Below are 46,661 nucleotides of genomic sequence, written 5' to 3'. Positions count from 1 at the left end.
AGGCTAACCGGCAGTTCGCCAGCTTGTCGGCTTTCGGCAAAAAGGCCCGCCGCGCCGCAGCGCCGCGTCCCTCAGTGACCCGGCTTATATGAGAAGCCCGGCCAAAGTGTCAAGCATGTCGCGCGCAGATTCTTGAAAAATCTCGCAAGTATCGGAAAGTCCGATGGGAAATTGATCCGTGTCGGCAGCTTCACCGGCCCTGCGGCCGGGTATTGGCTGGGCCCGGAGGGCCCGGGATGACCTTGTCATGACGGCCTGAGGGGACCCGTCACATTGACGGGCGGCTGCGGACCGGCCCCGATCATGGTTAACGAATTGGAAATAACTCTGTGTGACAGTGCAGGCTCGGAATTCCAGCCCGCGTCCCGGACTGCGGAAGAGGCCCCGGCGAGGCTGGACGAACCCTGTGGAGCACAGCCCCCAATGCGGGTTGACTAACGGGGTTCCGACAGGCATTTTCCGTCCCGCGCCGGAAGTCCCCTCGGGGGGCTTCTGAGTCCCGGCCGGAGCAAGACAAACGAACAGGCTCCGGAGGACCTGCCGAATTGGGAAGAGGCCAGGTCGAGATTTCCGGGCGTGCGAGTGTGACAGGGGATTTGAGTATTGAACGATCGCGTTGACAGACAGTTTCGCGCCCGCACACCAGTTGCCGGCACGACCCGCCGTCCGCCATTGCCGTCGAAGCTGCCGCCCCGCGCCGCAACTGCGCCCCGCACTGCGCCTGCACCGCGTGCCCTGCCGCCGCCCGCCGCCGTTTCCGAACCCTCGCCCGATCCGTTCCAGGTCGAACCGGCCCACCACCGCTGGCTGCTGACAACCTGTGTTGCCGGGATTGCCGGATCGCTGATCATCGGCAGTGCGGTCCTTGGCATCTTTGGCGAGAACGCCGCACCGCGTGATGCCTATGCCTCGGTGGAGAAGGCGTCGCTCACCGGCATGTATCCAGACAGTGCGGGCTCCGGCTCGCTGATCGGCCGCAAGGAATTCTCCTCCGCCTACCAGCCCGTGGTTCCGGAGCGCGACCTCAACAACGCCAATCTCTATCCCGAGATCACCTCCGACGACCTTCCCTACAGCGAGGACAGGCCGGTGGTGATCGATGCCGAGATCGACGGCGTCGACGAAGAGCAGAACATCACCACCATCACCAAGCAGGTTCCGCCCGAGCCGACCGACGAAACCTTCAAGCTGGCCAAGGGCGAGACGCTGATCGATGCGCTGACCGACCGCGGCGTGAGCCAGGACGCAGCCAAGGCGCTGGTCGCGTCGATCGACCCGATCTTTCCCGTGGGCATGATCAAGCCGGGCACTGCCTTCGAACTCACCCTCGACCGCCAGATCGACTTCTATGGCCGCGAAGTGATCTTCCCGGTCGAACTCTCCTTCGATCCGGGACCGAAGGAAACCCTCACCGTGGAAGCCGACGAAGACGGCCGCTTCGCCGCCGCGATCGAGGGCGCCAGGGCCGGCACCAAGTCGCAATATGCCCAGATCAACCACTTCCGCACCGAAGCAAAGGTTGGGTCCAGCCTTTACGGCACGGCCAAGGACAACAAGATCCCGGACTACATCATCGCGGAATTCACCCGTATCTTCTCCTACGACGTCGACTTCCAGCGCCAGGTGAAGGCCTCCGACACCTTCGAGGTGTTCTACGGCAACCCGCTGACCGGCTCGTCGTCCCGCCGCAAGGTGCTGCATTTCGCGCAGCTCACCCTCGACGGCAAGACCAAGACCTATTACCGCTACACCACCAAGGACGGGCAGACCGACTATTTCGACGAGAAGGGCCGCAGCGCCCAGAAGTCGCTGCTGAAGACGCCGGTGTCGGGCGCCAGGCTCACCTCCGGCTTCGGCATGCGCCGCCACCCGCTGCTCGGCTACTCCAAGATGCATGCGGGCGTCGACTTCGGCGTGCCGCAGGGCACCCCCATCCGCGCCGCCGGCTCGGGCGTGGTCAAGATCGCCGGGCGCCACGGTGCCTTCGGCATTGCCGTCGAGATCAAGCACAACGACCGCTACGAAACGCTCTATGCCCACATGAGCAAGCTCGCGGCCGGCATCCGCCGCGGCACCAAGGTCAACCAGGGGCAGATCATCGGCTATGTCGGATCCACCGGCCGCTCGACCGGCCCGCATCTGCATTATGAAGTGCATGTCGACGACCGGCCGGTGAATCCGACCCGCATCAATGCGGCGGGCGGCAAGCAGCTTGCCGGCAAGGAACTGTCGAAGTTCAACCAGATGAAGCAGCGGGTGCTGGCCATGATGCAGCAGGCGCCCTCGCCGCTGCAGGTTGCCCAGGTCAAGCAGTAGGCCACAACGCCCGATCCGTGCTTGCGCCACTGTCCTGCGCCTGCGATGACGCTTGCCGATGCGCGCCTTCCTCACGTTCCTTGCCGCCTATGTGCTGAGCCAGTTCTACCGCTCCTTCCTGGCGGTGATCGCGCCCGAACTGGCGCGCGAGTTGGCGCTCGACCCGCAGGCGCTTGGCAACCTGCAGGCCTTCTGGATCCTCGGCTTCGTCGTGACGCAGTTTCCCGTGGGCTGGGCGCTGGACACGGTGGGCCCGCGCCGCACCGTGGCGCTGCAGATGCTGGCGGCAGTCGCCGGCGCACTGCTGTTCGCCACGGCCCACAGCGCCACCGCGCTCAACATCGCCATGCTGCTGATCGGGGCGGGCTGCGGCTCGATCTACATGGGGGCGATCTATCTCTTCGGGCGCATCGCGGCGCCACAGCGCTTCGCGCTGCTGTGCTCGTGGCTCCTCGGGCTTGGGACCGCGGGCAACCTGCTGGCCGCCTCGCCGCTCGCCTGGGTGGCGCAGTCGATCGGCTGGCGCGCCGCGATGGCCGGCATGGCGGCGGCCACCGCACTCTCGGCCCTCTCGGTGCTGCTGCTGATCCGCGATCCCGAGCGCATCACTTCGCATGGCAGCCGCGGATTGTTCGGCGGCGTTGGCGACATCCTGAAGATCCGAAGCCTGTGGCCGCTGCTGCCCATCACCGCGGTCAGCTATGCCGTGGTGCTGGCGGAGCGCGGCCTGTGGGCCGGGCCCTATTTCTCATCGGTCTTCGGGCTCGAGCCCGTGGCACGCGGCAACGCGCTGCTCGTGATGGCGGCAGCCATGTCGGCGGGGGCCATGGCCTATGGCCCGCTCGACCGCCTGCTCGGCACGCGCAAATGGGTGGTGTTCGGCGGCGTGAGCGTGACGGCACTGTGCTTTGCCGCACTCGCCCTGCCCGGCCTCTCGCTCTCCATGGCCATTCTCATCATGGGCCTGCTCGGCGGCTTCGGCATGACCTATGGCGTGCTGATGGCGCATGGCCGCAGCTTCGTGCCGGACCATCTTCTGGGCCGCGGCATCACCCTGCTGAACGTGCTGTTCATCGGTGGTGCCGGCGTGCTGCAGCCGGCGAGCGGTGCGCTGATGAAACGGCTCGCCGACCAGCCACCCGAACAGGCCTATGCCACGCTGCATCTGATCTTCGCCGGGCTGCTGGCAGTGAGCCTCGTGGTGTATCTCTTCGCGCAGGACAATCCGCCGAAGAAGTAAGCCGAGCACCCTTTATGCCGTCATCCCGGCGAAGGCCGGGATGACGAGCTAAGGAGGATTGAGCCCCAACTCCTTCTGCATCCGCTTCGGCAGATTCAGCGCTGCGAGACGGTGACTCTCCCGAAGGTAATCCTTGAGCGCTGCATCATCGAGCGTCTCCGCCGTGCGCCGTTGCAGCCAGATGAGCCCGCGCGAGGCGAGATAGGGCGCAGGCCTGAGGCCCGGCTTGTCCTTCAGGAGATCGAAGGAGAGCTGCGAGGCCTTGAAGGTGATGTCGAGCGAGGAGCCTTCCCAACGCGAGGCGATGGCGAAGACCTTGCCCTTGGGCCCGCCCACCTTCCACACATGCGCATCATCCCACTGCACGACATGGGCCGTGTGGGCGAGGCTGCGGCAGAAACGGTTGTAGCCGTCGAGTGTCATGTGCCGAGAGTGGCACGAGAGCGAGCAAACAAAAAGAGCGGCCCCACCAGGACCGCCCTCCTTCAATTCGTTGCTTTCCTCAGTGCAGCTTCACGACCTTCGGATCGACCACCGTCTTGCCACCGACGGGGACGCCGTTGAAGGTCAGAAGACCGCCCTTGACGTCGACCTTCACCGTCTGGCCGTCCTTGATGCGGCCGGAGAGAATCTCCTCGGCCAGCGGATCCTGGAGGTTCTTCTGGATCACGCGCTTCAGGGGGCGCGCGCCATAGGCCGGCTCGTAGCCCTTCTCGGCGATCCAGTCGCGGGCCGCGTCGCTGATCTCCACCTCGATCTTGCGATCGGCGAGGAGCTTGCGGAGACGCCCGGCCTGGACGTCGACGATGGCGCCCATGTGCTCGCGCTTGAGCCTGTGGAACAGCACGATCTCGTCGAGGCGGTTCAGGAACTCGGGCCGGAAGTGGCTCTTCACCACCGCCATCACCTCGTCCTTCACCACGTCCACGTCCTGACCCTCGCCCAGGCTCACCAGATATTCGGCGCCGAGGTTCGAGGTCATGATGATCAGCGTGTTCTTGAAGTCCACGGTGCGGCCCTGGCCATCGGTCAGGCGGCCGTCATCGAGCACCTGCAGGAGCACGTTGAAGACATCCGGGTGCGCCTTCTCGATCTCGTCGAAGAGAACGACCTGGTAGGGACGACGCCTGACGGCCTCGGTCAGCGCACCGCCCTCGTCGTAGCCGACATAGCCGGGAGGGGCACCGATGAGGCGCGAGACGGAGTGCTTCTCCATGTATTCCGACATGTCGATGCGCACCATCGCGTGCTCGTCGTCGAACAGGAAGCCTGCGAGCGCCTTGGTGAGCTCGGTCTTGCCGACACCCGTGGGGCCAAGGAACATGAACGAGCCGATCGGCCGGTTCGGGTCCTGCAGGCCCGCGCGCGAACGCCTGACCGCGGTCGACACCGCGATCACCGCATCGGACTGGCCGATGACGCGCTTGGCAAGCTCGGTCTCCATGGCGATGAGCTTCTCGCGCTCGCCTTCCAGCATCTTGTCGACGGGTACGCCGGTCCAGCGCGACACGACCTGTGCCACGTGGTTCTCCGTCACCGCCTCCTCGAGCATCTTGGCGCTCGACTTCTCTTCGGCTTCCTTCAGCTTCTTCTCGAACTCGGGGATCGTCGCATAGGCGAGTTCGCCCGCCTTCGCAAAGTCACCCTTGCGCTGCGCCTGCTCGAGTTCGAAGCGCGCCTTCTCCAGCACCTCCTTGATGCGGGAGGCCGAAGCGAGCTGCTCCTTCTCCTCCTGCCAGCGGCGGGTCATGCCAGCCGACTTCTCCTCGAACTCCGCCAGCTCCTTCTCGAGCTTGACGAGACGGTCCTTGGAGGCCTGGTCGGTTTCCTTCTTCAGCGCCTCGCGCTCGATCTGCAGCTGCATGATGCGGCGGTCGATCTCATCGAGCTCCTCGGGCTTCGAGTCGACCTGCATGCGCAGGCGCGACGCCGCCTCGTCCATCAGGTCGATGGCCTTGTCCGGCAGGAAGCGGTCGGTGATGTAGCGGTTCGAGAGAACCGCCGCCGAGACCAGTGCGGAGTCGGTGATGCGCACGCCATGGTGAAGCTCGTACTTCTCCTTGATGCCGCGCAGGATCGACACGGTGTCCTCGACCGTCGGCTCGCCGACGAAGACGGGCTGGAAGCGGCGGGCGAGTGCGGCGTCCTTCTCGACATGCTTGCGGTACTCGTCCAGCGTGGTCGCACCCACGCAGTGGAGTTCGCCACGGGCGAGTGCAGGCTTCAGCAGGTTCGAGGCATCCATCGCGCCATCGGTCTTGCCCGCACCCACGAGCGTGTGCATCTCGTCGATGAACAGGATGATGCCGCCTTCGGCCGCCATGGTTTCGGACAGCACGGCCTTGAGCCGCTCCTCGAACTCGCCGCGATACTTGGCGCCGGCGATGAGCGAGCCCATGTCGAGTGCCATCAGCTTCTTGTCCTTCAGGCTCTCCGGCACGTCGCCCTTGACGATGCGCAACGCCAGGCCTTCGGCGATCGCCGTCTTGCCGACGCCGGGCTCACCGATCAGGACCGGGTTGTTCTTGGTGCGCCGCGACAGCACCTGGATGGTGCGGCGGATCTCCTCGTCGCGGCCGATGACCGGGTCGAGCTTGCCCTGCTGCGCCGCCTCGGTGAGGTCACGGGCATATTTCTTCAGCGCATCATAGCCCTGCTCGGCGGATGCCGTGTCGGCCGTGCGGCCCTTGCGGATCGCGTTGATGGCCTCGTTCAGGCCCTGCGCCGTGACGCCCGAATCCTTGAGGATCGTCTGCGCCTCCGACGGCTCGACGGCCAGCGCCTGCAGCAGGCGCTCGGCGGTCACATAGCTGTCGCCCGCCTTCTCGGCGATCTTCTGCGCGGCCTCGAAGACGCGCGCCATTTCGGGCGACAGGTAGACCTGCCCCGCGCCGCCGCCGGAGACCTTCGGCATTTTCTTGAGCGCAGCCTCGGTTTCCCGGAGTGCGAGACGCGAATCCCCGCCCGCGGCCTTGATCAGGCCGGCGGCAAGCCCCTCCTCGTCGTCGAGCAGGACTTTCAGCAAATGTTCGGGGGTGAAGCGCTGGTGGCCCTCACGCAGCGCCAGCGACTGCGCAGACTGGATGAAGCCGCGCGAACGTTCGGTGTATTTCTCGAAATCCATGTGTTTCTCCTCCTCGGCACTCCTCACGGGCCCCGGAAGGGCACCCCTGAAAAGCCGTCAACGGTTTGATGTGCCACCCCAACCCATTCTGAACCCCCGCGAGGCATTCCCTGAGGAGAGCGGCCTTGATGGGAGACATATGGGTAGCGTTTTCAATCAATCAAGCGGGGTATGTAGATCCTTCTGAAGCTCGCCAGCCTTGCCTTGCATCAAGGTTTTGACAAGTGCCGGGCGCCCCGCTCCGGGCTGGCCGCGGGCCCCAGGAACAGGAAAGGCGGCACACCCGGCGCCGCCTTCAGTCGCAAGTTGGGGATTGGCCTCAGTCGGAGGCTTCCGGAACCTCGGCCGCCGTCTCCTTGCGGGTGCGGCGGGGGCGTTTCACCGGGGCTGCGGCCACCTCTTCGGCAGCGGCTTCCACGGGAGCCGGCGCGGGGGCGGGCCGGCGCAGGAAGGACGGGGCCTCCCAGCGGTCGCCATCCTCGGAAGCGGCGGCGGGCGCCGGGGCCGGAGCCGGCTCGCTGCGCGGCTGCTCGTCCTGCTGGCGGGGCTGCTGGTTCTGGCGCGGTTCGCCGCCCTGGCCCTGCTGGTCATTGTTGCGGCGCTCGTTGCGGTCCTGCCAGCGCGGGCGGAAGCGGTCGCGGCCCTGCCCCTGGTTGTCGCGGTTCTGGTCACGGTCCCGGTTCTGGTCCCGATCACGGTTGAAGTCGCGGTCGCGGTTCTGGCGGAAGGGCTGGTTCTGCTGCGGGCGGTCCTGGCCCTCGATTGCAGGCTGGTCGCCCAGGCCTTCGGGTTCGCCGCCCTGGCCCTGTGCGCCGCGCTGCTCGACCTGGGCCTCGCCATGGTCCTCGAGGTCCTCGTCATCGAACTCCTCGTCCTGGCGGCGATACTGCTGCTGGGCCTGCTGCGGGTTGTTCTGCTGGTTATAGGCCTGCGCCGCGAAGACGATGCGCAGGTAGTGCTCGGCATGCTGGAAATAGCTTTCCGCCATCACGATGTCGCCGGAAGACTGGGCGTCGCGGCCGAGCTGGAGGTACTTGTCGGCAACCGTCTGGGCGGTGCCGCGGACCTTCACGTCCGGACCGTTGCTCTCGTAGACGCGGCTGAGCGGGTTGCCACCGCCGCCGCCGCCCCCGCCGCCACCTCCGCCGCCTCCGCTGCGATGGCGGTTGCGGTTGCGGTTCTTATGGGTCGGTCTCATCGAAATTCCATCTTCAGGCTGGGCCTGATCCTAGGTTGCAGGAGTTGCTCCGCCGAACGCTTGGGTTCCGCGGCATCCCGTTTACGTGTGGGCTCAGAAAGCGAGCGTCTTCAAGCGTATCCCGTTGGTTTGAGAAGGCTTCCGCCAGCGGCGCGAGTCCCGGAGGGCTCTTGCCATGTCCCCGCCTGTGCTGATTTCAACTCTCGGGCCTCTGCGCCATCCCGGCGCCAATGCCCCAACGTCGTTCCCGGCACCAATACAAAGGGCAGAAAGCGTTTCCGACTCGTATTTAGCCCACAGGCCCTTCATTTCCAAACGCTATTTTTCAGGGCGGTTAAAGGCCAGGCAGCGCTCGTGACCGCCGAGATCGCGGTACCGGCCGGCCGCCCGGAAGCCGTGCTGCGTGAAAATCGCGGTAATGTCCTCCGCCTGCCCGGCCCCGATCTCGACCAGAACGTGACCGCCCGCCGCCAGATGGGCAGCGGCACCGGACGCGATGATGCGATAGGGGTCGAGGCCGTCAGTTCCTCCGACAAGTGCGAGGCCCGGGTCATGGTTCCGTACGTCGGGGCTCAGGGTCGCAATATCGCCCGCCGGGATATAGGGTGGATTCGACAGGATGATGTCGAAGGCGCCGGTGACGGGTTCGAGCCAGCTGCCTTCGAGCAGCGTCAGCCGGTCCGCGACGCCCAGCGCCCGGGCATTCTCGCCAGCCACCGCCAGTGCGGCTGGTGACAGGTCGGTCGCAACCCCCGTCGACTCCGGCCGTTCCGCCAGAAGCGTGATGGCAATGGCACCGGTGCCGGTGCCGAGGTCGAGCAGCCGCGCGCCCTTGCCGATCCGTGGCAGCGCCGCCTCGATGATGGTCTCGGTATCGGGGCGCGGGTCGAGCGTGTCGGGTGTGACCTTGAAGGCGCGGCCATAGAACTCGCGTTCGCCGAGGATGCGGGAAACGGGCTCGTGCTCTTCACGGCGCGCGATGAAGGATTCGAAGCGTGCCGCCTGCCCGGGCGAGAGCGTGCAGTCCGGCCCCATGATCAGGTCCTCGCGGCTGAACCCGGCTGCGGCCTGCAGCAGCAGGCGGGCGTCGAGCACCGGCGTGTCTGAGCCCGCTGCCTTCAGCCGCGCGCTGGCGGCGGCCAGAAGGCTGGCCAGCTGGTCAGGCGGCATTGTCCGCTTCGGCGAGAAGCTCGGCCTGGTGATTGGTCATCAGCGCCTGCACCATTTCCTCCAGCGCCGGACCCTCGATGATCTGGTCAAGCTTGTAGAGGGTGAGGTTGATGCGGTGGTCGGTGCAGCGGCCTTGCGGGAAGTTATAGGTGCGGATGCGCTCCGAGCGGTCGCCGGAGCCGACCTGGTCCTTGCGCGTCGCGGAACGCTCGGAATCGATGCGCTGGCGCTCGATCTCATACAGCCGCGCCCGCAACAGCTTCATCGCGGCATTCTTGTTCTTGAGCTGCGACTTTTCGGTCTGCTGCGCCACCGCGATGCCCGTGGGGATGTGGGTGATGCGGACCGCCGAGTCGGTGGTGTTCACCGACTGGCCACCGGGGCCGGACGAGCGGTAGACGTCGATCCTGAGGTCCTTGTCCTCGATCTTGATGTCGACGTCCTCGGCCTCGGGCAGCACGGCGACGGTCGCCGCCGAGGTGTGGATGCGGCCTTGTGTTTCGGTGGCCGGCACGCGCTGCACGCGGTGCACGCCCGACTCGAATTTCAGGTGCGCGAAGGCGCCGGCGCCATAGATGTTGGCGATCACTTCCTTGTAGCCGCCATGCTCGCCCTCGCTGGCCGAGATCAGCTCGACCCGCCAGTTCTTCGACGCCGCATAGCGCTGGTACATGCGGAACAAATCGCCGGCGAAGATCGCCGCCTCGTCGCCACCCGTTCCGGCGCGCACCTCGAGGATGACGTTCTTGTCATCCGCCGCATCCTTGGGGAGCAGCAGGATGCGGATTTCCTGCTCCATCTTCTCGATCTTCTCGTCCAGCACCGGGCGCTCGGCCTCGGCCATCTGGGCGAGCTCGCCGCCGGCCTTCACCATGTCCTCGAGGTCGCGGCGCTCGTCATAGGCCTTGCGCAGCTCCTGCGCCTTCCTCGCGGTGGGCTCGAGATCGGCATATTCCCTGGACAGCTTGACGAAGGCATCACCCGAGACAGCCCCCGACGACATGTCGTGTTCGACGGTGGCGAAGCGCTGGATGATGCGGTCGAGCTTTTCGTGCGGAATGGCGGACATGGCGGCGCTTCTAGCCGAAGGCCTGGGCGCGGGGCAACCGCTCAGTGCCCGGCATCGGCCATGGCGGGCCTTGGTGCCGCGGCCTTCCTTGGCCCGCGGAACAGCAGCACCAGGGGCAGGCAGAGGACCCCCATCAGGGTCATCAGCAGGAAGTCGTTCTGGTAGGCGATGGTGCTTGCCTGGCCGGTCACCATCCGGTCGATCATCGCCACCCCTTCGGTGGTGGAAGGATCGAGCAGGGGCACGAAATTGAGCTGGAAGCCGGCGTTGAAGGGGGTGATCAGCTCGGCGATGCGGGCATGCATCAGGGTCGTGCCGGAGGTGAGCTGGGCGATGACGATCGAGACGCCGATGGAGGAACCCATGTTGCGGATCAGGGTCCAGACCGAGGCGGCTTCCGTGCGGAGCTGCGGCGGCAGGGTGGCAAACGAGATGGTGTTGAGCGGCACGAACACCAGCCCCAGGCCGACGCCCTGCAGCACGCTGGTCCAGATGATCGTGAAGGACGAGATGTCGGGCGTGATGCCGGTCATCATCCACAGCGAGAAGGCGGAGCAGCCCATCCCCAACCCGATCAGCAGCCGTGCATCTATGAAGGAGAGGAGACGGCCCACCACCATCATCGAGGCCATGGTGCCGATGCCGCGCGTGCCGAGCAGGAAGCCGGCGCTCAGCACCGGATAGCCCATGACGTTCTGCACGAAGGGCGTGATCAGCGCGACGCTGGCGAGGATCAGCACGCCGACGATGAACATGAAGAAGACGCCCAGCGTGAAGTTCCAGTCCCTGAACAGCGCCGGCGGCACGAAGGGCCTGTCCGCCGTCGCGGTGTGGGCGATGAAGAGGTAGCCCGCCGCGGCGGCGATCAGGCCCTCGAGGATGATCTCGTTCGACTGGAACCAGCCCTGGCTTTCGCCGCGGTCGAGCATCAGCTGCAGGAAGCCGATGCACAAGCTCAAGGTCGCGAAGCCCAGCCAGTCGAAGCGCATCTCGCGCGGCTTGGTGTCCGGCATGTAGGCCATGAGGCCCAGCACGGTGGCGATGCCGAAGGGCAGGTTGATCAGGAAGACCCAGCGCCAGGTGTAGTATTCGGTGAGCCAGCCGCCGAGTGTGGGTCCCATGATGGGGCCGAGCATGACGCCCATGCCCCAGATGGCCATGGCCTGCCCGCGCTTCTCCGGCGGGTAGATGTCCATCATCACGGCCTGTGACAGCGGCACCAGCGCCGCGCCGAAGACGCCCTGCAGGAGCCGGTAGGCCACCATGTCGGTGATGCCCTGTGCCGCACCACACAGGACGGAGGCGATGGTGAAGCCCGCGGCGGCAATGATGAAGACCTTCTTGCGGCCGAAGCGCACGGCGAGCCAGCCCGACGGCGCCGTCATGATCGCCGCGGCGACGATGTAGGAGGTCAGCACCCAGTTCACCTGGTCCAGCGTCACGCCGAGCGAGCCCTGCATGTAGGGCAGTGCGACGTTGGCGATGGTGGTGTCCAGCGCCTGCATGATGGTGGCCAGCATCACGCAGACGGTGATGAGGCCCCGGTGAATGACCGGGGCGTCCTGGGCCTTGGCATATGCGGCGGCGGACATGGGTGTTGCCTACTGCCGGGCTTCCTGCACCGGCTGGGCCACGGCCTCCCAGTGGAGGAGCCCCGCCAGCGTGCGCTTGCGGTGCGTGTCGATGTCGACGTTGACGCTCATGCCGGCGCGCAGCTTCGTCAGGTCCTGGCCCTCGTCGAGCGTGATGCGCACCGGCACGCGCTGCACCACCTTGACCCAGTTGCCTGCCGCGTTCTGTGCCGGGATGAGCGAGAACTGCGCGCCGGTGCCGGGGCTGATCGAGGCGACATGGCCGGTGAAGGCATGGTCCGGAAACGCATCGACGGTGATCGTCACCTGCTGATCGGGCTTCAGCCAGGTGATGTCCGTCTCCTTCGGGTTGGCATCGATCCAGACGTCCTGGTCGCTGACGATGGCGAAGACCGGGGAACCCGCCGCGAGGAAGCGGCCGAGCTGGATGTTGGAGACCTGGGTGGCGATACCATCCAGCGGCGCCTTCAGAACCGTCTGGTCGAGGTTCCACTGGGCGCGGTCCACTACGGCGCTGGCAGCGAGCCAGGGGCCGTAGCTTTCCAGCGTGGCATCCGGATTGCCGCCAAGCTGGCTCAGGGCATTGCGCTGGCCCTGCTGGAGTTGCGAGAGCTGGGCCGTGGCCAGCTGCAGGTTCACCTCGTCCTGCTCGATGTCGGCACGCGCGATGACCCTGGAGGCGAGCAGCTTCGACTTGCGGTCGACCTCGGACTGGCGGAGCTCAACCGTGTGCTGCGCCACCTCGATCTGCGGGGCGAAACCCTGATACTGGCTCTTGAGTGCGCCGAAGTCCGTCTCGGCACGGGTGAGCGCCGCCCTGGCCTCGGCCAGGGCGATCTCATAGGGCCTCGGGTCGATGGTGAAGAGCAGGTCGCCGGCCTTCAGCTTCTGGCCCTCGGTGACCTTGATCTCGTTCACCGTGCCGGAAATCTGCGGCGTCACCAGCACCTTCTGGGCTGCGACATAGGCATTGTCGGTCGAGATGTAGCGCCCGCCATGGAGAAATATCGCAAGTCCCGCCACGATGGCGATGGCGGGCACGACCAGCAGGAGGAAACGCCGCAGCCAGCGGCGGCGCGGCTTCGGGGCAAGGGGGGCAGAGGCATCACTCATCTTCACGTACCTGACTTCCTGAGCTTGGTGGCCGCGGCATCGGCGGCCTGGATGACCTTGAGATTGGCGTGGAGCCGGTCGAAGGTTTCGAGCAGCTGGATGATCTCGGGCGCGGTGAAGCCTTCGAACAGCTCCTCGCCCATGGCCTGCTTGAAACCGTCGAGACCGCGGGTTCGTTCACGCCCGGCGGGCGTGATGTAGAGACGGTTGACGCGGCGGTCGGCGGGGTCGTTGCGACGCTCCACCAGCCCTTCCGCGCTCAGCTGGTCGACCAGCCGCACCATGGCGATGGGCTGCACCTCCAGCACCTCGGCCAGTTCATGCTGGGCCAGCCCGTCCTGGCGGTCGAGCCGCGCGAGGGTCGCGAACTGGGCGCGGGTCAGCCCAAAGGGCTTCAGCCGCTGCTCCACGGTGACGCGCAGCAAGCGGGAGGTTTCGACGAGGCGGAGCGCGGCCTCGCGCCGGGGGTCAATGTTGTGCATGGGCGATATGATATGCGTTGTATATTATTGTTCAACGCAATTACCCTGCAATCCGTGCATGGCAGGGCCACGAACTTTGACGGGAACGTCAGGTTGAGGGGACGTGTGACCCTCCCGCGGGGCCGTGCCACGCTCTGCCCGGCAGTGCCATGCTGCCCTTCCCCAAGTTTCATCTTTCCCGGGCTTGTCACGGGTATGCTTTTCCGGCGCCCGCAAAGGATACCCGGGACACGCCCGGCGATGATGAGACCTGGGTGGGTGGCGGACCTCAGCCAGCCGTGTCGAAAAGGATGGTGACCGGGCCGTCATTGACGAGGGCCACCTTCATGTCGGCGGCGAAGATGCCCGTTTCGACGGTGACGCCTTCAGCGCGCAGGACCGCGCAGAAGTGATCGTAGAGGCGCTGGCCGACATCAGGCGGGGCGGCCCTGGAGAAGCCGGGGCGGTTGCCGCTTTCCATGCCCTGGGCGGCCAGCGTGAACTGGCTGACGGCGAGGACGGAGCCCTGAACGGACGACAAGGGGAGGTTCATCTTGCCCGCCTCGTCCTTGAAGACCCTCAGCGCCGCGATCTTGCGGGCGAGCTTTTCCGCCTGGCTCTCGCTGTCTCCCGCCATGGCGCAGACGAGCACGAGAAAGCCACGGCCGATGGCGCCGGTGACCTGGGCCTCGACCGTGACGGACGCTTCCGAAACGCGCTGGACGACGGCGCGCAAGACGGGCGGATCAGCTCTCGAAGGACTTGATGTCGAGCGAGCGGCCGACCAGGATTTCGCCCGGCGTGCCGAGAATGCCCTTTTCCTTGCCGTCGATGATGTAGACGAGGAGCCCGCCGTCCCGCGCGATGACGACGAGGCCATCACGGTTGGGCACGCGGTAGGTGTCGCCCTTCATCAGCATCTGGGTCATCACCACATTGCCGCTGCCATCCTCGATGCGGACCCAGACGGGGGCCTTGGCCTTGAGCGTCAGGCGGCTGTCGCCGGCGGCGTCGCCATATTGCTGGCCGCCGCTCTTGTTGGGCGTGGCGGCGGCGGTGGCGGCCGGGGCCTTGGAAGTGGAGGCGGTGGACGGGGGCACGTTCTTCTCGATCAGCGCGGTGATGCCGTCGAGCCCGGTTCCGTCGAGATCGTTCTCGCCCTCGGGCTGGACGGCTGCGGACTGGGTCTCCTGTGCCGGCATGGGCTCGTCACCCACCGAGACTTCGGCGGTGTCGGCACCGGTGGAGGCGGTCGGCATCGGATCGGCACCGGGCGGCGGCGGCGGCGCGGGATAATCCGCGCTCGACATGTCCAGCGCCTTGTCGGCAGCCGTGTCGGCAGACGGCATCAGCATGTAGCTCGCTGCGCCGAACAGCAGGACGGCACCGGCGAGGCCCGCGACGAGGCCCCCGGCCCCGCCCGGCATGCGGCGCATCTTCATCTTCGGCAGCCTGGCGAAACGGGTGAAGGCCAGGATCTTGGCGGAGGACAGCGGCGCCGGATTGGCCGGGTGGCGGGCCTCGGCCTTCAGCGCCGGCACCGGCATGAACTGGGCGAAGTGCTGCACCAGCGGCTCCGGGTCGAAACCGAGGAAGGCGGTGTAGGCGCCGATCATCTCCAGCGCCTCGCCGCGCTCCGGCAGGCAGGTCATGTCGCCATATTCGATGGCTTCGAGGTGATAGGGGTGGATGCCACAGCCCTCCGCCGCCTCTTCCAGCGACAGGCCGCGCATGAGGCGCTCATGCTCGAGATACCAGCCGGCCTCGCCGAGCGGGTCCGCCTCGCCATCGGGCCTGTCGCGCATCTCGATGTGGTGGGGGGCCTCCTCGTGGGCGGCCTCCTCGTGCTGGTCCACGGCCGCCTGGGCCTCACCGGTCATCTCGACGCTGTCATCACGCATGTTACCACTCTCGGGCACGGGTTACCTTTTGCCCAAGAATGACCGAGAATGGTGAATGGGAAGCTAACGCGAGGCTTGCGACACCCTTTGTTCACCGTGCCACCCTTTCCGCCGAGCGAAAGGATCGCCGGGCCAGGCCCGGCGAAGATGAGGCTCATGCAGCGGTCGCGCATATGAGGGATATAGAATATAGTCCTTTCACAGGCAAAAGTTCTTGACTTTCGGCCGGCGATGGGGTATATGGGCAGGCATGATGATCCTGCTGCTGATTGACATGGTGATCCGGTTTCTAGGGCTTGGCCCGTCTCCCGTCCCGCAGGGATGGGAGAAGGACTCGTGGCTAAAGCACCACGCCGTTGCGCTGGGCGAATTCGAGGAGTTCGGGGCGGAGCGTGTGGAGCGGGCTCTTGAGGAGCGGCTCCATGAACTTCCACAGCTTCTGGCGGTCGAGCGTGCGCAGCATGGCCTTCACGGGGCCGATTGCCGAGGGCACCATGGAGATGGAGTTGAGGCCGACGCCGATGAGGCCCATCGCCTCCAGCGGGCGGCCGCCCAGCTCACCACAGAGGGTGACGGGCTTGCCGTGCTCCGCCGCCTTCTCGACGATCAACCGCATGGCGCCGAGCGCCGCGGGGCTCAGGGGATCATAGCGCCCGGCGAGCTTGGGGTTGCCGCGGTCGGAGGCGAAGAGGAACTGCACCAGGTCGTTGGACCCGATCGAGGCGAAATCGACCAGCGGCAGCAGATGGTCGAGCTGCCACAGGAGGGACGGGATCTCGATCATGGCGCCTAGCTTCAACGGCGCCGGAAGCCTGTGGCCACGCTTCAGGAGATGCGCCTTCTCGATCTCCACCACCTCGATGGCACGCCGGTATTCATCGATATCGGCGATCATGGGGAACATGATCTTCATCGGCTGGCCTTCCGCCGCCATCATCAACGCGCGCAGCTGCAGGCGGAGAAGGGCCGGACGATCGAGCGCCATGCGGATCGAGCGCCAGCCCAGGGCCGGGTTCTCCTCCTTCGGCTGGCGCAGGTATGGCAGGATCTTGTCGGCACCGATGTCGAGCGTGCGGAAGGTGACGGGCTTGCCCTGCGCCTGTTCGATGATCGCCTCGTAATGGCGGATCTGCTGGGACAGCCGCGGGAAGCGGCTGGCCATCATGAACTGCAGCTCGGTGCGGTAGAGGCCCACGCCATCGGCCCCTGAATCATGGACATGCGGCAGGTCGACGATGAGGCCGGCATTGATGTTGAGCTCGATGCGCTCACCCGACTTGCAGATGGCGGGCTCGTCACGCAACGCCGCATATTGCGCCTGCTTGCGGGCATAGAAGCGGACCTTCTCGGCATAGGAGCGCTGGAGATCCGTTGACGGACGAACGAAGACCTCACCCGTGCTGCCGTCGACGATGATGGGGCTTCCCGTGTCGACGAGGTCGATCAGGCCTTCTGCCTGGCCGATGGCGGGAATGCCGAGTGCCCGGGCGACGATGGCGACGTGGCTCGTCCGCCCGCCCTCCTCCAGCACCACGCCGCGGAGCTTCGAGCGGTCATAGTCGAGGAGTTCGGCGGGGCCCATGTTGCGGGCGACCACGATGGCGTTCTGCGGCAGGTCGGTGCGCGACGCGGTGGCGATGGCCCCCGTCAGGATGCGAAGCAGGCGGTTCGACAGGTCGTCGAGGTCATGCATGCGCTCGCGCAGGTAGGGGTCCGGCGTGCGCATCATGCGCGCGCGGTTGTCGTTCTGCACGCGCTCCACCGCGGCCTCGGCCGTGAGGCCGGTGTCGATCGCCTCGCGCAGGCGGTTCATCCAGCCCTTGTCATGGGCGAACATGCGGATGGTTTCGAGCACGTCGGAATATTCGGTGGCGCCGCGCTGGGCGTCGGAGCCGTCGAGCAGCTCGTCGACATGGGCGCGGAGCTGCGCCACCGCGTCCTCCAGCCGGCGCTTCTCGGCCGGCACGTTCTCGGCGATGAGGTTCTGGATGACGACGCGCGGCTCGTGCAGCACGGCGTGGCCAAGGGCCACGCCCTCGGCCAGTGAATCGCCGCGCAGGTGGTGGCTTCTGACATGGGCCACGTCGGCGGCGACCTCGCTCGCCACCTCGCGCAGCTCGCCCGCGGCGATGACCTCGGCCAGCACCATGGCCGTGGTCTGCATCGCCTCCTCTTCCTCCTCGGTGTAGTGCCGCCTTGTGCGGTTCTGCACCACGAGCACGCCGATGACGGCGCCGCCGCGCATGATCGGCACGCCGAGGAAGGAGTGGTAGATCTCTTCTCCCGTCTCGGGCAGGTATTTGAACGAGGGGTGCTGCTGGGCGTCCGACAGGTTCAGCCCGATCGCCTGCTTGGCGATGGTGCCGACGAGGCCCTCGCCCGCCTTGAGCTTGGACTTGTGCACGGCCTCGCGCTTGAGGCCCTCGGTGGCATAGAGCTCGAGGAAATCACCCGGCCGCATGACGTAGATCGAGCAGACCTCGGCCACCATGTTGGCGGCGATGATCTGGACGATCTTGTCCAGGCGCTTCTGCGCTGTGACCGGCTCCGCCATGACCTCGCGGAGCCTTCTGAGCAGGACGCGCGGGCCGAGGGCGGAGGTTCCCATCAGCCGCCGTCCCCGCGTACGCAGGCGCGGACCGCTTTCGAGCGGCCGGCCTTCGTCACGAACTGGCTGAGGGTGAGGCGCATGGGTCTATCAGGCGACCTTGGCGTCGAGGCCATAGGCCGTGTGCAGCGCGCGCACGGCGAGTTCGGTATAGGCCTCGTCGATCAGCACCGAGGTCTTGATCTCGGAGGTGGTGATGGCCTGGATGTTGATGCCCTTCTCGGCCAGCGCCTTGAACATCTTGGCGGCAACACCGGCGTGGCTCCGCATGCCGATGCCGACGATCGACACCTTGGCGACGTCCGCCGAATGGGCGAGGTCGTCGAAGCCGACCTTGGACTTCACCGCATTCAGCACTTCCAGCGCCTTGCGCAGGTCCTTGCGGGCGACCGTGAAGGTGATGTCGGTGAAGGCGCCATCGGCCGAGATGTTCTGGACGATCATGTCGACCGAGATATCGGCCTCGGCCAAGGGACCGAAGATGGCGGCGGAGACGCCGGGCTGGTCCTTGACGCGGCGGACGGAAACCTTGGCCTCGTCGCGCGAATAGGCGACACCACTGACGACATGCTGTTCCACGATACGTTCCTCATCGCAAACGAGTGTTCCGGGACCGGTCCCGTCGGGCTTGTTCTGGTTCGGTGCGTCCGGCGCCTCGAAGCTGGAGCGCACCTGGAGCGGCACCTTATACACCATGGCGAGCTCGACCGAACGGGTCTGCAGCACCTTGGCGCCCAGGGACGCCTGCTCCAGCATCTCCTCATAGGAGATGCGGTCGAGCTTCTGGGCGCCGGTGACGATGCGCGGGTCGGCGGTATAGACGCCGTCGACGTCGGTATAGATGTCGCAGGCGGCGTCGAGCGCCGCGGCGATGGCCACGGCGGACGTGTCCGACCCGCCGCGGCCGAGCGTGGTGATGCGGCGGTCCGGGCCGATGCCCTGGAAGCCGGCGATCACCGCGACCTGGCCCTGGTCCATGCGCTTCCTGATCTCGTCGCCGTCGATGCCGGCGATGCGGGCGGCGCCATGCACACCGTCGGTCTTCAAGGGGATCTGCCAGCCCTGCCAGGAGCGGGCGGGAATCCCCAAGTCCTGCAGGACGATCGCGAGGAGGCCGGCGGTGACCTGTTCGCCGGAGGCGACCACCGCGTCATATTCGCGGGCGTCATGCACCGCGGCGGCCTCGCGGCACCAGCCGACCAGACGGTCGGTGGTGCCCGACATGGCGGAGACCACCACGGCCACATGGTGGCCGGCCTTGACTTCGCGTTCCACATGGCGGGCGACGTTGCGGATGCGGGCAATGTCCGCAACCGAAGTCCCCCCGAACTTCATCACCAAACGGCCCATCGGCCTTAAACCTTTCATGTCCCCCGCCGCCCGGAAACCCCGTCTCGGGAGGTCCGGCTGGTGGCCAGTTCTGAAGGAATTTTGAACCCCCGGGTGCGGCGCGGCGTACTCATAGATGACAGGCTTCGCTTATGCAATAATGCCCAAAGCATAAAATTGGATTTCAGAATGACCGCTGCCGCCCCCTCCCTCGACCCCTCGGAAGTTGCCAAGTTCTCGGCCATGGCGGCCGAATGGTGGAACCCCAAGGGCAAGTTCGGGGTGCTCCATGTGTTCAACCCCGTCCGGTTGCAGTTCATCAAGGAACAGGTGACGGCCAGGCTGGCGCGCGACCCCCTCGAGCGGGAGCCCTTCGCCGGCCTGCGGTTCCTCGACATCGGCTGCGGCGGGGGTCTCCTGACCGAGCCGATGGCGAGGCTCGGGGCCTCCATCACCGGGGTCGACCCCTCCGAGCGCAACATCAAGACGGCCTCGGTCCACCGCGACGAAATGGGCCTCGAGATCGACTATCGCGTCGGCACCGCGGAAGACCTCGCCGCGGCGGGCGAGCAGTTCGACGTGATCCTCAACATGGAGGTGATCGAGCACGTGGCGGACCCGCAGGCTTTCGTTCGCACCTGCGCCGCCATGCTGAAGCCGGGGGGCCTGATGTTCGTCGCCACCCTCAACCGCACGCTGAAGTCCTTCGGGCTTGCAATCGTGGGTGCGGAATATGTGCTGGGCTGGCTTCCCAAGGGCACGCACCAGTGGGAGAAGTTCATCACCCCCGCCGAGCTCAAGGGCTGGCTGGCCGACAACGGCCTTTCGACGCGCGAGGAACTGGGCGTCACCTACAGCCCTTTCACACGGGCGTGGAAGGTGAGCCGTGACATGGACGTGAACTACATGCTGGTGGCCCAGAAGGCCTGATGTATCTCGGCATCGATATCGGCACCTCCTCCGTCAAGGCGGTGGTGGTGGACGGGGAGCAGGCCATCCTTGCCACGGCGACGGCACCGCTCGCCGTCTCGCGGCCGAAGGAGCTGTGGTCGGAGCAGAGCCCCGAGGACTGGTGGGCGGCGGTCGAGCAGGCGGTGGGCGAGCTACGCCCCAAGGCGGGCAAGGCCTGGGGTGAGATCAAGGCCATCGGGCTTTCGGGCCAGATGCATGGCGCGGTGCTGCTGGACGAGGCTGGCCGGCCTGTTCGTCCCGCGATCCTGCACAATGACGGGCGCTCGCATGCGGAGGCGGCCGAACTGAATGCGAAGCTTCCCGAGATCGGCACCATCGCGGGTGTACCCGCCATGCCCGGCTTCGCGGCGCCGAAACTCCTCTGGATCGCGCGCTATGAGCCGGATGCGATCGGCCGGGCGCAGCATTTGCTGCTGCCCAAGGACTATGTGCGCTTCCGCATGACGCATGGCTTCGCCACCGACATGTGCGACGCCTCCGGCGCATTGCTGCTCGATGGCGCGACGCGGGCCTGGTCGCCCGAGATCGCGGCCGCGGTGGGCATTCCGCTCGCCATGCTGCCGACGCCGCTCGAAGGCTCGGCCGTTTCCGGCCTGCTGCAGGGCGACGTGGCCAAGGCCTGGGGCCTGCCGCCCGGCATCATCGTCGCCACCGGGGCGGGTGATGCGGCGGCGGGGGCTGTCGCCTCCGGCGCGGTGAACGAGGGCGATGCCTTCATCTCGCTCGGCACGGCGACACAGTATTTCGTGGCGCGGGAAAGCTACCGCCCGGCACCCGAGCACCTGATCCACACCTTCTGCCATGCACTTCCCGGCCGCTGGTTCCAGATGGCGGCCCTGCTCAATGGCGCGGGCGCGCTGGCCTGGGCGGCGGGGCTGATGGGGCGCGAGGATATCGGCCAGCTGCTGGCGGACACCGAGACGGCTTTCACCGGCCCCTCGCCCGTGCTGTTCCTGCCCTATCTCTCGGGAGAGCGGACGCCGCACAACAAGCCCCAGGCCAAGGGCGTGCTGTTCGGGCTGACGCCGGCGACGACGCCGGAACAGGTGACGCAGGCCGTGCTGGAAGGCGTGTCCCTGTCACTCGCCGATGCGCAGGGCTATCTCGAGGCCACCGGCCCCCTGCCCGACCGGATCGCCGTCAATGGCGGCGGGTCGAAGAGCCGCTTCTGGATGAAGATCCTCGCCAGCGCGCTGAACAGGACCGTGCTCCTGCAGGAGGGCTCGGAAGCCGGCCCCGCCTTCGGCGCGGCCCGGCTGGCAAGGCTGGCCGCAACGGGGGAAGATCCCGCCGCCGTCTGCGCCAAGCCCGCCATTGCCGCCGAAGTGGCGCCGGACCCCGCACTCGTGCCGGCCTATGCCGGGAAGCTGGTGCGGTTCCGGGCGCTCTACAAGGCCGTCGAGCCCCTGTTCTGATCAGGCGCGCCGGGTGCCCCGGGCGCGGGTTTCGCGCAGGCGGTCCATCTCATGCGTCAGGTCGACGTCCAGCGGAAGCCTGCGCAGGTGGCGGAGGTCGCCGCGGGTGAGGCCGATGTCGGACAGCATGTAATCATCGAAGCGCTCCAGCCTTGCGAGGTCGCGCTTCACGAACCAGCTGCGCAGCATGCGGCGCAGCTTCGGGAAGACGAAGGCACTGTCGCGGGCGATAGACTGGGTCAGGATGAAGTCGCGCATGGGATCACCGATTGTATCTATTGTATCGAAATTCAACGCTTGATATTGCCGTATTTCTACGATACTGTATCGATACAATCCTGCACAAGTGAAACATTGTCCTGATGACAATTTGGTTGCCCCAGCTTCGCCGCGCGCGTCCGCTTTACATCGAAATCGCCGAGGCAATCCGCGAGGATGCCCACAATGGCCGCCTCAGGCCGGGTGACCGGCTGCCGCCGCAACGCGAGCTTGCCTATCGGCTGGGCGTCACCACCGGTACGGTGACCAGGGCCTATGCCGAGGCAGAGAAGATGGGGCTGCTGTCGGGCGAGGTGGGCCGTGGCAGCTATCTGAAGGCGCCTTCCCCCGCCGCCGCCCCCTTCACGCCGCTGCGGCGCGAATCCGGCGGGCTGATCGACCTGTCGCTTGCCACCGCGCCGCCGGTGACCGAGGCCGCAGCACTCGACCGCACGCTCGAGCAGGTGACGCAATCCGCCGGGCGGCTGGACCTGCTGCAATATCCCCCACCCGAGGGCTACCCCCTGCATCGCCGGATGGGCGCCTCATGGCTGGCGCGCAGCGGCATCACGGTCGACCAGGGCCGCGTGGTGGTGACGGCCGGCGCCCAGGCGGCGATCATCGCGGTGCTTTCCTCCATCACCCAGCCGGGCGACCGGATGTTCGTCGAGAGCCTGAACTACCCCACCATCAAGGGCATCGCCCGGCACCTCGGTGTGACGCTCGTGCCCATCGAGATGGATGACGGCGGGCTGGTGCCGGAGGCCCTCGACCGGGCCGCGCGCAATGGCGAGGCCCGGCTTCTCTACATCGTGCCCACGCTGCAGAGCCCGACCTCGGCCAGCCTCGACCTGGGGCGGCGGCAGGCCATCGTCGACATCGCCCGGCGCAGCAGCATGACCATCATCGAGGACGACCTGTTCCGCCTGCTCGATCCGCGCCTGCAGCCGCCGAGCCTGTTCAGCCTGGCACCGGAGCGGACCTATCACCTCACCAGCGTGTCCAAGACGCTGGCCCCCGGCCTGCGGGTCGGTTTCATGGTGGGCCCCGAGGGGCGGGAGGATTCACTGGTGCGCCAGCAGACGGTGACCGGCGGCCGCTCGGTGGGGCTGGCGGCGGAAGTGGTGCGGCACTGGATCGAGTCCGACACGGCCTCGCGCATCCTCACCGCCATCATCGCCGAGAATGCCGCGAGGCGCGCCCTGGCGCTGGAGGCCTTCCGCAGCCGCACCCTGCTGTGTGCGCCGGGTTCGCCCTTCCTGTGGCTGAGGCTGCCCGACCAGTGGGAACCGGGCGAATTCGCCCGCGCCACCCAGGACCGGGGGGTGAAGGTGACCCCGGGCACCGCCTTCGCCATCGACCGGCGGTCGGACGACCGGGCCGTGCGGGTGTGCTTCTCGGGCGCGGCCTCGCGCGAGGAACTCTCGCGGGCGCTGCGGATCATCGACGGCCTCGTCGACGAGGACCCCGGCGAGCGGCTGCGGCCGGTCGCCTGACACGATTTCGCCCCTGAGTGCGAAATTTAACCTTGGGCCGGGCGGACCTCTTGACGGAACCCTCTCCCCGCCATATCTCCTCTGCCAGCTGTTAGCACTCGAGACTCTTGAGTGCTAACAGGGCTGCCCTCCCGAGGGAGAGGGCGGTTCAAAACCTCAAATAATGTAAATATGACGAGGAGTTAGCCGACATGAAATTCCGTCCTCTGCACGACCGCGTGGTTGTCAAGCGCGTCGACGAAGACACCAAGACCAAGGGCGGCATCATCATTCCGGAGACCGCGCAGGAGAAGCCGATGCAGGGCGAGATCATCGCCGTGGGTCCGGGTGCGCGTGACGAGTCCGGCAAGATCGTTGCCCTCGACGTGAAGAAGGGCGACCGCGTCCTCTTCGGCAAGTGGTCGGGCACGGAAGTCAAGATCGACGGTACCGAGTACCTGATCATGAAGGAATCCGACATCATGGGCATCGTCGGCTAAGCCACGAAGCCCTTTTCCGCCCAGTAATCAATCAGTTAAGTACGAGGAACAGACATGGCTGCCAAAGAAGTCCGTTTTGCCGCCGATGCCCGTGAGCGCATGCTGCGCGGCGTCGACATTCTCGCCAACGCGGTGAAGGTGACGCTCGGTCCCAAGGGCCGCAACGTGGTGATCGACAAGTCCTTCGGCGCTCCGCGCACCACCAAGGACGGCGTGACCGTCGCGAAGGAGATCGAGCTCGAGGACAAGTTCGAGAACATGGGCGCCCAGATGGTCCGTGAGGTCGCTTCCAAGACCAACGACCTCGCCGGCGACGGCACCACCACCGCCACCGTCCTCACCCAGGCGATCGTCCGCGAGGGTGCCAAGAACGTGGCCGCCGGCATGAACCCGATGGACCTGAAGCGCGGCGTCGACATGGCTGTCGCTGTCGCCATCGAGGACATCAAGAAGCGCGCCAAGAAGATCAAGGGCACGGCTGAAGTCGCCCAGGTCGGCACCATCTCGGCCAATGGCGAGAAGGCCATCGGCGACATGATCGCCGAGGCGATGCAGAAGGTCGGCAACGAGGGTGTGATCACCGTCGAGGAAGCCAAGACCGCCGACACCGAGCTCGACGTCGTCGAAGGCATGCAGTTCGACCGCGGCTATCTCTCGCCCTACTTCATCACCAACGCCGACAAGATGATCGCCGAGCTCGACGAGGCCTACATCCTGCTGCACGAGAAGAAGCTCTCCTCGCTGCAGTCGATGCTCCCCGTCCTCGAGGCTGTCGTGCAGACCTCGAAGCCGCTGCTCATCATCGCCGAGGACATCGAGGGCGAAGCCCTTGCCACCCTCGTCGTCAACAAGCTGCGTGGCGGCCTCAAGGTCGCGGCCGTCAAGGCTCCGGGCTTCGGTGACCGCCGCAAGGCCATGCTTGAGGACATCGCTGTCCTGACGGGCGGCCAGGTGATCTCGGAAGACCTCGGCATCAAGCTCGAGAACGTGACGCTCGACATGCTCGGCCGCGCCAAGCGCGTGAAGATCGAGAAGGAGAACACCACGATCGTCGACGGTGCCGGCAAGAAGGCCGACATCCAGGGCCGTTGCGCCCAGATCAAGGCGCAGATCGAGGAGACCACCTCGGACTACGACCGCGAGAAGCTGCAGGAGCGTCTCGCCAAGCTTGCGGGCGGTGTTGCCGTCATCAAGGTCGGCGGCGCCACCGAAGTGGAAGTCAAGGAGCGCAAGGACCGCGTTGACGACGCGCTGAACGCCACCCGCGCTGCGGTGGAAGAAGGCATCGTCCCCGGCGGCGGCATCGCGCTGCTGCGCGCCAAGAAGGCGGTCGCTGCCCTGAAGTCGTCGAACGCCGACATCCAGGCCGGCATCAACATCGTGTCGAAGGCTCTCGAAGCCCCGATCCGCCAGATCTCCGAGAACGCGGGCGTCGAAGGCTCGATCGTCGTCGGCAAGGTGCTGGAGAAGGAAGGCAACTTCGGCTTCGACGCGCAGAACGAAGAGTACGGCGACATGGTGGCCAAGGGCATCATCGACCCGGCCAAGGTCGTGCGCATCGCGCTGCAGGACGCCGCCTCGGTGTCGTCGCTCCTCATCACCACGGAAGCGATGATCGCCGAGAAGCCCAAGGACAAGGCCCCCGCGGGCATGCCGCCGGGCGGCATGGGCGGCGGCATGGGTGGCATGGACTTCTAAGTCCGACGCTCAGCCACAGGCTGAAACACAGAACCCCGGGAGAAATCCCGGGGTTTTTCGTTGGTGCGAGCCTCTTGGCCCTTTTCACTCCCGTCATCCTGCCCAGGCTTGACCCGGGCATCCTCTTCGGGTCCCGGAAAAGATCGCCGGGTCTAACCCGGCGAAGATGAAAACATGGACAGTCCGTGAGCAGATGACTTCTAAGGTACGCTGATGCCGTAATGGGCGCCCTGGTTGCGCTCGAGCACGAGGCGGTTGGCACTGGACAGGCTTGAATTGAAGAACACCGCCTCGGAGATGGTGCCGATCCAGTCGCCCGCGCTGTTCTGCCCGCCGATGGCAAAGGGAGCGCCGGACCCCACGAAGCCGGAGGGCCCCGATGCCGTGACTACGCCGTCCAGCACGCCCGAGATCGTGGACCCCGGGCCGGAGAGCATGGTGACGATGCGTTGCTGCGTCGTCACGCCTGTAACCGTCAGGGCGCCGGCATTGACATTGGCCACGGTGAAACTGGCGCCGCCCGCCACGGCGCGGATGAGGCGGCCGCCGCCCGCCGTCCGGTCGCCGAGGATATGGCGACTGATCGAGGTGTCCGTCGACCGGGCGACGGCGTTGATGGTGGCCTGAATGGTCTGGCCGGTGATGGCGGGTGCGACGAGCGAGAGACCGGCGGCGGTGAAGCGCAGCGCGGGCTTGCCGCCTTCCGTTTCCGTTGCACCGCCGGCGAAGAGGCGCGGCTGCGCCGTGGTGGTGGCCTGCACGGCATCGCGGCTGTTGCCACTCTGGTCGTAGAGGGTCGACACGAAGCACGAGGTGCCGCTGCAGAAGGTGCCGAGCGTGGCGGTGTCGAGGCTGCCGGCGATGGTGGCGGGGATGGTCTGCTCGGTGTTGTCGGAGGCGCGGCGCACGCGAAGCAGCGGGCCGGAATAGCCGCCCGACAGCCGCCGCAAAGCAAAGGCGGCGGCAGATGCCGGAAGGGCGTCGAGCACGCCGGTGAAACTCGTTGCCGCGGTGGCGGTGCGCGCCGCGCCGGTGCCGCCAGCAGCGGTGGACACGGTGACGGAGAGCGTGAGCGTGCCGGCCGGCAATGCGGAGACATCGAGCCCCGTGACGGCGTGCGCAGCACCCGAGATGGTGCCTGAGCCGCTGACACTGCCCGCGCCGCCACTCGAGGTGATGGCGTAGGTGAAGCTGGCACCGGTGGGCGCCTTGGCGATGGTGAAACCCACCGCGCTGGCATTGGCCGCCGTGATCGTACCGGTGGTGAAAGCGGCCGTATAGGTCTGGACCTTGAGGGCCGACGTGTCCGGCAGGGTGAAGGTAAGCGGGTTGGCGGGGTTTCCCACCTGGTCGGCGATGCTGCCGCCCGCGAGATCGATCGGCGACACGAGGGTGATGCCATTGCCATCGAAATCGCCCGCCTGCACCGCGTAGCTGAAGGTGAGCGCCGTACCGCCCGAACCCGCCGCATAGGTGGCATGGCGGGTGACGCCCCCCACGTCGATGGCGATGCGCGGCGTGCCGGTGACGACCACGGACTCGCTCGCCGTCACGGTGAAGGCCAGCGTCGCGGCGGCGGCCGGGCCGGCGGGAAGGGCGAGCATGGCGGCAAGCCATGCGCACTGGCGGCGCAGCGCGACACGCCACACCGGGCGATGCTCAGAGATCATCATAGGTGCCGGCCGCTGGCGGCGTGACGGAGACGATGGTGGGAGATGCCGTATCCTTGAGGGCGGTTGCGGTGGCCGCGGCGCCGGCATTGCCCACAGTGTCGGTGAGTGTCACCGAGAGAGTGAGCGTGCCATCGCCCAGGCCTGAGAGGTCGAGCCCGGTGATCTGCTGCGGGTCGGCACTCACCGTGCCGCTGCCGGTCACCGGCACGCCGCCGCCGGAGCTGCCGATCGCGTAGCTGTAGCTGGCGCCGATCTCGCCGCCTGTCAGCTCGAAGCCGGCGGCGGAACTGTTCAGCGACGTGACGGGGCTGGTGAGGAAGGCGGCGGAATATCCCGACGGCGCCACATTGTCGAAGGCCGCGGTGGCCTGGCGTGCTGCACCGGTGCCGCCCGCCGCAGTGGACACGGTGACCGACAGCGTGAGCGTGCCGACGGCAAGGCTGGTGACGTCGACACCGCTCACCACCTGCGGGCTGGCGCTGATCGTGCCGGATCCGGTGACGGTGCCCGCCCCGCCACTCGAGGTGATGCTGTAGCTGTAGCTGCCGCCCGGCGGCGCCTTGGCGATGCGGAAGGACAGCGCAGCGGCGTTGGCGCTGGTGACCGTCGCGGTGTCGAAGGCGGCCGTATAGGTCTGGATGCGGATGCCGGACGTGTCGGGTGCCGTGAAGGCGAGGCTGCCGACGGCATTGCCCGACGCATCCGTCAGGCTGCCGCCATTGAGATCGAGCGGCGGCACCAGGCTGATGCCGTTGGCATCGAAATCCCCTGCCCCGACCGCATAGCTGAAGGTGAGTGCCGTGGTGCCGGAGCCCGCCGTGTAATCGGCATGGCGGGTGACGCCGCCCACGTCGATGGCGAGCCGCGGCGTGCCGGTGACGATCACCGGCTTGCTGGTGGTGAGCGTGAAATCCAGCGTCGCCGCCGATGCGGCGGTGCTCATCACGTAGAGCATGGCAAGCAGGCCAGGGACGCGGCGCAGGCGGGCCAGTCTAGAGATCATCATAGTCTCCCGGCGCCGGCGCTGTGACGGAGAGAATGACCGGCGCATCATTCGTCTTGGCCATGGTGGCCGTTGCGGGGCTGCCCGGATTGCCGAGCGCATCGCTGAGGGTGACGGTGAGGGTGAGCGTGCCGTCGCCAAGGCCCGTCAGGTCGAGCCCGGTGACCTGCTGGCTGGCGGAGGTGATGGTGCCGCTGCCGGAAACCGGCGTCCCGCCGCCGGAGCTGGTGATGGTGAAGGCGTAGCTGGCGCCGGGCTCCGCCCCGCTGACCGCGAAGCCCGCCGCGCTGGCCGGCAGCGGCAGGAAGGACACGGAATAGCCAGATGGCGCGGCGCTGTCGAAGCTGACGCTCGCCAGGTTCGAGGCCTCGTTGGGCTTGCCGCTCGCCGCGGCGGTGGTGGCCCCGGCCGGTACCTGCAGCGTGACGTCGCCCTGCCCTGCGGGCGTGACGTCGAGCGTCCAGGTGATGTTGTCGTCGCTGCGCAGGTTGGCGGAACTGCCATTGCCCACGGCGAGCGCCGTGGCATCAAGACCGCTCACGGCCTCGGTGAAGCGGATCCGGAAGGCAATGGGGCTCTGGTTCGTCGGGTTGGGTCCGGGGCTCGTCGCGTCGGCACCGAGTGCGGTGGTGGACTTGGTGATCTCAGCCGTCACCTGCGGCCCCGCGGCGCCCTCGCCCGAAACGACCCCGAGGCTGAGCGTGAGGATGCCGTCCGCCAGGCCCGAGACGTCGATGCCGGTGACCGGCTGCGGATCGGCGGAGACGCGGCCCGACCCCGTGAGCGGGGCGCCGCCGCCGGAACTGGTGACGAGATAGCTGTAGCGCGCGCCGAGCGGCGCGCCCGCCAGCACGAAGCCCAGGCTTTGCTGGTTCACCGCGGTCACGCTGCCGGCGAGGAAGGCAACCGCATAGTCCTGCGGCACCGCGCGGCGCTCGGTGTGGATGAGGTTGTCGCGGTTGACGAAGGCCAGGCGGCGGTCGCGCCGGGCGCTGTCCTCGGCAGCCCCGCCATCGAAGGCCGCGGCGCCGAACTGGTAGGTGAGGCGAAGGGCGGCCGCGGCGGCGCCCGTGTCGTCGGCGGCGAAGGTGCCGCCGAGCATGATGCCGGCGCCGAGGTCATAATCCAGCATCAGCTTCAGGCCCGTGCTGTCCTGCTCCGTCCGGCGCTCCCAGCGGAAGGCCGACAGGGCGACCCGCAGGTTCTCGTTCCATGGCAGCTCGCCGGCGATGCCGGCGTCCCAGCCCGACAGCGGCCGCGCCTCGAAGCCCGGGTCGCTTCCGGTCCAGCCGCTGAGCGCCAGGTAGCGGTTGGCAAACAGCGTGAAGGTGCTGGTCGAGGCCTCGAGCCCCAGGCTCATGCGCTGGTGGCCGATGGGCCAGGCGCGGTCATAGAAGGCATTGACGCCGAACATCCAGTCGCTGCCCGGCCGCTGGTAGCGGTAGCCCAGCCCGGCATTGAGGGTGGTTTCGGCGATGTCGCTGTTCACCGCCGCTTCGAGGAAGAGGGTGTGATCGAGGGCGGCCGACTGGAACAGGGCATCGACCGTCTGCGCGCGCAGCATGGCGCGCCGGCCGGGGGACCATCCGGCCTCCACCTCGAGGTTGCGCAGGAAGGGAATGGCATGGTCCTGGCCGAACCGGGTGGCGCTGCCGGCAAGTGCTGCCACCTGCTGGTTGGCAACCGCGGCGGCCGCCTGCACCGCCGCAGCCTGCAGCTGCCGCCCGCCGGGCGCCCTGCCTTCGACGATGGCCTGCAGGGCGGCCTGCTGGCCCAGGCCCCAGGCGCCATCGAGCGTGGCGCCGAGGGGCGAGGACGCGGCATCCTCGCCGAGGAGCCGGGACGGCCGCAGGCGGTTCGCCACCGCGCCCAGAAGGGTGCCGGCAACGGCCTGGCGGACCATGCGGCCATCGAGCGGGCCCATGCCGGCTGCCTCAGCCACGGCCGGCACCTGCGCCGGTGGCGGCCCGGAGGCCGGGATCAGCCGGGGCGGCGCGCCCTGTTGGCGCACATGTCGCGGCGCCACGGCGCCGGGCAAGGCAACGGCTGGTGCGGGCCGCGGCGGAGAGGAGGCGGCCCGCGCCGGCACCCCCGGCTCGGGCCGGCCGCGCGGTGCTGCCGGCTGTTTCCACACCACGGTGATGTTGTCCCCCCGGCGGACGACATTGCCGCGCACTGCGCCACAGCACCCGGTCGGCGCCGATCTTGACCCAAGGATAGTCATGTTCCCAGTTCGATGCTCTCGTGACGCGAGACACGCCATCGTCAGGATGGAGAGGGCCAGCAGCCCGCCCGCTGCGACGCGCCTGAGCAACATGAATCCGGTTCAACATGACTGGGCATCGCCCCTTGTGCCAGCCGAAGCTTGCCCGGTGCTGGGCGCCAGACCGCCGCCGGCCTGCCCCAGAACGGCGGAATTCCATCCTGCTTTCAGGGCTTAGCCGTCACGGCGGCGGGTCACGGCAAGCCTCCTGGCGCCCCCGCAAACGCGCTTGCATTCGGCTGAGGATCAGACTAGAGACTGCCCCGGTCAGCGCCCGTAGCTCAGCTGGATAGAGCACCAGACTACGAATCTGGGGGTCATGGGTTCGAATCCTGTCGGGCGCGCCAAATCTCAGGAAAATTCTAATCAGGCAAGGCTGGCGGCGATGGCCGTCGAGGCTCGGCAAAACACGGCAGTGACGACGAGACCCGTCTATACGAAGGCTGCAGCAAACCGCAGAACGGTACGCGTACTCAATGAGCTAAATCAGGACAGCCTCAACGCAGACAGTGAAAGTCGCCGCAGGGCAATCAAAGAAAAGCCGGCCTCCTCTCATGGACGCCGGCAGGTGCTGACGAGCGGTATCATGAGAGAGGCGGCTCGCCAGTTGCACAGACAACAGCACCACCGCTCAGCGGCCGCAAGTGGTCGGTGAATCGATGCCTGCACACTCTCACTCCGACGAGATTGCCTCAGTCCCTCAAGGATACCACGCTACGCCATGCCTGTGGACCAGCCAGCGCGGAGACTTCATCCTGAAGCAGTTCGCCCAGACGGGACGGACGATGTGCGAGCAGATAGATCGGGACCGCCGGCAGAGGTGACAGTCCCTCCGCTTCGCGCCATTCGCTCAGGCCGGCGGGGGCGGTGCCCGCAGCCATAGAGGAGATGGCGAGACCAGCCCGCAACGCAGCAACGATGCCTGCATGGGTGCGGCTTTGGGTCTGGACGTACCAAGGGCGATGCCCTGCGTCGAGTGTCTCGATCATGGCGCGACGAAACACGCATCCCTCAGGATACGCGGCGAGCGGCATCACCATTGAGGGCGCTGGAAGGACGGTCTGGCCTCCGACCCAGCAAAGCGGCAGTTCAGCCTCGTAGACGCAATTGGGCGGCCGGGATGCCAGCGTCGCAAGCGCCAGGTCCAGCTGCCGTTCCTGCACACCGGAAGCGAGGTTGGCGCTCAGATCGCAGACGATCTCGATTTCGAACCCGCTGTCAGGCCCAAGGCGGGAGAGTGCGCGCGGCAGGATGCCGAGCGCATAATCATCCGGCACACCGAGGCGCAAGCGCTGGCGCGGTTTCTGGCTGCGGGTGGCAGACATCATCTCGTCATAGGCGGCCAGCACGCCCACCGCCCGGGCATAGAGTTCGGCAGCTCTTGAGGTCGGCTCCAGCCGGTGATGGCGGCGCAGAAAGAGGGTTTCACCGATTTCCGTCTCAATGAGTTTCAGCCGCATGCTCATGGCGGCCTGTGTGCAGTGCAACCGATCGGCGGCGCGCGACAGCGTACCCGCCTCGTAAATGGCGGCAAAACTCCGGAGCAGGCGCAGTTCCAGGTCCATGGCTTCAGCCTAGCTTATGATGCGCATAACGACAATTTGCTTGTGGCGGCCCGCGGCGCGGCCCCAGCATCGGACGGTCAGGGAGGCACAGCATGATCGTCGGTTTCATCGGGCTCGGGACCATGGGCAGCAATGCGGCACGCAATGTTCGGCGTGCAGGCTTCGAAATGATTGTCTACGATATCCGCCCTGAGGCCGTGGAGCGTCAATTGGAGCCGGGCGTGAGTGCCGGAACCAATCCTGCGGACGTTCTCGCCCGTGCGGATGTGACCGTCACCATGGTTTTCGGCCCGAAGGAGGTCGACCAGGTGGTGCGCGGGCCGGGCGGCTTTCTGTCATCAGACTGCAAGGGCAAGTACTGGATCGACATGACGACCTCGAGCCCGAAACTGATGCGGGCGCTGGCGGCGGAGTTCGAGGCCAGGGGTGGGCACGCCGTCGATGCGCCAGTCACCGGCTCGGTCGATGCGGCGATCCGCGGCGACATGCCGATGTTTGTCGGTGGCGATGATGCCGCAGTCGAGCACGTGCGTCCGGTAATCGAGGCCATGGGCCAGCTGCGCAAGGTGGGCCAATACGGCAACGGCTATGTCGCCAAGCTCGTCAACAACCAGCTCTGGAAAATCCATGCCGCGGCGATCGGCGAAGCCATGGTGACGGCCAAGCTTGCGGGCCTTGATCCATTGACCTGGTGGAATGTCATGAAGGGGGGCGCCGCCGACAGCTTCGTCATGAGCCACGATGTACCCTCAATCTTCGCTGGCCACTACGATCCCTCCTTCCCGATCGCTCTCTGTCTCAAGGATCTATCTCTCATCAAGGAACTGATGGACGAGGTGGGAACCCGCAACGAGCTCACTGCCGTCACCCACGCCCGCTTCAGGGAGGCGGGCGAACGCTATGGCAGCGGAGCGGGCGAAATGACGGTCTGTCGCATCATCGAGGACGATGCCGGCATCGATCTCCGCGTCGCTGGCGAATGGGTGAAGCCCTGGGAGGTCACGCACGGTGCGGCGGCAGGCAAGTCAGTCTCGTAAATCTGGCTAGCGGGAATTTTTGCAGCGCAGCATGGATGGAAGCTCTGAGTGGAATTTATCTCAAGGCGGGGCCGCATGATTTTTCCATCAAGCCGCGCAAATAAATCGTGTTAGCATTCGACAGGTGCAAGAAGAGCCACCGCCGTTTCAGACGGCGCAAGCTCCCGGCGCCCAACCAGGGAGGACCAAGGCGGCTGCCCATAGCGGCGGCAGATTGATCATTGCCGCCGACACCCGGCCGGCATCATCCAGCAAGTGATGAGCCGGACATGCCGGACACGGCGGGCACCACAGCAAGATCAAATGTCCAGGAGAGGAAACTGAGATGAAATTCTTCAAGAAGAACGGTCAGCCGCTTCCGCCGGTGATCGAGGGCTTGGCCGAGGACACCAAGGCAGGCCGCTTCAGCCGCCGCGAGTTTCTGGCCATGGCCTCGGTGTTCGGCGCCTCGGCCGCCACCGCCTACAGCATGATCGGTCTGACGCTGCCGACACCGGCGCGCGCCGACGACACGCCCAAGAAGGGCGGCATCCTCAAGATGCAGATGATCATCAAGGAGCAGAAGGACCCGCGCACCTACGACTGGTCGGAAATGGCCAATGTCACGCGCCAGGCCAATGAATATCTTGCCCGCTACACCCGCGAAGGCACCTTCACCGGGCAGCTGATCGAAAAGTGGGATGTCAACGACGATGCCACTGAATACGTGCTGCACGTGCGGCCAGGCGTGAAGTGGTCGAACGGTGACGACTTCACGGCCGATGACGTGATCTTCAACCTGACGCGCTGGGCCGACAAGAAGGCCGAGGGCAACTCGATGGCGGGTCGTATCGGCACCATGATCGATCCGAAGACAGAGAAACTGGCCGATGGTGCCGTTACCAAGGTCGACGACCATACCATCAAGCTGAAGCTCAATGCTTCCGACATCACCATCATCCCCGGCTTCTGCGACTATCCGGCGATGATCGTCCATCGCGACTGGGACAAGAACCCCGACATGCTTAAGACGCCCGGTACCGGCCCCTACGAGGTGACGGACTACCAGGTCGGCAAGCAGGCCTCGGTCCGGAAGCGCAAGGACTTCACCTGGTGGGGCGGCGACGTCAACCTCGACGGCTGCGACTTCATCGACTACGGCGCGGAGCAAAACGCCACCGTGTCCGCGCTGGAGTCGGGCGAGATCGACGCCGACTACCAGACCACCGGTGAAACTGTCGCCCTGCTCGACGGCATGGACCTGGTGAAATCAGAGGCGGTAACGGCCAATACCATCGTCATCCGCACCCACGTCACCGAGAAGCCGTTCGACGACAAGCGCATCCGCAACGCCATCCAGCTGGCGACCGACAACAACGTCATCCTGCAGCTGGGCTACAACAATGCCGGCACGGTGGGCGAGAACTTCCACGTCTGCCCGATCCACCCGGAATATTATGCCCTGCCGCCGATCAAGCGCGACGTCGAGAAGGCGAAAGCACTGGTCAAGGAAGCGGGCCTCGACAAGGAACTCGAGCTCATCTCCTATGAGTCCGACTACGTGAAGAACCCGGCCGATGTCATCGCGGAGCAGTGCCGCGAAGCCGGCATCAACGTGAAGCGTACCGTCATTCCGGGTTCGAGCTTCTGGAATGACTGGACCAAGTATCCGTGGTCGACGACCGAGTGGAACATGCGTCCGCTGGGCGTGCAGGTCCTTGCCCTCGCCTACCGCAGCGGCGAGGCCTGGAACGAGTCGGGTTATTCGGACCCTGAGTTCGACAAGAAGCTCAACGCCGCACTGGCCGTGGCCGACGCCGGCAAGCGCAAGGAGATGATGAAGGACATCGAGATGACGCTGCAGGACTCGGGCATCATCGTTCAGCCCTTCTGGCGCTCGCTCTACCGTCACACCAAGCCTTACGTGAAGAACTTCGAGATTCACCCGACCTTCGAAATCCAGATCGACCAGGTCTGGCTCGACAAGTAACACGTCAGGGCGTGAGGCTTCCCGGCCTCACGCCTCCATTCACCCCCGAGCGGGCGGAGTCTCGATGCTGAAGTTCCTGTTGCGGCGGCTGGGCGTCATGGCACTCACCATGTTCGTGCTGTCTCTCGTCGTCTTCTACTTCGCCAACCTCGAGCCCAACCTCAAGAAACTCGCGATCTTCCAGACCCAGACGCGCGCCAGCCAGCAGGAACTCGACAACTGGCTCGAGCGCAACGGCTACCGCGACAACTTTTTCATCCGCTACGGCCGCTGGATCGGCGTGGTGCAGCAGCAGCCGGTCATGGATCCGGAGACCCATACCATCGTGCCGCGTTTCCGCTATTGCGATGAACCCTCGGTGCCAGCCTACAACGGCGTGCTGCAAGGAAACTTCGGTTGCTCCACGGCCTTCAAGGTCAAGGTTCAGGACAAGCTGCCGAGTGCGCTGGTCGCCACCGGGATCCTGATGTTCTGGGTGATGATCACCATGGTGCCCACCGCCCTCCTCATCGGTGTGCTCGCCGGCATGCGGGAAGGCTCGCGGCTCGATCGCGGACTGTCGATCCTGTCCATCACCTCGACCGCGACGCCCGAATACGTCTCCGGCATCATCTTCACCGTGATTTTCGCCAGCTGGCTCAAGGTGCTGAACGGTTCGGCCGCCACGGCGACGTCCGAGGGCATCTCATTCTACAATTTCACCCTGCCGGTGATGACGCTGGCGATCTACGGGGTGGGCTATATCGCGCGCATGACACGGGCTTCGATGGCGGAGGTGATGTCGTCACAATACATCCGCACGGCGCGCCTCAAGGGCCTGAGCTTCGGACAGGTGGTCATGAAGCATGCGCTGCGCAATGCGCTGATCGCGCCCTTCACGGTCATCATGCTGCAGCTTCCCTGGCTCCTGACCGGCGTCGTGGTGGTCGAGGCCATCTTCCGCTACCAGGGATTCGGCTTCCTGCTGGTGAGCGCTGCATCGAACAACGACATCGACCTGCTGCTGGCCTGCGGCCTCGTCTCCGTCACCCTCGTGCTCGCGACCCAGCTGATCTCGGACATCGGCTATGCCTGGCTCAACCCCCGGATCAGGATCAGCTGATGCTGCAGAATGTGGGCGTTCTCGGCATCATCCTTGGCGTCATCGCTCGTTTCTGGCCGGTCTGGCTGGCGCTCGGCGTGCTGCTCACGCTGTCCTTCCTCTACCGCCGCAAGCTCGGCCTCTATGGCCACGTCATCAATTCCGGGGTCGGTTTCGCCGGGGTCACGATCTGCGGCTTCTGGATCTTCACCGCGCTGCTCGCACCGCTGGTCGCCCCCTTCGGGCCGCTCGAGCAGATTGCCGTCATGAAGCATGCGCTGCCCGGCAGCATCGAGAAGGTTTCGGGCATCCCCTTTTACTTCGGCGGCGACAAGCTGGCGCGCGACGTGTTCAGCCGCATGGTCTATGGCAGCCGCATCGTGTTGGCGATCGCTCCCGCGGCGACCGCGATCTCGCTGATGGTGGGCTCGCTGCTCGGCCTGCCCGCCGGCTTCTACGGCGGCAGGATCGATGCCTTCCTGTCCTTCATCTCCAACCTCGTCCTCGCCTTCCCGGTGATCCTCCTGTTCTATCTCCTCGTCACGCCGGGCATCATGGAGACGGCCGTGCCCTATGTGATGGCGGGCTTTTTCTTCATCTTCCCCATCCTGTTCTTCGTGGCGCTCTTCTACACCGGCTACAGCAAGCAGAAGAACATGCTCATCCTGCTGCTCGGCATCACCGCGCTCATCGGCGGCTGGCTCTATGCCGGGCTCGTCTTCGATGCCGATCCGCTCGGCATCGTCCACATCGAGCCGAACGAGCTCAACATCTTCGTCGCCGTCGCCTTCGCCTCGAGCCCCGGCGTGTTCCGCATCGTTCGGGGCCTCACCATGGACATCAAGACCCGTGAGTACATCAACGCCGCCCTCACCCGGGGCGAGCGGCCCTGGTACATCATGCTGTGGGAGATCCTGCCCAATGCGCGCGGGCCGCTGATCGTCGATACCTGCCTGCGCATCGGCTACACCACCATCCTGCTCGGGACGCTTGGCTTCTTCGGCCTCGGCATGGCGTCGGAAAGCCCCGACTGGGGCACCGCCATCAAGGACGGCAGCCAGTTCCTCCGCCTCTATGTCTGGCCGGCGCTGGTGCCCGCCGTCGCGCTCATGTCCTTCGTCCTTGGCCTCAACCTGCTCGCGGATGCGCTCCGCGAACAATCGCTGCGGGATTGACCAGATGACCGAGCCCATCCTCGAGATCAGCAACCTCCACATCTCCTTCTTCACCAAGATCGGCGAGATCCCCGCGGTGATGGACTTCTCGATGAAGGTGATGCCCGGCGAAAGCATGGGACTGGTGGGTGAGTCCGGCTGCGGCAAGTCCACCGTTTCGCTCGCCATCATGCGCGACCTGCCGGGCGTTGGCCGCATCACCAGGGGCACCATCAAGTTCCGCGGCCGGGACATGGCGGAGATGAGCACCGATGAACTGCGCCAGATCCGCGGCTCGCAGATCGCCATGGTCTACCAGGAGCCGATGGCCAGCCTGAACCCCACCATGCGCATCGCCGAGCTGCTGATGGAAGTGCCGATCGTGCACGAGAAGGTGTCGAAGCAGGAAGCGCGCGCCCGCGCCCTCGACATGGTGAAGGCGGTGAAACTGCCGGACCCCGAACGCATCCTCAACGCCTATCCGCATCAGCTGTCGGGCGGCCAGCAGCAACGCATCGTCATCGCCATGGCGCTCCTTTCGAAGCCCGCCCTGCTGCTGCTCGACGAGCCGACGACGGCGCTCGACGTGACGGTGGAGGCCGGCATCGTCGACCTCGTCAAGGACCTTGGCCACCGCTTCGGCACGTCGATGATCTTCGTCTCGCACAACCTGGGCCTCATCCGCGAGACTTGCGACCGCATCACGGTCATGTATTCCGGCGAAGCGGTGGAGACCGGTGCGGTGACGGACGTGTTCCAGCACATGCGCCATCCCTACACGCAGGGCCTGTTCCGCTCGATCGCGCTGCCCGGCACCAACAAGTTCGAGAACCCGCTGGTCTCGATCCCCGGCCAGCTGCCGCTGCCGCATGAGCGGCCGCAGGGCTGCAACTTCGGACCGCGCTGCAGCCACTTCGAGAAAGGTCGCTGCGACGCCGCCGATATTCCGATGCTGGACGTGAACCCCTCGACGCGCCACGAAAGCCGTTGCCTGCGCATCGCCGAGATCGACTGGTCTGCCGCACCGGAACGCCGCGCCGTGCAGGCCGCCGTGACGGCAGGCGAGCCGGTGCTGGAGATCGACCACTTGCAGAAGCACTACCAGGTGAGTGCCAACGAGATTTTCGGTCGCGGCGAGCGACGCACCGTTAAGGCAAACGAGGACATCAGCTTCACCGCGCGCGCCGCGGAAACGGTAGCGATCGTCGGCGAGTCCGGCTGCGGAAAGTCGACCCTTGCCAAGGTGCTGCTCGGCCTCGAGACGGCATCGGGCGGCAAGGTGATGCTGGCCGGGCAGGAGATCGAGAAAACCGGCGTCGAGCAGCGCGACACCGCGACCGTCGCCTCCATCCAGATGGTATTCCAGAACCCCTTCGATACGCTGAATCCCTCGCATACCGTGGGCTCGCAGATCATGCGCACGCTCGAGATGTTCGGCGTCGGCAAGACCACCGAAGAGCGCCGCCAGCGCATGCTGGAGCTGCTCGACCTCGTCAAGCTGCCGCGGGCCTTCGAGCGGCGCATGCCACGCCAGCTGTCGGGCGGCCAGAAGCAGAGGATCGGTGTTGCCCGCGCCTTCGCCGGCCACCCGCGCGTTGTCATCGCCGACGAGCCGATGTCGGCGCTGGACGTCTCGGTTCAGGCCGCCGTCACCGAACTCCTCATGGACATCCAGCGGAGCTCCCGCACTACCATGGTGTTCATCAGTCACGACCTGTCGATCGTGCGCTACCTCTCGGACCGCGTGGTGGTGATGTACTTGGGTTACATCGTCGAACAAGGCACGACGGACCAGATCTTCGAGCCGCCCTACCACCCCTATACGGAGGCGCTGCTCTCGGCCATCCCCATCGCCGACCCGCGCTACACCAAGCGGCGCGTGGTGCTGGAGGGCGACATTCCTTCCGCCACCAACCCACCACCTGGCTGCCCCTTCCAGACGCGCTGCCCGCGGAAGAACCAGGTGCCGGGAACCCTTTGCGAAACCGAACTGCCCCCGTTGCGGGACTTGGCCGCCGGCCACCAGATCCGCTGCCATCTGGCACAGGAGATCCTCGACGCGATGGGGCCGGTGATCGTCGCGGCATCGGCGGAGACGGCGTGACATGGGCGACGACCAGCTGAGACTTTCCCCGAAGGCGGCGCGCAAGCTCATCCACGATGCCTTGACCGGTGCCGGCACCTCGCCGCGCAATGCCTCCTACTTCACAGAGGCCATCCTCGACACCGAGCTCTCCGGCCTCGAAGGCCATGGTTTCTACTGGCTGCAGTATTATTGCGAGCACCTGCTGAGCGGCAAGGTCGACGGCAAGGTGCGCGCCCGGGTAAAGAAGCTCTCTCCCGTCGCCTTCCGTGTCGACGCCCGCAACGGCTTCGCCCATCCGGCCATCGAGAAGGGATTCGAAAGGCTCATCCCGGCGGCGAAGAAATATGGCATCGCCGGCATGGCCGTGCACAACTCCTACAATGCCGCAACGCTGGGCTATCACACGGGCTTCCTGGCCAAGCACGGGCTCGTCGCCTATGGCTTCACCAATGCCATGCCGGCGATCGCACCGGTCGGCGGGCGGACGCCGGTGATCGGCACCAATCCGCTGTCCTTCGCCGTGCCGGCCAGGAAGAAGGGGGAAATCGCCTTCCTCATCGACCAGTCCGCGTCCGCGGTCACCTGGACGTCGGTGAAGCGTGCCTCCGAGGAAGGCCGCACCATTCCGCTGGGCTGGGCGCTGGACGCCGAAGGCCAGCCAACAGCCGATCCCGTAAAGGGACTCGCCGGCTCCATGGCGCCCTCCGGGGGCTACAAGGGCTTCGGCCAGGGGCTGATCGTCGAGGTGATGTGTGCAGCGCTCGCCGGCGCCCTGCGGGGACCGGAAATGGGCTCCTTCCAGGACAATGACGGCAAGCCCATCGGCTGCGGCCAGTTCTTCATCGCGCTCGCACCGGACATGTTCTCCGGCGGCGCCTTCCACAAGCAGGTCGCGGCTCTCGCCAAGTCCATCACCGCACAGCAGGGCGCCAGGCTCCCCAATGCGCGCCGCACGGAGATGCAGAGGCGCCTGACCAAGGAGGGCCTGCCCATCTCCCGGGCGCTGTTCGACCGCCTCGTCTCCTTCGCCTGATGCCATGCGGCCCGACAAGCCACATCGCCGCCGCCGCGCCGCCGACATCGTGCAGATGCCGTGGCAGCAGCTCGTCAATCCCCTGCCGCCCACGCCACTGATCTCGGAGGACGAGGTGGAGGCGATCCACCGGGCGGCCCTGCAGCTGCTGGAGACCGTGGGCGTGCGCTGCGCCTTCGGCGAGGCGCGCGCGCTCCTCGCCCACGCGGGTGCGTCCGTCGACGAGGCAGACCAGCGCATCCGCATCGGTCGCGACATTGTCGAGGAGGCCCTGAAGACCGTTCGCGCCGAGATCAGGCTCACGCCGCGCAACCCGGAACGGGCCGTGCGGCTGGGCGGGCGGCACCTCACAACCGCTGCCGTGCTGGGCCCTCCCAACTGCACCGACCTGGTGCGCGGGCGACGCTCGGGAAGCCTTGCCGATCTCGGCGAGCTCCTCAAGCTCACACAGGCCTTCAACATCGTGCAGATGAACGGCTGGCCGGTGGAACCGCTGGACGTCGAGGTGCGCTTCCGCCACCTCGCCGCGACCCGCGCCATGCTGACACTGACCGACAAGGTTCCCTACGTCTTCTGCCAGAGCCGGCAGCGCATCGAGGACGTGCTCACCATGTGCGCCATCGCCCGCGGCGAGACGCTGGAGGAGTTCGGCGACCGTCCGGGGGTGTTCTCGATCATCAACACCAACACCCCCCTCACCTATGACGTGCCGATGACGGTGGGCGTCATGGACATGGCCCGCCACGGCCAACCGGTGCTGCTCACGCCCTTCATCATGGCCGGGGCCTCGACACCGGCGACCATCGCCGGCGCCATGGCGCTCAATACCGCGGAGGTGCTGTTCGGTGTGGTGCTGTCGCAGCTGGTCAGGCCGGGGGCGCCGGTGCTCTATGGCTGCGCCGCAATGAACGTCGACATGAAGACGGGGGCACCCGCCTACGGCCTCGCCGACATGCAGCGGTGCACTCTGATCGGCGGGCAGATGGCGCGGCGCTACAGGATGCCGATGCGCTCGTCCAACTTCAGCTCCGCCAATATCCCGGATTTTGCCAGCGGCTATGAATCGGCCAACGCCTGCTTCGCCGCTGCTGCCGCCGGCGCGCATCTGCTCATGCACGCGGCGGGTTGGGTCGAGGGTGGGCTGTGCACATCCTACGAGAAGTTCGTGCTCGACTGCGAGATCGTGCAGAGCCTCGCCCAGACGCTGGTGCCGCCGCGCATCGACGCGGACACGCTGGCGCTGACGGAGATTGCCGAGGTCGGCCCCGGCGGGCATTTCTTCGGCACGCCGCGCACCATCTCGACCTTCGAGACCGCCTTCTACCGCCCACTGGTCTCCGCCACGCAGAATTACGGCGCGTGGCTCGAGGCCGGCGGCAAGTCCGCCGCCGAACGCGCCACCGCCATCTGGCAGGAGGCGCTGAACCACTATGCCGAACCTGACATCGATCCGTCCACCGTTGAGGCACTCGACGCCTTCGTAGCGCGGCGGACCGAACAGGGCGGCGCCCCACTCGATTGAGGAAAGCCATGTCGAACCAGTTCCCCGCCCTGTTCCAGCCCCTGCAGCTCCGCCACAAGACGCTGCGGAACCGCATCGTCTTCGGCTCGCACACCGCCAACATGTCGGTCGACGGCCTGCCCGGAGAACGCCACCGCGGCTATTACGAGGAGCGCGCCCGCGGCGGTGTGGGCATGATCGTCGTGGAGCCGGTGCCGGTGCACCGCACCGCGGTGCTGACCCGTGGCAACTTCCGCCATTCGACCGATGAGGTGATCCCGCACTTCCGCAAGATCACCGATGCGGTGCATGCCCATGGCGCGGTGATCTGCAACCAGCTCTATCATGTCGGCCAGCACGGCGACTTCGACAACAGCTACCAGCCCAGCTGGTCGCCCTCGGGCCTGCCCTCCTTCCATGACTCCGACGGCAGCCACGCCATGACCGAGGCCGAGATCGAGGAGATCATCGAAAGCTTCGTGCAGGCGGCACGCCGCGCCAAGGAGGCGGGCTTCGACGGCATCGAACTGTTCGCTGCCTACAACGCCATCATCGACCAGTTCTGGCTGCCCTTCAACAACCGCCGCGACGACAGGTGGGGCGGCAGCTTCGAGAACCGCATGCGCTTCTCGCGTACCATCATGGAACGCATACGCAAGATGGCCGGCGAGGATTTCATCATCGGCCTTGCCGTGAACATGGACCCGACCAGCAAGGTATCGCAAACCATCGAGCAGTTGCAGGAGGTGATCGCATGGCACGACGAGCGCCAGCTGATGGACTATGTCACCTGCGGCACCGGCAGTTACTTCAATTTCACCGGCATCATTCCGCATGTGTTCTATGCCGACAAGCTGGGAGCGCCCCATGCCGAGGCGCTGAGACAGGTGGTGAAACACGCCAGGGTCCAGTGCGAATCGCATGTGCGCACACCGGAGAACGCCAATTACGTGGTAGCCTCCGGCCAGGCCGACATGGTGTCGATCGTGCGTGGCCAGATCGCCGATCCGCACCTTGCCAACAAGGCCAAGGAAGGCCGGCCCGAGGATGTGCGCCCCTGCCTCTCCTGCAACCAGATGTGCTGGGGGCGGCGCTACCGCGACTACTGGATCTCCTGTCTCATCAACCCCAGCGCCGGGCGCGAGTTCGAATGGGGAGGCGACCGTTTCACGCCGGCTGCCAAGCCGAAAAAGGTTCTGGTGGTGGGCGGTGGCGTCGCCGGCCTCGAGGCGGCGCGCGTCGCCGCCGAGCGCGGCCACCAGGTTACGCTGGCGGAAGCTTCCGACAAGCTGGGCGGCCAGTTCCGCCTCGCCGGCCTCACGCCGCGCCGCCACCAGATCATCGACTATCTCGACTGGTTCGAGCGCCAGCTGGCGAAGCTGCAGGTGAAAGTGCTGCTCAATACCCCGCTCGACGCCGAGGAGGCGAAGGCCTTCGGCGCCGACGAGATCATCGTTGCCACCGGCTCCATGCCGGACGGCAAGGCCTTCCAGCGCGCCATGCCCGAGCATGACCAACTGCCCGGCATCGAGCGCGGCAACGTGGCCAGCGCGGAAGACGTGATGGCGCGCATCGCGCGTCCCGGCAAGCGCGTCCTGGTGCTTGACGAGACCGCCAACTGGAAGGGCGGCGGTGTGGCGCTGACGCTGGCCGAGGCCGGACACCAGGTGACCGTCGTCACCCCTGCTGCCGCCGTCATGGCAGAAATGGCACGCACCGCCGCCGACATCGAGCTGCGCGCCCGGCTGCGCGAGCTCGGCGTGACACTGCGCACCGACAGCGTGGTGCGCGAGTGGCATGGTGACGGCGCGACCATCCAGTCCTTCGGGGGCGCGCCAGAACGCATTGCCGCCGACACGCTCGTCGTGGCCTCTACCAATGTCGCCGAGCATGAGCTGGGCGACACGCTCGGTGCGCCGATGATCGGCGATGCCGTGGCGGCCCGCAATGCCGCCATGGCAATCTACGAGGGCCGCAAGCTGGCCATGAGCCTGTGAGCCCGGACGTGCATCAAAGGAGCCGCGCCGATGTCGCATGATCCGCTGCTGCAGACCTACCAGCTGAAGCACCTCACCCTGCGCAACCGCATGATGTCGACGGCGCATGAGCCCTCCTACACCGAGGACGGCCTGCCCAAGACGCGCTATCGCCTCTATCACAGTGAGAAGGCAAAGGGTGGACTGGCCATGACCATGATCGGCGGCTCCTCGGTGATCGCCATCGACAGCCCGCAGGCCTTCGGCAACATCCAGCTGCACAAGGATGAATGCGTGCGCTGGCTGGCCGAGCTGGCGGACGACGTGCACGGCCATGGCGCGGCGGTGATGATCCAGATGACCCACATGGGTGCGCGCACCAACTGGAACAAGGCGGACTGGCTGCCGATGATCGCGCCAAGCTCGCAGCCCGAGCCCGTGCACCGCGCCTTCCCCAAGGCCATGGAAGACTGGGATTTCGCACGCATCTACAAGGCCTATGCCGATGCCGCAGAGAAGGTGAAGCAGGCCGGGCTCGACGGCATCGAGCTCGAATGCGCCTCGCACCTCGTGGCGCATTTCCTGTCGCCCGGCACCAACAGGCGGACGGATGAGTATGGTGGCTCGATCGACAACCGCCTTCGCTTCCTGCGCGAGGTGATCGCTGCCATCCGGACCCGTGTCGGCACCGACATCGTGCTCGGCGTGCGCATGGTCTGCGACGAGCAGTGGCAGCGGGGCTTCGAGAAGAACGATGGGATCGCCTTCGCGCGCCGGCTTAAGGAGGATGGTGCCATCGACTACATCAGCGTCATCCGTGGCCGCGTGGCCACCAACGAGGGGCTGAGTCGCGTCATCCCCAACATGGGAACAGTGTCCGCGCCGCACCTCGATTTCGCGGGCGAGATCCGCAACGACGTCAAGCTCCCCACCTTCCACGCCGCCCGCATCCAGGACGTCCCCACCGCGCGCTACGCGATCGAGAGCGGCAAGCTTGACATGGTGGCGATGACCAGACCCCACATGGCGGACCCTCACATCACGCGGAAGATCATGGCCGGCGAGGAGGCACGCATCCGCCCCTGCGTCGGCATGGGCTACTGCATCGACTCGATCTACACCGGCTCCGCCGTCTGCATCCACAACGCGGCCACGGGGCGCGAGGAACATCTGCCGCACGTGGTCCCCAAGAGCGCCGGTCCCAGGAGGAAAGTGGTGGTGGTCGGCGCAGGGCCGGGCGGCCTCGAGGCAGCGCGCGTCGCCGCCGAGCGCGGGCATGAGGTCGTCGTCTTCGAGGCTTCGGGAAAGGCCGGCGGCCAACTGCTGCTGACCGCGGCGCTGAAACGGCGGCGCGAAATCCTCGGCATCATCGACTGGCGCCTGGCGGAGTGCGAGCGCCTCGGCGTCGCCATCCGTTACAACAGCTATGCCGAGGCCGCCGACGTGCTGGCCGAAAACCCCGATTGCGTTGTCATCGCCACCGGCGGCATCCCGGATGCTTCGATCCTTGCCACCGGCCATGAACTGGCGACGGGTGGCTGGGACATCCTGAGCGGCGCCGTGGCTCCTGCCCGGTCGGTGATCGTCGTCGACAACAACGGATCGCACCCGGCCATGACGGTTGCCGAATTCGTGGCGGAACGAGCGGACGAGATGGAACTGGTGACACCGGACCGGACGCTCGCCCCCGACATCGGCGAGACCAACTACCCCGCCTACATGCGGGCCATGAACGCGCCCAACGTGAAGGTGACGCTGAACCTTCAGATCGACCGCCTGGAGCGCCGCGGCAACCGCGTCGCCGCGGTGTTCACCGACGACTACCGCAAGACCGAGGTGGTGAAGGAGGCCGACCAGGTGATCGTCGAATATGGCACTGCACCGCTGGACGATCTCTACTTCGCCCTCAAGGAGGGGTCCGTAAACCGTGGCGAGGTCGACGTGGCGTCCTTCATCACCGGTCGCGCCCAGACATTCGCCAGCAACCCGGAGGGCAGCTACCGCCTCTTCCGCATCGGCGATGCCATCGCCAGCCGGAACATCCACGCCGCGATCCTGGACGCATACCGGCTTATGATCGGCTTATAGCCAAGAGAAGCCACTGTCTGAGCTAGACGACCTGTGCGGCCTCCTCAGCTATCGACAAATCAAAGGCTTGGCCAGATTGCCCAGTTCTCATCTTCATCTCGTCGGGTGCGCCAAATTCCAACCATTCCAGAACAAAACCATTAACCGTGGACTTCCTCGTCCGGCCTTCAGCATTGGCGTTCTGGAGCTAGACCTTGGGTCCGGGTTCACAGGATGTCCGGGGGTTGCCTTAAGGCAGGGAAGTATCGATTCCCCGGGGAATGAGCTTTTCGGGATCGTAGAAGGGCAGATCAAGGATCTCACAATCGAACGCCTTTCCTTCCGCATTCTTTACCAGCAGCTTGCGGCCTGCCCAGTTAGCAGGTGAGGAGAAGCGGACGTAGCCAATGCCGGATTTCAGATAAGGCGACCACGCACCAGCCGTCACATGGCCTACTGCAGTGTGTCCATCGAATATCTTTTCTCGATAGCCCGGGATTCCTCCTGGACACTTGAGCCCGAAGAGACGCTTCACATCCTTGTCTGCAGCAAGCAGAGCCGTGCGGCCGATGAAATCACCCTTGTCGAGGTCGATGAAGCCGTCAAGTCCTGCCTCGTAGGGGGTCATGCTGAGATCGAAGTCTGTGCCACTGTCGAGAATGCCGGCCTCGATCCGGCGCATCTCCATGGATGAGATCGAGCCAAACACCATGCCGTGGGGCCGCCCCACATTGAACAAGTGATCCCAGAGCTCCGAACAGTCCGTCGCCTCGCCCTGAGTGTAGATCTCGTAGCCCATTTCTCCGGTCCAACC

34 protein-coding genes and 1 tRNA gene are annotated in these 46,661 nt (G+C 66.3%); 17 read left to right on the top strand and 18 right to left on the bottom strand.

All coding sequences use genetic code 11. The features are described 5' to 3' along the window. The first annotated feature begins 603 nt into the window (after positions 1–603). Entirely contained in the window at positions 604–2,316 is a 1,713-nt protein-coding gene (locus DK847_RS19800; RefSeq protein ID WP_146256202.1) for a M23 family metallopeptidase, read from the top strand. A 58-nt stretch (positions 2,317–2,374) separates the two neighbouring features. Further along, positions 2,375–3,556 (top strand): MFS transporter, encoded by a 1,182-nt coding sequence (locus DK847_RS19795; RefSeq protein WP_111200279.1) that lies wholly within the window; start codon positions 2,375–2,377, stop codon positions 3,554–3,556. A 48-nt stretch (positions 3,557–3,604) separates the two neighbouring features. Here DK847_RS19795 and DK847_RS19790 read toward each other — a convergent pair whose 3' ends face one another. The 12 genes from DK847_RS19790 to DK847_RS19735 form a co-directional block, all read right to left on the bottom strand. Further along, entirely contained in the window at positions 3,605–3,979 is a 375-nt protein-coding gene (locus tag DK847_RS19790; protein ID WP_111200278.1) for an MmcQ/YjbR family DNA-binding protein, read from the bottom strand. 79 nt (positions 3,980–4,058) lie between these two features. Further along, entirely contained in the window at positions 4,059–6,680 is a 2,622-nt protein-coding gene (gene clpB / locus DK847_RS19785) for an ATP-dependent chaperone ClpB (RefSeq protein WP_111200277.1), read from the bottom strand. 319 nt (positions 6,681–6,999) lie between these two features. After that, entirely contained in the window at positions 7,000–7,878 is an 879-nt protein-coding gene (locus DK847_RS20875) for a DUF4167 domain-containing protein (protein ID WP_111200276.1), read from the bottom strand. Positions 7,879–8,196: 318 nt separating this feature from the next. Then, positions 8,197–9,048, bottom strand: a complete 852-nt coding sequence (gene prmC / locus DK847_RS19775; RefSeq protein ID WP_111200275.1) for a peptide chain release factor N(5)-glutamine methyltransferase — start codon at positions 9,046–9,048, stop codon at positions 8,197–8,199. Then, positions 9,038–10,117 (bottom strand): peptide chain release factor 1, encoded by a 1,080-nt coding sequence (gene prfA / locus DK847_RS19770; RefSeq protein ID WP_111200274.1) that lies wholly within the window; start codon positions 10,115–10,117, stop codon positions 9,038–9,040. Before prfA ends, prmC begins: the two co-directional genes overlap by 11 nt. 41 nt (positions 10,118–10,158) lie before the next feature. Further along, the gene (locus tag DK847_RS19765; RefSeq protein ID WP_111200273.1) at positions 10,159–11,709 is read right to left on the bottom strand and encodes a DHA2 family efflux MFS transporter permease subunit; all 1,551 of its coding nucleotides are present in this window, start codon (positions 11,707–11,709) and stop codon (positions 10,159–10,161) included. A gap of 9 nt (positions 11,710–11,718) precedes the next feature. Further along, positions 11,719–12,822, bottom strand: a complete 1,104-nt coding sequence (locus tag DK847_RS19760; RefSeq protein WP_111200282.1) for an HlyD family secretion protein — start codon at positions 12,820–12,822, stop codon at positions 11,719–11,721. 2 nt (positions 12,823–12,824) lie between these two features. After that, positions 12,825–13,304 (bottom strand): MarR family winged helix-turn-helix transcriptional regulator, encoded by a 480-nt coding sequence (locus DK847_RS19755; RefSeq protein ID WP_111200272.1) that lies wholly within the window; start codon positions 13,302–13,304, stop codon positions 12,825–12,827. 268 nt (positions 13,305–13,572) lie between these two features. Next, a complete protein-coding gene (dtd, locus tag DK847_RS19750; RefSeq protein ID WP_111200271.1) occupies positions 13,573–14,019 on the bottom strand; it encodes a D-aminoacyl-tRNA deacylase in 447 nt (148 codons plus the stop codon). A gap of 10 nt (positions 14,020–14,029) precedes the next feature. Continuing rightward, positions 14,030–15,184, bottom strand: coding sequence for a helix-turn-helix domain-containing protein (locus DK847_RS19745; RefSeq protein ID WP_111200270.1), 1,155 nt, complete (start codon positions 15,182–15,184; stop codon positions 14,030–14,032). 340 nt (positions 15,185–15,524) lie between these two features. After that, on the bottom strand, positions 15,525–17,792 hold the full coding sequence (gene ptsP / locus DK847_RS19740; RefSeq protein ID WP_111200269.1) for a phosphoenolpyruvate--protein phosphotransferase: 2,268 nt from the start codon (positions 17,790–17,792) through the stop codon (positions 15,525–15,527). A gap of 90 nt (positions 17,793–17,882) precedes the next feature. After that, a complete protein-coding gene (locus DK847_RS19735; protein WP_111200268.1) occupies positions 17,883–19,142 on the bottom strand; it encodes an aspartate kinase in 1,260 nt (419 codons plus the stop codon). 168 nt (positions 19,143–19,310) lie between these two features. Between DK847_RS19735 and ubiG the strand changes: the two genes are divergently transcribed. After that, a complete protein-coding gene (gene ubiG / locus DK847_RS19730; protein ID WP_111200267.1) occupies positions 19,311–20,051 on the top strand; it encodes a bifunctional 2-polyprenyl-6-hydroxyphenol methylase/3-demethylubiquinol 3-O-methyltransferase UbiG in 741 nt (246 codons plus the stop codon). Further along, the gene (xylB, locus tag DK847_RS19725) at positions 20,051–21,508 is read left to right on the top strand and encodes a xylulokinase (protein WP_111200266.1); all 1,458 of its coding nucleotides are present in this window, start codon (positions 20,051–20,053) and stop codon (positions 21,506–21,508) included. The genes ubiG and xylB overlap by 1 nt, the downstream gene beginning before the upstream one ends. Here the strand turns inward: xylB and DK847_RS19720 are convergent, their stop codons facing one another. Continuing rightward, the gene (locus tag DK847_RS19720) at positions 21,509–21,766 is read right to left on the bottom strand and encodes a DUF1127 domain-containing protein (protein ID WP_111200265.1); all 258 of its coding nucleotides are present in this window, start codon (positions 21,764–21,766) and stop codon (positions 21,509–21,511) included. A 104-nt stretch (positions 21,767–21,870) separates the two neighbouring features. On the opposite strand from DK847_RS19720, the gene DK847_RS19715 reads away from it, so the two are divergent. The 3 genes from DK847_RS19715 (at position 21,871) to groL (ending at position 25,439) form a co-directional block, all read left to right on the top strand. After that, positions 21,871–23,262 carry an aminotransferase-like domain-containing protein gene (locus DK847_RS19715; protein ID WP_111200264.1) on the top strand — a complete coding sequence of 464 codons (1,392 nt, stop codon included), beginning with the start codon at positions 21,871–21,873 and terminating at the stop codon, positions 23,260–23,262. A 191-nt stretch (positions 23,263–23,453) separates the two neighbouring features. Then, positions 23,454–23,741 (top strand): co-chaperone GroES, encoded by a 288-nt coding sequence (gene groES, locus DK847_RS19710; RefSeq protein WP_111200263.1) that lies wholly within the window; start codon positions 23,454–23,456, stop codon positions 23,739–23,741. Between the two features lie 54 nt (positions 23,742–23,795). Then, the gene (gene groL, locus DK847_RS19705) at positions 23,796–25,439 is read left to right on the top strand and encodes a chaperonin GroEL (RefSeq protein WP_111200262.1); all 1,644 of its coding nucleotides are present in this window, start codon (positions 23,796–23,798) and stop codon (positions 25,437–25,439) included. A gap of 200 nt (positions 25,440–25,639) precedes the next feature. On the opposite strand, the gene DK847_RS19700 is transcribed toward groL, so the two are convergent. Genes DK847_RS19700 through DK847_RS19690 form a run of 3 tightly spaced genes read right to left on the bottom strand, consistent with a single transcriptional unit; the run spans position 25,640 to position 30,057 of the window. Beyond that, positions 25,640–27,109, bottom strand: coding sequence for an arabinofuranosidase catalytic domain-containing protein (locus tag DK847_RS19700; protein WP_161957399.1), 1,470 nt, complete (start codon positions 27,107–27,109; stop codon positions 25,640–25,642). Continuing rightward, positions 27,099–28,115 (bottom strand): hypothetical protein, encoded by a 1,017-nt coding sequence (locus tag DK847_RS19695; protein WP_146256201.1) that lies wholly within the window; start codon positions 28,113–28,115, stop codon positions 27,099–27,101. Before DK847_RS19695 ends, DK847_RS19700 begins: the two co-directional genes overlap by 11 nt. Further along, positions 28,105–30,057 (bottom strand): inverse autotransporter beta domain-containing protein, encoded by a 1,953-nt coding sequence (locus DK847_RS19690; RefSeq protein WP_161957398.1) that lies wholly within the window; start codon positions 30,055–30,057, stop codon positions 28,105–28,107. Before DK847_RS19690 ends, DK847_RS19695 begins: the two co-directional genes overlap by 11 nt. Before the next feature lie 591 nt (positions 30,058–30,648). Between DK847_RS19690 and DK847_RS19685 the strand changes: the two genes are divergently transcribed. Next, positions 30,649–30,725 (top strand) — tRNA-Arg (locus tag DK847_RS19685). 345 nt (positions 30,726–31,070) lie between these two features. Here the strand turns inward: DK847_RS19685 and DK847_RS19680 are convergent. Next, a complete protein-coding gene (locus tag DK847_RS19680; RefSeq protein ID WP_111200258.1) occupies positions 31,071–31,943 on the bottom strand; it encodes a LysR family transcriptional regulator in 873 nt (290 codons plus the stop codon). A gap of 92 nt (positions 31,944–32,035) precedes the next feature. Here DK847_RS19680 and DK847_RS19675 point away from each other — a divergent pair, with 92 nt between their 5' ends. The 9 genes from DK847_RS19675 to DK847_RS19635 all read left to right on the top strand — a co-directional run bounded on the left by DK847_RS19675 (position 32,036) and on the right by DK847_RS19635 (position 45,868). Next, a complete protein-coding gene (locus DK847_RS19675) occupies positions 32,036–32,980 on the top strand; it encodes an NAD(P)-dependent oxidoreductase (RefSeq protein WP_111200257.1) in 945 nt (314 codons plus the stop codon). A 325-nt stretch (positions 32,981–33,305) separates the two neighbouring features. Next, a complete protein-coding gene (locus DK847_RS19670; protein WP_111200256.1) occupies positions 33,306–34,949 on the top strand; it encodes an ABC transporter substrate-binding protein in 1,644 nt (547 codons plus the stop codon). 64 nt (positions 34,950–35,013) lie between these two features. Next, a complete protein-coding gene (locus DK847_RS19665) occupies positions 35,014–36,051 on the top strand; it encodes an ABC transporter permease (protein WP_193548216.1) in 1,038 nt (345 codons plus the stop codon). Further along, complete coding sequence (locus tag DK847_RS19660; protein ID WP_111200255.1) at positions 36,051–37,205, top strand: ABC transporter permease; 1,155 nt, start codon at positions 36,051–36,053, stop codon at positions 37,203–37,205. Before DK847_RS19665 ends, DK847_RS19660 begins: the two co-directional genes overlap by 1 nt. A gap of 4 nt (positions 37,206–37,209) precedes the next feature. Continuing rightward, entirely contained in the window at positions 37,210–39,288 is a 2,079-nt protein-coding gene (locus DK847_RS19655; protein ID WP_111200254.1) for a dipeptide ABC transporter ATP-binding protein, read from the top strand. 1 nt (position 39,289) lies between these two features. After that, positions 39,290–40,303 carry an Ldh family oxidoreductase gene (locus DK847_RS19650; protein ID WP_111200253.1) on the top strand — a complete coding sequence of 338 codons (1,014 nt, stop codon included), beginning with the start codon at positions 39,290–39,292 and terminating at the stop codon, positions 40,301–40,303. 4 nt (positions 40,304–40,307) lie between these two features. Then, a complete protein-coding gene (locus DK847_RS19645) occupies positions 40,308–41,825 on the top strand; it encodes a trimethylamine methyltransferase family protein (protein ID WP_111200252.1) in 1,518 nt (505 codons plus the stop codon). An 8-nt stretch (positions 41,826–41,833) separates the two neighbouring features. Further along, positions 41,834–43,801, top strand: a complete 1,968-nt coding sequence (locus DK847_RS19640) for an oxidoreductase (protein ID WP_111200251.1) — start codon at positions 41,834–41,836, stop codon at positions 43,799–43,801. 30 nt (positions 43,802–43,831) lie between these two features. Next, positions 43,832–45,868, top strand: a complete 2,037-nt coding sequence (locus DK847_RS19635; RefSeq protein WP_111200250.1) for an oxidoreductase — start codon at positions 43,832–43,834, stop codon at positions 45,866–45,868. A 229-nt stretch (positions 45,869–46,097) separates the two neighbouring features. Here the strand turns inward: DK847_RS19635 and DK847_RS19630 are convergent. Then, positions 46,098–46,661, bottom strand: a 564-nt coding sequence (locus DK847_RS19630) for a glycine cleavage T C-terminal barrel domain-containing protein (protein ID WP_146256200.1), incomplete at its 5' end; no start/stop codon positions are given.

Origin of the sequence: Aestuariivirga litoralis, assembly GCF_003234965.1 — a bacterium.
In the GTDB taxonomy this organism is placed as follows: Bacteria; Pseudomonadota; Alphaproteobacteria; order Rhizobiales; family Aestuariivirgaceae; genus Aestuariivirga; species Aestuariivirga litoralis.
The sequence above is the reverse complement of the archived record's forward strand: the minus strand, read 5'-3'. Positions and strand labels throughout refer to the sequence as shown.

Excerpts from the sequence above, each read along its gene's own strand:
- DK847_RS19700 (WP_161957399.1), bottom strand. The coding sequence starts at position 27,109 with ATGATCTCTGAGCATCGCCCGGTGTGGCGTGTCGCGCTGCGCCGCCAG.
- DK847_RS19640 (WP_111200251.1), top strand. The coding sequence starts at position 41,834 with ATGTCGAACCAGTTCCCCGCCCTGTTCCAGCCCCTGCAGCTCCGCCAC.
- DK847_RS19660 (WP_111200255.1), top strand. The coding sequence starts at position 36,051 with ATGCTGCAGAATGTGGGCGTTCTCGGCATCATCCTTGGCGTCATCGCT.
- ptsP (WP_111200269.1), bottom strand. The coding sequence starts at position 17,792 with ATGGGAACCTCCGCCCTCGGCCCGCGCGTCCTGCTCAGAAGGCTCCGC.
- DK847_RS19790 (WP_111200278.1), bottom strand. The coding sequence starts at position 3,979 with ATGACACTCGACGGCTACAACCGTTTCTGCCGCAGCCTCGCCCACACG.
- DK847_RS20875 (WP_111200276.1), bottom strand. The coding sequence starts at position 7,878 with ATGAGACCGACCCATAAGAACCGCAACCGCAACCGCCATCGCAGCGGA.
- DK847_RS19680 (WP_111200258.1), bottom strand. The coding sequence starts at position 31,943 with ATGGACCTGGAACTGCGCCTGCTCCGGAGTTTTGCCGCCATTTACGAG.
- DK847_RS19765 (WP_111200273.1), bottom strand. The coding sequence starts at position 11,709 with ATGTCCGCCGCCGCATATGCCAAGGCCCAGGACGCCCCGGTCATTCAC.
- DK847_RS19715 (WP_111200264.1), top strand. The coding sequence starts at position 21,871 with ATGACAATTTGGTTGCCCCAGCTTCGCCGCGCGCGTCCGCTTTACATC.
- xylB (WP_111200266.1), top strand. The coding sequence starts at position 20,051 with ATGTATCTCGGCATCGATATCGGCACCTCCTCCGTCAAGGCGGTGGTG.
- DK847_RS19760 (WP_111200282.1), bottom strand. The coding sequence starts at position 12,822 with ATGAGTGATGCCTCTGCCCCCCTTGCCCCGAAGCCGCGCCGCCGCTGG.
- DK847_RS19650 (WP_111200253.1), top strand. The coding sequence starts at position 39,290 with ATGGGCGACGACCAGCTGAGACTTTCCCCGAAGGCGGCGCGCAAGCTC.
- DK847_RS19670 (WP_111200256.1), top strand. The coding sequence starts at position 33,306 with ATGAAATTCTTCAAGAAGAACGGTCAGCCGCTTCCGCCGGTGATCGAG.
- DK847_RS19755 (WP_111200272.1), bottom strand. The coding sequence starts at position 13,304 with ATGCACAACATTGACCCCCGGCGCGAGGCCGCGCTCCGCCTCGTCGAA.
- clpB (WP_111200277.1), bottom strand. The coding sequence starts at position 6,680 with ATGGATTTCGAGAAATACACCGAACGTTCGCGCGGCTTCATCCAGTCT.
- DK847_RS19695 (WP_146256201.1), bottom strand. The coding sequence starts at position 28,115 with ATGATCTCTAGACTGGCCCGCCTGCGCCGCGTCCCTGGCCTGCTTGCC.
- DK847_RS19735 (WP_111200268.1), bottom strand. The coding sequence starts at position 19,142 with ATGGGCCGTTTGGTGATGAAGTTCGGGGGGACTTCGGTTGCGGACATT.
- DK847_RS19655 (WP_111200254.1), top strand. The coding sequence starts at position 37,210 with ATGACCGAGCCCATCCTCGAGATCAGCAACCTCCACATCTCCTTCTTC.
- DK847_RS19745 (WP_111200270.1), bottom strand. The coding sequence starts at position 15,184 with ATGCGTGATGACAGCGTCGAGATGACCGGTGAGGCCCAGGCGGCCGTG.
- DK847_RS19675 (WP_111200257.1), top strand. The coding sequence starts at position 32,036 with ATGATCGTCGGTTTCATCGGGCTCGGGACCATGGGCAGCAATGCGGCA.
- prmC (WP_111200275.1), bottom strand. The coding sequence starts at position 9,048 with ATGCCGCCTGACCAGCTGGCCAGCCTTCTGGCCGCCGCCAGCGCGCGG.
- DK847_RS19635 (WP_111200250.1), top strand. The coding sequence starts at position 43,832 with ATGTCGCATGATCCGCTGCTGCAGACCTACCAGCTGAAGCACCTCACC.
- groES (WP_111200263.1), top strand. The coding sequence starts at position 23,454 with ATGAAATTCCGTCCTCTGCACGACCGCGTGGTTGTCAAGCGCGTCGAC.
- prfA (WP_111200274.1), bottom strand. The coding sequence starts at position 10,117 with ATGTCCGCCATTCCGCACGAAAAGCTCGACCGCATCATCCAGCGCTTC.
- DK847_RS19720 (WP_111200265.1), bottom strand. The coding sequence starts at position 21,766 with ATGCGCGACTTCATCCTGACCCAGTCTATCGCCCGCGACAGTGCCTTC.
- ubiG (WP_111200267.1), top strand. The coding sequence starts at position 19,311 with ATGACCGCTGCCGCCCCCTCCCTCGACCCCTCGGAAGTTGCCAAGTTC.
- DK847_RS19645 (WP_111200252.1), top strand. The coding sequence starts at position 40,308 with ATGCGGCCCGACAAGCCACATCGCCGCCGCCGCGCCGCCGACATCGTG.
- groL (WP_111200262.1), top strand. The coding sequence starts at position 23,796 with ATGGCTGCCAAAGAAGTCCGTTTTGCCGCCGATGCCCGTGAGCGCATG.
- DK847_RS19665 (WP_193548216.1), top strand. The coding sequence starts at position 35,014 with ATGCTGAAGTTCCTGTTGCGGCGGCTGGGCGTCATGGCACTCACCATG.
- DK847_RS19795 (WP_111200279.1), top strand. The coding sequence starts at position 2,375 with ATGCGCGCCTTCCTCACGTTCCTTGCCGCCTATGTGCTGAGCCAGTTC.